The sequence below is a fragment of the Mesorhizobium norvegicum genome, from assembly GCF_004919685.1.
GTDB classification, from domain to species: Bacteria; Pseudomonadota; Alphaproteobacteria; order Rhizobiales; family Rhizobiaceae; genus Mesorhizobium; species Mesorhizobium norvegicum.
The window spans coordinates 1-55,852 of the sequence record NZ_SMYZ01000015.1; the positions used below are offsets into that span (position 1 = coordinate 1).

General features: G+C 63.6%; 56 protein-coding genes. 31 read left to right on the forward strand and 25 right to left on the reverse strand.

Annotated features, from left to right (window positions below; all coding sequences use genetic code 11):
• Positions 1-115 precede the first annotated feature (115 nt).
• Complete coding sequence (gene rpmF / locus FCU66_RS06395) at positions 116-298, reverse strand: 50S ribosomal protein L32 (RefSeq protein WP_008834724.1); 183 nt, start codon at positions 296-298, stop codon at positions 116-118.
• A 141-nt stretch (positions 299-439) separates the two neighbouring features.
• Complete coding sequence (locus FCU66_RS06400) at positions 440-1,201, reverse strand: biosynthetic peptidoglycan transglycosylase (RefSeq protein ID WP_136618352.1); 762 nt, start codon at positions 1,199-1,201, stop codon at positions 440-442.
• A 222-nt stretch (positions 1,202-1,423) separates the two neighbouring features.
• Between FCU66_RS06400 and FCU66_RS06405 the strand changes: the two genes are divergently transcribed.
• From FCU66_RS06405 to FCU66_RS06415, 3 genes are all read left to right on the forward strand, one after another.
• The gene (locus FCU66_RS06405; protein WP_136618353.1) at positions 1,424-2,341 is read left to right on the forward strand and encodes a polyprenyl synthetase family protein; all 918 of its coding nucleotides are present in this window, start codon (positions 1,424-1,426) and stop codon (positions 2,339-2,341) included.
• A 161-nt stretch (positions 2,342-2,502) separates the two neighbouring features.
• The gene (locus tag FCU66_RS06410) at positions 2,503-3,309 is read left to right on the forward strand and encodes a class I SAM-dependent methyltransferase (RefSeq protein ID WP_136618354.1); all 807 of its coding nucleotides are present in this window, start codon (positions 2,503-2,505) and stop codon (positions 3,307-3,309) included.
• 153 nt (positions 3,310-3,462) lie between these two features.
• Positions 3,463-5,802, forward strand: coding sequence for a response regulator (locus FCU66_RS06415; protein WP_136618355.1), 2,340 nt, complete (start codon positions 3,463-3,465; stop codon positions 5,800-5,802).
• An 18-nt stretch (positions 5,803-5,820) separates the two neighbouring features.
• Here FCU66_RS06415 and FCU66_RS06420 read toward each other — a convergent pair whose 3' ends face one another.
• The 5 genes from FCU66_RS06420 to FCU66_RS06440 form a co-directional block, all read right to left on the reverse strand.
• Positions 5,821-6,585, reverse strand: coding sequence for a Stf0 family sulfotransferase (locus FCU66_RS06420; protein ID WP_342778134.1), 765 nt, complete (start codon positions 6,583-6,585; stop codon positions 5,821-5,823).
• Between the two features lie 48 nt (positions 6,586-6,633).
• Positions 6,634-7,185 (reverse strand): chloramphenicol phosphotransferase CPT family protein, encoded by a 552-nt coding sequence (locus tag FCU66_RS06425; protein ID WP_136618356.1) that lies wholly within the window; start codon positions 7,183-7,185, stop codon positions 6,634-6,636.
• 46 nt (positions 7,186-7,231) lie between these two features.
• On the reverse strand, positions 7,232-8,086 hold the full coding sequence (locus FCU66_RS06430) for a lytic transglycosylase domain-containing protein (RefSeq protein ID WP_136618357.1): 855 nt from the start codon (positions 8,084-8,086) through the stop codon (positions 7,232-7,234).
• Positions 8,087-8,234: 148 nt separating this feature from the next.
• On the reverse strand, positions 8,235-9,485 hold the full coding sequence (gene ispG / locus FCU66_RS06435) for a flavodoxin-dependent (E)-4-hydroxy-3-methylbut-2-enyl-diphosphate synthase (RefSeq protein ID WP_136618358.1): 1,251 nt from the start codon (positions 9,483-9,485) through the stop codon (positions 8,235-8,237).
• Between the two features lie 334 nt (positions 9,486-9,819).
• A complete protein-coding gene (locus tag FCU66_RS06440) occupies positions 9,820-9,999 on the reverse strand; it encodes a YdcH family protein (RefSeq protein WP_136618359.1) in 180 nt (59 codons plus the stop codon).
• A 241-nt stretch (positions 10,000-10,240) separates the two neighbouring features.
• Here FCU66_RS06440 and FCU66_RS06445 point away from each other — a divergent pair, with 241 nt between their 5' ends.
• Positions 10,241-10,444 (forward strand): YdcH family protein, encoded by a 204-nt coding sequence (locus tag FCU66_RS06445; protein ID WP_023757446.1) that lies wholly within the window; start codon positions 10,241-10,243, stop codon positions 10,442-10,444.
• A 24-nt stretch (positions 10,445-10,468) separates the two neighbouring features.
• On the opposite strand, the gene FCU66_RS06450 is transcribed toward FCU66_RS06445, so the two are convergent.
• Complete coding sequence (locus FCU66_RS06450) at positions 10,469-11,257, reverse strand: IclR family transcriptional regulator (RefSeq protein ID WP_136618360.1); 789 nt, start codon at positions 11,255-11,257, stop codon at positions 10,469-10,471.
• Between the two features lie 121 nt (positions 11,258-11,378).
• Here FCU66_RS06450 and FCU66_RS06455 point away from each other — a divergent pair, with 121 nt between their 5' ends.
• From FCU66_RS06455 to FCU66_RS06510, 12 genes are all read left to right on the forward strand, one after another.
• Positions 11,379-12,251, forward strand: coding sequence for a transporter substrate-binding protein (locus FCU66_RS06455; RefSeq protein WP_136618361.1), 873 nt, complete (start codon positions 11,379-11,381; stop codon positions 12,249-12,251).
• A gap of 215 nt (positions 12,252-12,466) precedes the next feature.
• Positions 12,467-13,132, forward strand: a complete 666-nt coding sequence (locus tag FCU66_RS06460) for an amino acid ABC transporter permease (RefSeq protein ID WP_056586659.1) — start codon at positions 12,467-12,469, stop codon at positions 13,130-13,132.
• Between the two features lies 1 nt (position 13,133).
• Positions 13,134-13,784, forward strand: a complete 651-nt coding sequence (locus FCU66_RS06465; RefSeq protein ID WP_136618362.1) for an amino acid ABC transporter permease — start codon at positions 13,134-13,136, stop codon at positions 13,782-13,784.
• A 4-nt stretch (positions 13,785-13,788) separates the two neighbouring features.
• Positions 13,789-14,583 carry an amino acid ABC transporter ATP-binding protein gene (locus FCU66_RS06470; protein ID WP_136618363.1) on the forward strand — a complete coding sequence of 265 codons (795 nt, stop codon included), beginning with the start codon at positions 13,789-13,791 and terminating at the stop codon, positions 14,581-14,583.
• Between the two features lie 38 nt (positions 14,584-14,621).
• Complete coding sequence (locus FCU66_RS06475) at positions 14,622-15,083, forward strand: RidA family protein (protein WP_136618364.1); 462 nt, start codon at positions 14,622-14,624, stop codon at positions 15,081-15,083.
• Positions 15,084-15,109: 26 nt separating this feature from the next.
• Complete coding sequence (locus tag FCU66_RS06480; RefSeq protein WP_136618365.1) at positions 15,110-16,315, forward strand: aminotransferase class V-fold PLP-dependent enzyme; 1,206 nt, start codon at positions 15,110-15,112, stop codon at positions 16,313-16,315.
• 154 nt (positions 16,316-16,469) lie between these two features.
• On the forward strand, positions 16,470-17,417 hold the full coding sequence (locus FCU66_RS06485) for a metallophosphoesterase family protein (protein ID WP_136618366.1): 948 nt from the start codon (positions 16,470-16,472) through the stop codon (positions 17,415-17,417).
• Positions 17,418-17,441: 24 nt separating this feature from the next.
• Positions 17,442-17,786 (forward strand): cupredoxin domain-containing protein, encoded by a 345-nt coding sequence (locus FCU66_RS06490; RefSeq protein ID WP_246093817.1) that lies wholly within the window; start codon positions 17,442-17,444, stop codon positions 17,784-17,786.
• A 46-nt stretch (positions 17,787-17,832) separates the two neighbouring features.
• Positions 17,833-18,372: a sigma-70 family RNA polymerase sigma factor gene (locus FCU66_RS06495; RefSeq protein ID WP_136618367.1), complete on the forward strand. Its 540-nt coding sequence runs from the start codon at positions 17,833-17,835 to the stop codon at positions 18,370-18,372.
• Positions 18,369-19,301 carry an anti-sigma factor family protein gene (locus FCU66_RS06500; protein WP_136618368.1) on the forward strand — a complete coding sequence of 311 codons (933 nt, stop codon included), beginning with the start codon at positions 18,369-18,371 and terminating at the stop codon, positions 19,299-19,301. The genes FCU66_RS06495 and FCU66_RS06500 overlap by 4 nt, the downstream gene beginning before the upstream one ends.
• 100 nt (positions 19,302-19,401) lie before the next feature.
• Positions 19,402-19,899, forward strand: coding sequence for a 5-(carboxyamino)imidazole ribonucleotide mutase (purE, locus tag FCU66_RS06505; protein WP_136618369.1), 498 nt, complete (start codon positions 19,402-19,404; stop codon positions 19,897-19,899).
• Positions 19,896-20,972 carry a 5-(carboxyamino)imidazole ribonucleotide synthase gene (locus tag FCU66_RS06510; RefSeq protein ID WP_136618370.1) on the forward strand — a complete coding sequence of 359 codons (1,077 nt, stop codon included), beginning with the start codon at positions 19,896-19,898 and terminating at the stop codon, positions 20,970-20,972. The genes purE and FCU66_RS06510 overlap by 4 nt, the downstream gene beginning before the upstream one ends.
• Positions 20,973-20,987: 15 nt before the next feature.
• Here FCU66_RS06510 and FCU66_RS06515 read toward each other — a convergent pair whose 3' ends face one another.
• The gene (locus FCU66_RS06515; protein WP_136618371.1) at positions 20,988-21,407 is read right to left on the reverse strand and encodes a lysozyme inhibitor LprI family protein; all 420 of its coding nucleotides are present in this window, start codon (positions 21,405-21,407) and stop codon (positions 20,988-20,990) included.
• Positions 21,408-21,648: 241 nt separating this feature from the next.
• Here FCU66_RS06515 and ykgO point away from each other — a divergent pair, with 241 nt between their 5' ends.
• The 3 genes from ykgO to FCU66_RS06530 all read left to right on the forward strand — a co-directional run bounded on the left by ykgO (position 21,649) and on the right by FCU66_RS06530 (position 23,684).
• Positions 21,649-21,774 carry a type B 50S ribosomal protein L36 gene (gene ykgO / locus FCU66_RS06520; RefSeq protein ID WP_006327841.1) on the forward strand — a complete coding sequence of 42 codons (126 nt, stop codon included), beginning with the start codon at positions 21,649-21,651 and terminating at the stop codon, positions 21,772-21,774.
• A 114-nt stretch (positions 21,775-21,888) separates the two neighbouring features.
• Positions 21,889-22,494: a tetratricopeptide repeat protein gene (locus FCU66_RS06525; RefSeq protein WP_136618372.1), complete on the forward strand. Its 606-nt coding sequence runs from the start codon at positions 21,889-21,891 to the stop codon at positions 22,492-22,494.
• A 122-nt stretch (positions 22,495-22,616) separates the two neighbouring features.
• Positions 22,617-23,684 (forward strand): alpha/beta fold hydrolase, encoded by a 1,068-nt coding sequence (locus FCU66_RS06530; protein ID WP_136618373.1) that lies wholly within the window; start codon positions 22,617-22,619, stop codon positions 23,682-23,684.
• Positions 23,685-23,814: 130 nt separating this feature from the next.
• On the opposite strand, the gene pyk is transcribed toward FCU66_RS06530, so the two are convergent.
• Both pyk and FCU66_RS06540 read right to left on the reverse strand, forming a co-directional pair.
• On the reverse strand, positions 23,815-25,251 hold the full coding sequence (pyk, locus tag FCU66_RS06535; protein ID WP_136618374.1) for a pyruvate kinase: 1,437 nt from the start codon (positions 25,249-25,251) through the stop codon (positions 23,815-23,817).
• Complete coding sequence (locus FCU66_RS06540) at positions 25,248-25,694, reverse strand: DUF1036 domain-containing protein (protein WP_425462842.1); 447 nt, start codon at positions 25,692-25,694, stop codon at positions 25,248-25,250. Before FCU66_RS06540 ends, pyk begins: the two co-directional genes overlap by 4 nt.
• Positions 25,695-25,981: 287 nt before the next feature.
• On the opposite strand from FCU66_RS06540, the gene FCU66_RS06545 reads away from it, so the two are divergent.
• From FCU66_RS06545 to FCU66_RS06555, 3 genes are all read left to right on the forward strand, one after another.
• Complete coding sequence (locus FCU66_RS06545) at positions 25,982-26,779, forward strand: N-formylglutamate amidohydrolase (protein ID WP_136618376.1); 798 nt, start codon at positions 25,982-25,984, stop codon at positions 26,777-26,779.
• A 14-nt stretch (positions 26,780-26,793) separates the two neighbouring features.
• Positions 26,794-27,102: a DUF1244 domain-containing protein gene (locus tag FCU66_RS06550; RefSeq protein WP_056586606.1), complete on the forward strand. Its 309-nt coding sequence runs from the start codon at positions 26,794-26,796 to the stop codon at positions 27,100-27,102.
• A 383-nt stretch (positions 27,103-27,485) separates the two neighbouring features.
• The gene (locus FCU66_RS06555) at positions 27,486-28,661 is read left to right on the forward strand and encodes an MFS transporter (RefSeq protein WP_136618377.1); all 1,176 of its coding nucleotides are present in this window, start codon (positions 27,486-27,488) and stop codon (positions 28,659-28,661) included.
• Here FCU66_RS06555 and FCU66_RS06560 read toward each other — a convergent pair.
• A complete protein-coding gene (locus FCU66_RS06560) occupies positions 28,625-29,533 on the reverse strand; it encodes a LysR family transcriptional regulator (RefSeq protein ID WP_136618378.1) in 909 nt (302 codons plus the stop codon). The two genes, FCU66_RS06555 and FCU66_RS06560, sit on opposite strands and share 37 nt — an antisense overlap.
• Positions 29,534-29,629: 96 nt before the next feature.
• On the opposite strand from FCU66_RS06560, the gene FCU66_RS06565 reads away from it, so the two are divergent.
• Positions 29,630-30,589, forward strand: a complete 960-nt coding sequence (locus FCU66_RS06565) for an SDR family oxidoreductase (RefSeq protein WP_136618379.1) — start codon at positions 29,630-29,632, stop codon at positions 30,587-30,589.
• Between the two features lie 79 nt (positions 30,590-30,668).
• Here the strand turns inward: FCU66_RS06565 and FCU66_RS06570 are convergent, their stop codons facing one another.
• The 6 genes from FCU66_RS06570 to FCU66_RS06595 form a co-directional block, all read right to left on the reverse strand.
• Entirely contained in the window at positions 30,669-30,827 is a 159-nt protein-coding gene (locus tag FCU66_RS06570; RefSeq protein WP_136618380.1) for a DUF3309 family protein, read from the reverse strand.
• Between the two features lie 95 nt (positions 30,828-30,922).
• A complete protein-coding gene (locus FCU66_RS06575; protein ID WP_136618381.1) occupies positions 30,923-34,096 on the reverse strand; it encodes an efflux RND transporter permease subunit in 3,174 nt (1,057 codons plus the stop codon).
• An 80-nt stretch (positions 34,097-34,176) separates the two neighbouring features.
• Positions 34,177-35,352: an efflux RND transporter periplasmic adaptor subunit gene (locus tag FCU66_RS06580; RefSeq protein ID WP_136618382.1), complete on the reverse strand. Its 1,176-nt coding sequence runs from the start codon at positions 35,350-35,352 to the stop codon at positions 34,177-34,179.
• 154 nt (positions 35,353-35,506) lie between these two features.
• The gene (locus FCU66_RS06585; RefSeq protein ID WP_136618383.1) at positions 35,507-36,115 is read right to left on the reverse strand and encodes a hypothetical protein; all 609 of its coding nucleotides are present in this window, start codon (positions 36,113-36,115) and stop codon (positions 35,507-35,509) included.
• Positions 36,112-38,385, reverse strand: coding sequence for a xanthine dehydrogenase family protein molybdopterin-binding subunit (locus FCU66_RS06590; RefSeq protein WP_136618384.1), 2,274 nt, complete (start codon positions 38,383-38,385; stop codon positions 36,112-36,114). The genes FCU66_RS06585 and FCU66_RS06590 overlap by 4 nt, the downstream gene beginning before the upstream one ends.
• A 2-nt stretch (positions 38,386-38,387) precedes the next feature.
• Positions 38,388-38,849: a (2Fe-2S)-binding protein gene (locus FCU66_RS06595; protein WP_136618385.1), complete on the reverse strand. Its 462-nt coding sequence runs from the start codon at positions 38,847-38,849 to the stop codon at positions 38,388-38,390.
• A 113-nt stretch (positions 38,850-38,962) separates the two neighbouring features.
• Here FCU66_RS06595 and FCU66_RS06600 point away from each other — a divergent pair, with 113 nt between their 5' ends.
• Positions 38,963-39,559 carry a TetR/AcrR family transcriptional regulator gene (locus FCU66_RS06600; RefSeq protein ID WP_136618386.1) on the forward strand — a complete coding sequence of 199 codons (597 nt, stop codon included), beginning with the start codon at positions 38,963-38,965 and terminating at the stop codon, positions 39,557-39,559.
• 33 nt (positions 39,560-39,592) lie between these two features.
• On the opposite strand, the gene FCU66_RS06605 is transcribed toward FCU66_RS06600, so the two are convergent.
• The 3 genes from FCU66_RS06605 to FCU66_RS06615 form a co-directional block, all read right to left on the reverse strand.
• Entirely contained in the window at positions 39,593-40,723 is a 1,131-nt protein-coding gene (locus FCU66_RS06605) for a patatin-like phospholipase family protein (RefSeq protein WP_136618387.1), read from the reverse strand.
• Between the two features lie 49 nt (positions 40,724-40,772).
• Positions 40,773-41,555 carry a 3-hydroxybutyrate dehydrogenase gene (locus tag FCU66_RS06610; RefSeq protein WP_136618388.1) on the reverse strand — a complete coding sequence of 261 codons (783 nt, stop codon included), beginning with the start codon at positions 41,553-41,555 and terminating at the stop codon, positions 40,773-40,775.
• 183 nt (positions 41,556-41,738) lie between these two features.
• The gene (locus FCU66_RS06615) at positions 41,739-42,827 is read right to left on the reverse strand and encodes a citrate synthase/methylcitrate synthase (protein WP_136618389.1); all 1,089 of its coding nucleotides are present in this window, start codon (positions 42,825-42,827) and stop codon (positions 41,739-41,741) included.
• A gap of 92 nt (positions 42,828-42,919) precedes the next feature.
• Between FCU66_RS06615 and FCU66_RS06620 the strand changes: the two genes are divergently transcribed.
• The gene (locus FCU66_RS06620; RefSeq protein ID WP_136618390.1) at positions 42,920-44,059 is read left to right on the forward strand and encodes a citrate synthase; all 1,140 of its coding nucleotides are present in this window, start codon (positions 42,920-42,922) and stop codon (positions 44,057-44,059) included.
• Between the two features lie 44 nt (positions 44,060-44,103).
• Here the strand turns inward: FCU66_RS06620 and phaR are convergent, their stop codons facing one another.
• On the reverse strand, positions 44,104-44,715 hold the full coding sequence (gene phaR, locus FCU66_RS06625) for a polyhydroxyalkanoate synthesis repressor PhaR (RefSeq protein WP_136618391.1): 612 nt from the start codon (positions 44,713-44,715) through the stop codon (positions 44,104-44,106).
• Between the two features lie 299 nt (positions 44,716-45,014).
• Here phaR and FCU66_RS06630 point away from each other — a divergent pair, with 299 nt between their 5' ends.
• The 6 genes from FCU66_RS06630 (at position 45,015) to FCU66_RS06655 (ending at position 53,226) form a co-directional block, all read left to right on the forward strand.
• Positions 45,015-46,193, forward strand: a complete 1,179-nt coding sequence (locus FCU66_RS06630; RefSeq protein ID WP_136618392.1) for an acetyl-CoA C-acetyltransferase — start codon at positions 45,015-45,017, stop codon at positions 46,191-46,193.
• A gap of 125 nt (positions 46,194-46,318) precedes the next feature.
• A complete protein-coding gene (phbB, locus tag FCU66_RS06635) occupies positions 46,319-47,044 on the forward strand; it encodes an acetoacetyl-CoA reductase (RefSeq protein ID WP_136618393.1) in 726 nt (241 codons plus the stop codon).
• 730 nt (positions 47,045-47,774) lie between these two features.
• A complete protein-coding gene (locus tag FCU66_RS06640; RefSeq protein ID WP_136618394.1) occupies positions 47,775-51,191 on the forward strand; it encodes a helicase-related protein in 3,417 nt (1,138 codons plus the stop codon).
• A 125-nt stretch (positions 51,192-51,316) separates the two neighbouring features.
• Positions 51,317-51,703 (forward strand): RNA-binding S4 domain-containing protein, encoded by a 387-nt coding sequence (locus FCU66_RS06645; protein WP_127297242.1) that lies wholly within the window; start codon positions 51,317-51,319, stop codon positions 51,701-51,703.
• A 235-nt stretch (positions 51,704-51,938) separates the two neighbouring features.
• Positions 51,939-52,277: a ferredoxin FdxA gene (gene fdxA, locus FCU66_RS06650; protein WP_095487362.1), complete on the forward strand. Its 339-nt coding sequence runs from the start codon at positions 51,939-51,941 to the stop codon at positions 52,275-52,277.
• A 367-nt stretch (positions 52,278-52,644) separates the two neighbouring features.
• Complete coding sequence (locus FCU66_RS06655) at positions 52,645-53,226, forward strand: CarD family transcriptional regulator (protein WP_013529179.1); 582 nt, start codon at positions 52,645-52,647, stop codon at positions 53,224-53,226.
• Between the two features lie 105 nt (positions 53,227-53,331).
• Here FCU66_RS06655 and FCU66_RS06660 read toward each other — a convergent pair whose 3' ends face one another.
• From FCU66_RS06660 to FCU66_RS06670, 3 genes are all read right to left on the reverse strand, one after another.
• Positions 53,332-54,105, reverse strand: a complete 774-nt coding sequence (locus FCU66_RS06660) for an amino acid ABC transporter ATP-binding protein (RefSeq protein ID WP_136618395.1) — start codon at positions 54,103-54,105, stop codon at positions 53,332-53,334.
• Positions 54,102-54,782: an amino acid ABC transporter permease gene (locus FCU66_RS06665; protein ID WP_109664849.1), complete on the reverse strand. Its 681-nt coding sequence runs from the start codon at positions 54,780-54,782 to the stop codon at positions 54,102-54,104. The genes FCU66_RS06660 and FCU66_RS06665 overlap by 4 nt, the downstream gene beginning before the upstream one ends.
• Before the next feature lie 141 nt (positions 54,783-54,923).
• Complete coding sequence (locus FCU66_RS06670) at positions 54,924-55,697, reverse strand: amino acid ABC transporter substrate-binding protein (protein ID WP_136618396.1); 774 nt, start codon at positions 55,695-55,697, stop codon at positions 54,924-54,926.
• Positions 55,698-55,852 lie beyond the last annotated feature (155 nt).

A 55,852-nucleotide genomic window follows, 5' to 3' on the forward strand; every position in this document is an offset into this window, starting at 1 on the left:
AGAACTGCGGCGATCGCCGCCCGCGCTTCGGGATGCGCGCTACCCGGCCCCCAAACGCAAAAGGACCGGCCAGTGGCCGGTCCTTTTGTAACTCAAACCTTTGGAAAAGCTGGTCTCAGCTTTCCTTGGGCGTCAACACCTGGCGACCGCGATACATGCCGGTCTTCAGGTCGATGTGGTGCGGACGGCGCATTTCGCCGGAATTCTTGTCCTCGACATAGGTCGGGGCCTTGAGAGCGTCGGCCGAGCGGCGCATGCCGCGCTTGGACGGAGAGGTTTTTCGTTTCGGAACGGCCATGGATATGCTCCATTACATGGTCAAAAAGCCCCGCCCGCCCTCGTGAAAGGGCCATGTCGGGGCCGGAATCTGAGAAAGTCGGGTGCCTATACACGCCCTGTGCCGTTTTGGCCAGCACTGGCGCGAATTTTTTTGAGTTGGCTAGCGGAGACAACCGACATAGGCGCCCGAACGACCAGCCCGGCGTTCGATGAGGTTGGCGAGTCTTCTCAGGCCCGGTCCGGGTTTGGCCGGATTGCGGGCGATCGGATTTGGCAAGGAAACGGCCAAAAGTGCAGCCTGCCGTCGCGACAGCTGTTTTGCCGAAACGCCGAAATGGTGCTGTGCCGCGGCCTCGATGCCGTAGATGCCCGGCCCCCATTCGGCGATGTTGAGATAGATCTCCATGATGCGCCGTTTCGACATCACCGCATCGAAATAGACGGCCAGCGGCAGTTCGACCACCTTGCGCACCGAGCCCAGCGGCCGCGACCAGAGAAACAGGTTCTTGACCGTCTGCATGGTGATGGTCGAGGCGCCGCGCGTCGCTTCACCAGCCAGCGCGTCGTCGACGACGCCCCGCAGCTCGCCGAGATCGACACCGCGATGGAAGCAGAACTGCCCGTCCTCCGACATGATGACGGAATTGGCCAGCACCGGCGACACGTCGTCAATCGACACCCAGCGGCGGTCATAACCGGAGAACGCCGCCAGGTCCTTCAGCATAAGCGTCGAGACCGGATGCACGAAGGATGGCAGATAGAGGAAGGTCAGCACGACCGGAATCAAAGCCAGCACCGTGGCCACGACGATGCCGCGCCGGACCCAGCGCTTGAGACCGCGGCGGTTTACGCCTCGCGATCTCGTCGCCATGTCCAGCTTTTCGGTTTCATGATCGACGATCGGTTCCGCCAAGCCGCCCAACCCGTGCCAGAGAGCTCGTTTTGAAACTCGCTCCTGTGAGTCATATGACGGTGTTTTCGAGAACCGGAGCGGAGCGTACATTGGAGTACGTGAGCACCGGAAGCGCAGAAAACGCCTTCAGATGACCGCAGGAGTAGAGTTTCCAAACGGGCTCTTACTGCTCCGGCATAATGGCGCTTGCCTTCTTGCGCAACGTCTGAGTGTCGGCTACCGGTCCCGGCCATGACGAATGACGACGAAATGGCGTTCGAAATGGCGCTCATCAGACGCGCTGCCGCTGTCGAGGTGCTGCTACGGCGGTTGCTCGACGACCGCGCGCTTTCGGGCGAGATCGCCCGGCCCGACCGGCTGATGGCGGCGATGCGCCACGGCGTCCTGAACGGCGGCAAGCGCCTACGTCCCTTCCTGGTCATGGAAAGTGCCGCACTTTTTTCCGCCGACGGCGAGGCTGCACTGCGCGTCGCCGCAGCGCTTGAATGCGTGCATTGCTATTCGCTGATCCACGACGATCTGCCCGCTATGGACAACGATGATCTGCGCCGCGGCCAGCCGACCGTGCACAAGGCCTTCGACGAGGCGACTGCCATCCTGGCCGGCGACGCTTTGCTGACGCTGGCCTTCGACATTATCGCCGGCGAGGCGACCACCCTGCCGGCGGAGCGGCGGGCAGCCCTGGTGCTGGCGCTTGCCCGCGCGGCCGGGGCAGGCGGCATGGTCGGCGGCCAGAAGCTCGACCTCGAAGCCGAACAGACGCCACCGGACGAGACCGGCATCATCCGGCTGCAGGCGATGAAGACCGGCGCGCTCATTCGTTTCGCTTGCGAGGGCGGCGCTCTCATCGCCGGCGCTCCCGCCGAGGATCGCGAGCGACTGGCCGAATTCGGCTCCGCGATCGGCCTTGCCTTCCAGCTTGCCGACGACCTGCTCGACCTGACCGCCGATGCCAGCCAGATGGGCAAGGCGACCGGCAAGGACGCCGCCGCCGGCAAGGCGACGCTGGTCGCGCTGCATGGCGCGAACTGGGCGCGCAGCCAGCTGCACGGTCTCGTCGAACAGGCGCATGCGCTGCTTGAGCCTTATGGCGACGACGCCCAGCTGCTGAAGGAAGCGGCGACATTCGTGGCGACCCGCACCAGTTGAGGTTGGGGACAACCGAGACATCGTCCTGACCAAAGCACGTGCGTCCTCCGCCGGCCGGTTCAGAAATAGAACTTGAGCGGAAGCCTGCCGAAGCAGAGGATCGACATCGCTTTGCCATCCACACGGCAACCACGCGGTGCGGACAGAGTTGGAGGGATGCCATGTCGACCACCGACAAGCTGTTCAGCGGTTCCATTGCCGAGGTCTACGACCGGGCTATGGTGCCGCTGATCTTCGAGCCATATGCGCGGGATCTGGCGGAGCGGGTGTCGAAGCTCGGGCCACAATCGGTGCTCGAAGTGGCTGCGGGCACCGGTGTGGTGACACGTGCGCTCGCAGCGAGACTGCCGGCGCAAACACGCATCGTGGCCACCGACCTTAACCAGCCCATGCTTGACCACGCGCGCACGCGGATGACGGGCGATCCTCGTATCGCCTGGCAGCAGGCCGATGCTCAGGCGCTGCCCTTCGAGGACGCGCAGTTTGATGCCGTGGTCTGCCAATTTGGCGCGATGTTCTTCCCCGATCGAGTGGCCGCCTACGGGCAAGCTCGGCGGGTGATGCGGCCGGGCGGGCATTTCCTGTTCAACGTCTGGAGTGCCATCGAAGAGAACGAGTTCGCCGAGGAAGTGACACGGGCGCTCGGCCATCTCTTTCCCACCGATCCGCCGCGCTTCATGGCGAGGACGCCGCACGGCTATCACAATGCGGACACCATCCGCGCCGACCTGCATGCCGCCGGCTTCCACGACGTCGCCATCGAGCCTCTGGATGCCGTGAGCGCAGCTCCGTCGCCGCATGATGCGGCCGCGGCCTATTGCCAGGGCACACCGCTGCGTGCCGAGATCGAGGCGCGCGGCGGCTCGCTGGAGGAGGCGACGCGATACGTGGCGAATGCCATGGGGAAACGGTTCGGGGAAGGCCCGGTGAGTGGCCGCATCCGCGCCCTCGTCGTGGTGGCGGCCTGAATCCGTTCAGACGCGACACGCTGTTGCGAAGGGGGCGTTCAAAAGCTGTCATCCATCCGGCGGTTCGCGTGGTTCGTCTATCCACACGAAATTTTAATGTAAATGAAGCGTAATCCCGACCATTAAAATGGTGCGTATGTGTTGGGGTTGCGCATGCCGGAATATTCGTCCTTCATCCAGTCAGTCCGGATTCGCTATATTTCAGGGTTGCTGATCTTCGCGCTGGCTTCCGCAGGCATCGTGATTGCGCTCGATCGTGTCAATTCCTTTCGCCGTGACATCGATGCGCTGAGCAGCAACCTCGTGGTCTTCACCCGCGATCTGCGCAACGCGACCAGCTTTGCCGAGACGACCGGCACAGCCTGGCGGGCGGAGACACGCGATGCGCTGACCACATCGGCGCGCGGCCATTCGGAGCGCCTGACCGGCGAGATCGAGACGCTGACCGCCCAGCTTGCGGCGATCAAGCCGCGGCTGTCGACCAAGACCGTCAACGAGCTCCAATCCGCTTCCGTCAACGGCGACCTGTTCTGGTCGCCGCGCGACATGGTGCGCAACTTCAACCTGATGTCGATGGCGCAGAAGGTCGACGAGTGGAGCTATCGCGAAATCCGCAACCAGAACGACCTGTTCGCCCAGCCCATGCTGGTCCGCGTCCGCACCGCCATGGACGATGAGCGCCACCTGGCCGACGCCTCCAGCGACAGGCTGCTGCTGTGGGCGAGCGGCATCCTGTTCGCGGCCCTTGCCATCGTCGCCTTCTGGATCTTCCGCCCTATGGAAGTGGCGATCCGCCGCGCCTTTGCCGAATCCGCCGAATCCCTGTTCAAGGCCGAGGCCGCAGACCGCGCCAAGTCGGAATTCCTGGCCAATATGAGCCACGAAATCCGCACGCCGATGAACGGCGTGCTCGGCATGGCCGAACTGCTGGCCAAGACCGATTTGACGGCGCGCCAGAAGACCTTCACCGACGTCATCGTCAAATCGGGCAATGCGCTGCTCACCATCATCAACGACATCCTCGATTTCTCCAAGATCAATGCCGGACAACTCACCCTCGACCCTGCTCCCTTCCGCCTTTCCGAGGCGGTCGAGGATGTGGCGACGCTGGTCTCGGCGCGCGTCGCCGAGAAGAACCTCGAACTGATCGTGCGCGTCGACCCGCGCCTGCCGGCCCATGTCGTCGGCGACGCCGGCCGGTTCCGGCAGATCATCACCAACCTGCTCGGCAACGCGGTGAAGTTCACCGAAAAGGGTCATGTGCTGATCGATGTCGGCGGCGAGATCGTCAACGACGTGGTGCAGCTCAAGGTTCGCGTCGAGGACACCGGCATCGGCATACCGGCCGAGAAACTGCAGAACGTGTTCGAGAAATTCGCCCAGGTCGACGGCTCGTCGACCCGCCGCCACGAGGGCACTGGTCTGGGCCTCGCCATCGCCGCCCGCCTTGTCGACCTGATGGCAGGCAAGATCGGCGTGGAAAGCGAGATCGGCCGCGGTTCGGTGTTCTGGTTCGCTGTGCCGCTGCCCGCGCATCATGCCGCGGCGCGTGACGAGATCGTGCCGGTGGACGTCACCGGCGCGCGCGTGCTGGTCATCGACGACAATCCGGTCAACCGCGAAATCCTGCTCGAGCAGCTCAGAAGCTGGAGCTTCGATTGTGCCGCCGCCGAAAGCGGCGCCGTCGGGCTGGCCTTCCTCGACCGCGCTTTTCAGCTGGGCGCCGCCGTCGACTGCATCATCCTCGACTACCAGATGCCGGGCATGAACGGGGCCGACGTTGCCAGAGCGATTGCTTCCGACAGCCGGCTATCCTCCATCCCGGTGGTGTTGCTGACCTCCGTCGACCAGGTCGATTTCGGCAAGATGATCATCGACTTCGGCATTGCCGCGCACCTGACCAAGCCGGCGCGCTCCGCGATCCTGCTCGGCACCGTCATCTCGGTCGTGCAGAAGGCCCGCTCGCAGGTCGGCAAGGCGCAGTTCGTCCGCGAACCGATCGTGCAGGCTGCCCCGGCAGCGGCACCCGCTTTTACCGTCATCCGCGGCCCGGCGATGCCGGCCGCTGCAGTGCCGGAATCGACAACCACGCCGAACGGACCGATCGACATCCTCATTGCCGAGGACAATGACGTGAACCAGCTGGTGTTCGGCCAGATCCTCAACGGGTTGGGCCTGAGCTACCGCATCGCCGGCAACGGCCGCACGGCGGTCGAGATGTACCGGGCGCTGCGCCCCAAGCTGATCCTGATGGATGTCTCGATGCCGGAAATGAATGGCTACGAGGCGACCCGCGCGATCCGGGCCATGGAGACCTCGACTGACACGCACATACCGATCATCGGCGTCACCGCGCATGCGCTGAAGGGCGATCGCGACAAGTGCATCGAATCCGGCATGGACGACTATCTGCCGAAGCCCGTTTCGCCCGACCGCCTCGGCACCAAGATCGGCACCTGGCTCAGCGAGACGGTGGTGGCCAAGACGGCGTAGCCTGCATCCAGGGATGCGTCAGACGACTGCGTCCAGATGATAGCGGCGCATCCAGTCGAGGCTCGTGTCGTCAGAGAGCCTTGCAACGCCGGGGCTTACATCCTCGGCGTCAGGAGCTCGGACCCCCAAGGCTTCGCAGATGCCTAGCAATGTCGCCGTCGGGTTGCTCGCAAGGCGCTCATAGCCGACCCGCAGCGGGGTTATGCCTTGCTCCGCGAACCAAATGTTCCAGGCTGCATCATAGGCCTCGAGTTCCGTGACCTCACGTCTGATCCGCTCGAAATCATATTGGGGCTCTTTCGGCGGTGCGACCCTTTCGATCTCGGTGCCGTCGGGAGCGACATGCCAAAGACCGGTCTGCTCGGCTTTGATCAGGGAGACAGCCTGTGCAAGCTTGTCCTCCCGCGACAGGTGTATGTAGAGGACACGGCCAAAGGCCCTTTTGAAACGCGCACTGTCCGACGGCAGTTGTGGGAAAATCCGGTCGAGGATCACCGAAAGCTCATCCAGATTTTCGCGCATCAAGCGAAGGCCGAAGAAGCCGGTCCCACCCTTGCCGGCAGCGATCGCCGCGTTGAGATAGGCGACATTGAAGTCGAGCTCACTCATCGTGTCGCGATCAGGCAGCTTCCACTCTTGCGCCCACTCCGACACGTCTTGCCGCCGATAGAATGAGTGAGGATCGCCGGCCGTCTTCGTGGACTCCAGAAGCTTGCACAACAGAGTGCTTCCGGTCCGCGGCGTGCCGCAGATAATGTATCCATCGAACATGTTGCGGCCCATGCTGCTCGTCAAAGGCAGGGCTGTCGCCCCTGGTCAAGATGGCCGCCGCTATAGCTGAAATCTTTGCTGGATGCGACGGGCGCATTCCAGTGGCGTGAGGATGCTGGTGTCGACTTCGAGGTCGTAGTCTATGCCCTTGTGCACGCGTTCATATTGCCAGCGCGCCAGCCCCGGCAACCGGTCGGAACGCTGGGCCTCGCGCGCTTCCAGCACTTCCAGCGGCGCCCGGACACCAACGACATGGAGATCGAAGGCCGACAACAGTTCGAGATAGTCTGATATTTCGCCGTTGCAGAGCACGTCGTCGACGATGAGATTGTTGCCTTGTCCGGCCATCGCCGCGATGGCGTGCCGCATGCCGCGCAGGGTTCGCGCCCCAACCGGCCCGGTCCTGATCCCGACCGAAGGCTTGCCGTCCCGTTGGATGGTTTCATAGGAAAAACCATCCGTATGGTCCTGCAAGGCGTCGGGCAGCATCGCGATGAAAATGTCCATCTCGACGTGCAGGAAGGGCGCGGCGGTGATTGTCTGCAACGCCTTGGCGATCGAGCTCTTGCCGGCACTGCCGACGCCATTGAGCAAAATGATCCTGGCTTTCACCTACAGCCCCTCTCTCAGACAAAACATCATGCCGGCAGGGGTCAAATTACCGGTTGCGCACCACCACGCACGCCCCGCCGATGCTTTGCAATTTCTGGCAGATGACGTTGGCATCGGCGCGGTGGTCGACACCGATCCTGACCGCATAGATGCCGCGCCGACCGATCGGCGTGCGCACCCGGCTGACCACCGGATCGTGCCCATTGAGCAGGGCCGGGAACCGGCTCCTTACCCGCAGCCACTGGTTGATCGCGGCACTGCGGCGGAAGTTGCCGGCCACCTGAATACCCCACGGCTTTATGTTGATCGAGGCCATCGCCACGGTCCGCGACATGATCACCGGCAGCCTGCGGCAGGCGACGGTAAAATCCGTCTTTGCATCGAGCGGCTCGATCTTTCCGGCATAGGCCCGGTCGGTGAACTTGTCGGCCGGCTCGCCCATGATGTCGAAGACATAGCTTTCGGTTTCCATCGGCAGGAAGCCGCCGGAGCTGAGCCAGCGCGACACCCGGCTCTCGCCGGCATTGTAGGCGGCCGCCGCCAGGCCGAGATTGCCATAGCCGGTTTTCATTTCGGCGAGATACTTCGCCGAGGCCGGGATCGCCTGGTCGACGTCGAAGGAATTGGCGAGCCCGCGCATCTTGGCGGTGCCCGGCATGAACTGGGCAATGCCTTCGGCGCCGACCGGACTGACGGCGTTGGGATCGAAACGGCTTTCCTTCCAGATCAGCCGGGCGAAGAAATCCCTGGGCAGGCCGTTCTGATCGGCATGGGCCTGGATCAGGGTGCAGACCCTGTCGATCAGCCGCTGCTTGGCGGATTGCGGCGGATCCGCTTGAACAGCTGTCGAGCAGACCAGGGCGCAAAGCAAAATGAGCGTCGCCCTGAGGAAACGCTGCATCGCGCGCTGAGCCCGTGCCGAAAGTCGCTCCGGCGAGCCAGATGATGGTGGCTTCGAGAACCGGCGCGCAGCGGACATTTGGTCCGTGAGCACCGGAAGCGCAGAAGACGCCTTCAGGTGGCCGCCGGAGTAGAGTTTCGGCATGGGCTCACTCGGCCGCGGCCTTGCCGCGACCGAACCGTTGCTCGATATAGTCGGCGACCATTTTCTCGAAATCCGCCGCGATCGACGGCCCGCGCAGCGTCGCCGCCTTCTTGCCGTCGACGAAGACAGGCGCCGTCGGCGTCTCGCCGGTGCCGGGCAGCGAAATGCCGATGTCGGCATGCTTGGACTCGCCCGGACCGTTGACGATGCAACCCATCACCGCAACCTTGAGATTCTCGACGCCGGGATATTTTTCGCGCCACACCGGCATGTTCTTGCGCAGATCAGCCTGGATGTTCTGGGCCAGCTCCTGGAACACGGTCGAGGTTGTGCGGCCGCAGCCGGGGCAAGCGGCGACGATCGGCACGAACTGCCTGAACCCCATGGTCTGCAGCAGCTCCTGCGACACCTGTACCTCACGCGTGCGATCGCCATTCGGCTCCGGCGTCAGCGAGATGCGGATGGTGTCGCCGATGCCTTGCTGCAGCAGGATGCCCATCGCGGCCGACGAAGCCACGATGCCTTTCGAGCCCATGCCGGCTTCGGTGAGGCCGAGATGCAGCGCATGGTCGGAGCGGGTGGCGAGCTCGGTATAGACGGCGATCAGGTCCTGCACGCCGCTGACCTTGGCCGACAGGATAATTTTCTCGCGGCCAAGGCCGATCTCTTCCGCCATCTCGGCCGACAGGATCGCCGACTGCACGATCGCCTCGCGCGTCACCTCTTGCGCGGTCAGCGGAAAACCCTTGCCCTGGTTGTCGTCCATCAACCGGGTCAAAAGCTCCTGGTCGAGCGAGCCCCAGTTGACGCCGATGCGCACCGGCTTGTCGTGTTTGATCGCCATCTCGACGATCGCCGCGAACTGCCGGTCCTTCTTGTCCTTGAAGCCGACATTGCCCGGATTGATGCGATATTTGGCCAGCGCCTCGGCACAGGCCGGATGGTCGGCCAAAAGCTTGTGGCCGATGTAGTGGAAATCGCCGACCAGCGGCACGTTGACGCCAAGCCGCTGAAGCCGCTCATGAATGCGCGGCACGGCGGCAGCACTCTCGTCGCGATCGACGGTGATGCGTACGATCTCGGAACCGGCACGGTGCAGTGCTGCAACCTGCGCAACCGTCTGGTCGATGTCAGCGGTGTCGGTGTTGGTCATCGACTGCACGACAACGGGCGCGCCGCCGCCGACGACCACGCCGCCGACATCGACGCCGACCGAGGTGCGGCGGGGGAAAGGAGAGGAAAAATATCCGGTCATGCCGGCAGCCTTTTGTCTCTGGAGCGCCATGCGTCCGACTGGACGCACAAAATGCGCTCCGGGCCGACGCGCTAAAGTCCGGGCATGAGGTGGAGGAGCAAAGATGGCTTGTCAATGGCGACAGGTCGCCACTGGCCGGAATCGACCCGCCGCCAGGGGCCAGAAACAATCGGTGATCTGGCGAAAGCTGGCGACGGCCGAAGCGGAAATTGAACAGGGTGGCAGTCCAGCCTCGGCCGATAGCCCAGTACTGGAAATCAAAACCCACCACGCCGGCGGCGGGTACCGCCGGGAAAAGAAGCCGCGGATCGTAAGCGGCTAGGTCAGCAGGGCATCAATGCGTGGTCGGATGTGCCCTCAGTTTTTCAATCGCATCCTTGAGTGCCAGCTTGCGTCGCTTGAGATTCACGATTTCGAGGTCGTCGACCGATGGATGGTTCATCGCGTCATCGATTTCACGTTCGATGTCGCCGTGTTTCCGCTGCAACTCATCAAGATGGGATGCAAGAGACATGATTGGTTCTCCCTTTCATGGTTTCCTCGATTGCAACCGTCACGGCGCGTCCACCGCAGGTTCGCTTTCTGTGACGGCACGGTGACAGTCTGCCACCTTCCGGCAACGATGTCGAATGATCCGTGGTAGCATTCCACGACAATGTGAAATGTGATATGGGCTGCGCGCCGGTTGCAAAATCCCGCCGGCCCCGCCCAATCAGGCCCATTTTTGGGCGCCGCAGACGTGCAGACGGTAGATAATGTCCGATCAGGAACAGGCTGATATCCGCCTCGAATATTCCCGGCTGAAGCAGGAGCACGCCGATTTCGATGCGGCCATCAACGCGATGATCGCCATGGCCTGCGATCCACTGCAGATCCAGCGCATGAAGAAGAAAAAACTGTTTCTCAAGGACCGGCTGATGGCGCTGGAAGACAAGATCATTCCCGACATCATTGCCTGAACCAGCATTCGCTCGTTGGCGCACCTAGGCCGCGATCGAAAGCCTCGCCGCACGATCACGCAGCAGGCCGATGAGTTCGCCGGTCCGCTCCTCGGACGTATCGATGGGGACCACCAGGCACATCGTCGCCTCGACCTTGCCGGGTGCTGAAAACACCGGCGCGGCAAGGCATTTCGTATAGGCATCGACAAGGCCCGAGGTGACGCAATAGCCGGTGACTTCAGCCTTCCCGATGTCGGCGACGAAATCGTCGAGCCGCAGTTTGCGCCCGTCGGGCAGCACGAGATCGTCGTCCGACACCATGCCTTCGATCTCAGTCCTCTCCAGCCCCGCCAGTAGCAGCCGCCCCGAGGCCGTCCAGGGCAGCGGTATCTGCAAGCCGGTGGCGGAGCTGATGCGGAACGGCCTGGTGCCGGGACTCGCGTGGACGATCGTGTAGCGGCCGCTTTGCAGCATGCACAGTTCTGAGGTTTCGCCGGTCTCGCGTGACAGATTGTCGACCTCCTGGCGCCCCCGCCTGAGCAGGTCGTTGCCGCGCACATAGTCCATTCCATAGAGATAGAGCTTCTTGCCGAAATAGACGCGATTGCCGTCGCTTTCCATTTCCAGCAGTCCCGCATCGACCAGCGATCGCACCAGCGTGTAGGTCGTCGAGCGCGGCGCGTTCACGCCCTTGGCGAGGTCGCCAATGCCGATCGCCCGCTGGGTCGTGTGAAGAAACTCCAGAATCTCGAGCACCCGGTTGAGCCCCTTTTCACGGGAGCCCGAAATCTTCTCGCCGGCTGAAACTGCCGAGGCATTGCCATCTTGCATTGTCGATTCCTGGTGTTAGTATCTGTCTTGTACAGGATACACTCGTCTCTTGTAAGAGACAAAATCTCCGACGCGTGTCCTGCCTGTGCACAAGGGGAACACAACACGAAAGGAGGTCGCCGTGAACGACACATCCGGAAGACGTGATTTTCTGAAATTGGGAATGGCAGGGCTGGCCACGGCTGGCGTGCTGGCAACCGTCGATGCCCAGAAGGCCGCTGCCCAGGCAGCACCCGACAGCCTGCTGCGCACCGTGCTCGATCGCGGCAAGCTGATCGTCGGCACCGGCAGCACCAACGCGCCCTGGCACTTCGAGAACGATGCCGGCGAACTCGTCGGCATGGACATCACCATGGGGCGCATTCTCGCCAAGGGCCTTTTCGACGATCCCACCAAGGTCGAATTCGTCATGCAGGATCCGGCTCAGCGCATTCCCAACGTGACCACCAACAAGGTCGACATCACCATCCAGTTCATGACCATGAGTGCCCAGCGCTCGCAACTGGTCAATTTTTCCCGGCCTTACTATGTCGAGGGCGTCGCCCTGCTGAGCCTTCCGACCGCCGAGAACAAGACCTTCGACAAACTGCTTGCCGGCGGCGCGGCGACACGCATCTCCATCCTGCAGAATGTCGATGCCGAGGCGCAGGTGCATTCGGTCCTGCCCCAGTGCCAGGTCATGCAGATCGATACCCAGGCCAACGTGCTGCAGGCGCTGGAATCGAAACGTGTCGATGCCGCTGCCGTCGATCTGTCCACGGTGCGCTGGCTCGCCTCGCGCAATCCGGACAAATATTTCGACGCCGGCAAGAGCTGGCTGAGCATGCTTTATGGCGCAGCCCTCCGGCAAGGTGACCTCGACTGGCTGACCTTCGTCAACGCGACCTTCACCATCGCCATGTTCGGTCACGAAAACGCACTCTACGATGCCGCCTTCAAGGACTATTTCGGACAGGAGCCGCCGGCGCGCCATCCCGGCTTCCCAGCCATCTGACCTGCATCGGGCGGAAGGGCGCATCCAGCGCCCTTCCGCCTCCGACGGCCCTCGGCACCAAGGCTTGTTGAGATTCAGGTCAGGCCGAGTCGAAAACGGTGGTTTTCGAGAACCGGAGCGGAGCGTACTTAAAGTACGTGAGCACCGGAAGCGCAGAAAACCGGCGTTTGCAGGCCGGCATCACCTGAATATCAACAAGCCTTTAAGGCGGACGCATGGGCTATGCCCTTAATTTCAACCTGATCTGGCGGCACTTCGACAAGCTGTGGGGCGGCCTGCTGCTCAGTCTCGAGCTTGCCGTCATATCGATCGCCATTGGCATCGTCATCGGCCTGGTTCTGGCGGTCTGGTACGTGTCTGCCGGACGCATCGTGCGCACAATCATCGCCGCTTATGTCGAATTCATCCGCAACGTGCCGCTGATCCTGCTCGTCTATCTCGTCTTCTACGGTCTGCCGACGGTGGTCGATATCGCTTACAGCGCGCCGACCTCGTTTGTCGTGACGTTGTCGCTCTACAGCGGCGCCTATCTGGTCGAGGTGTTCCGCTCCGGGCTCGAAGCCGTTCCGCGCGGACAGCTGGATGCCGGCAAGGCAATCGGCCTGACGCCATGGCAAAGGCTGCTCAACGTGCGCCTGCCGACCATGCTGCGCATCACGCTGCCGGCCCTGTCCAACACCTTCATATCGCTGTTCAAGGACACCTCCGTCGCGTCGGTCATCTCGGTACCGGAACTGACCTATGGCGCCCAATGGATCAACTTCAACACCTTCCGCATCGTCGAGGTCTATCTCGTGGTGACGGCGATGTATCTGGTGACCGGCTACATCATGCTTTTTGCGCTTCGGCTTGTCGAGCGCCGGTTCAGGGCGGCGCGCTGACATGCTCACCCAGATCGCCTATGCCTTGCCTTTCCTCGCCCAGGGCTTTGCCCTGACACTGTGGGTATCCCTGCTGGTGGTGGTGTTCTCCCTGATCGCCGGTGTGATCATGGGCGTCGGTCTCGTCTATGGCCCCATACCGTTGCAATGGGCCGTGCGCATCTTCAGCGACACCATTCGCGGTATACCGATCCTGGTGCTCATCTTCTTTGTCTATTACGGCCTGCCGGCCGTCGGGCTTCATCTGCCGTCCTTCTGGGCGGCGGTGCTGGCGCTGACCCTGTTCAAGACGGCGCAGGTCGTCGAATATCTCAGAGGTGCGGTCGGCTCCATTCCGAGAGGGCAATCCGAGGCGGCGATGGCGATCGGACTGACCTTTCGCCAGCGCCTCGCCTACGTCATCTTCCCCCAGGCGTTCAGGCGCTTCCTGCCGCCCTGGATCAATGGCGTCACCGACGCGGTCAAGGGCAGCGCGCTGGTGTCGCTGCTCGGCATCACCGATCTGATGCAGGCCATCAACCAGGTCATCGGCCGCACCTACGAAGCCATGCCGCTCTATATCCTCGGCGCGCTCATCTACTTCGCGGTCAACTACGCGCTTTCGCTGGCCAGCCGGCGGTTAGAGCGGCGTTTCTCCTTCATCCGGGAATAGCAAGATGTCCACCAGCTCGACCAACATCCCGGCCCTTCTCGATGTCACCGATGTTTCCAAATCCTTTGGAACCGTCCAGGTCCTGCGTTCGGTCAGCCTGCAGGTGGCGCGTGGCGAAGTGGTGACGGTCATTGGCCCCTCGGGCAGTGGCAAGACCACGCTGCTGCGCTGCGTCAATTTCCTCGAAAGCTATGACAGCGGTTCGATCCGCATCGACGGCAAGGAGGTCGGCTTTCGCGAAACCGGAGCCCGTCAACGCCGCAGCGAACGCGACCTCGCCGTGATGCGCGCCGAGACCGGCATGGTGTTCCAGAGCTTCAACCTCTTTCCGCACCTGACGGCGGCGGGCAACATCATGCTTGGTCTCACCAAGGTGCGCGGCAAGAGCCGTGCGGAGGCCCGCACCATCGCCGAACACTGGCTCGGCCGGGTCGGCCTCGCCCACAAGGCCGACAGCCTGCCAGCCGAACTGTCCGGCGGCCAGCAGCAGCGTGTCGGCATTGCCCGTGCCGTGGCCATGGGGCCGAAGATCCTGCTTCTCGACGAGATAACCTCCGCGCTCGACCCGGAACTGGTCGGCGAGGTGCTCGAGGTTGTGCGCAGCCTGGCCGAGGACGGCATGACGATGGTGATGGTCACGCACGAAATGGCCTTTGCCCGCGATGCCTCGAGCCGCATCATCTTCATGGCCGATGGCGGCGTCAGCGCGGCGGGTCCACCCGCCGAAATCCTGGCGGCGGACACCGACAATGAGCGCCTGCGCACCTTTCTGGCACGCTTCCGCGCCTCGCATTTCTAGAACGGGACAGCCAACGCTGTCGCAAGGAGCCTTTTTTCATGACGCCTTATATCCGGCTCGCCGCGTTGGGCCTGACGCTGCCCGAGCCGCCGACCCCGATCGCCAACTTCGTCACCCATGCGGAAAGCGGCCGGCTGATCTTCCTGTCCGGTCAGGGGCCGCTGCGGACCGACGGCACGCTGTTCACCGGCAAGGTGGGAGACGATGTCACCGTCGAGGAGGCCTATGGCCATGCCCGCCTCACCGGCCTCAATCTTCTCGCCGTCATGCACGCAGCCACTGGCGACCTTGGCCGTATCGTGCGCATCGTCAAGCTGCTCGGCTTCGTCAACGCCATACCGACCTTCAGCGACCACCCGAAGGTGGTCAATGGCTGTTCCGACCTGTTCGCCGATGTGTTCGACAGTATTGGCGGCCATGCCCGCTCGGCGATCGGCGTCGGCTCCTTGCCCGGAAATATCACCGTCGAAATCGAGGCGGTCGTCGAGATCGCCGCCTGACCTTTTAGAAAATGGGATCCGCAGAGATGAAAACCACTTCCACCGACGGCTCCAACACCACGATCCGCGAACGGCTCGGCCTTCGCCCGATCATCAACGTCTCCGGCACGATGACGGCGCTCGGCGCGTCGATCATCGTCCCGGAAGCGATCAGCGCCATGGCGGAAATGGCCTCGCAATGGGTGGAGATGGACGATCTTCAGCGTGCCGCAAGCACGATCGTCGCGCGCCTCACCGGCGGCGAGGCGGGTTTCATCACCGCTTGCTGTGCCAGCGGCATCACCATGGCGATCGCCGGCGCGATGACGGGAACCAACCTGCTCGCCATCGAACGCCTGCCGGATGACAGCGAGGGCCTCAAATCGGAGGTGATCGTCCAACTCGGCCACATCGTCAACTATGGCGCGCCGATCGACCAGTCGATCCGGCTGGCGGGCGCCAGGGTCGTGCCGGCCGGCACGGTCAGCGTGACCCAGGACTATCACGTCCGTGACGCGATCCGTGACCGCACGGCGGCGGGCCTCTACGTCGTCGCGCATCACACCGTACAGTACGGCATGCTGTCGCTGGAGGAATTCTGCGAGATCTGCCACGCCAGGGGCGTCCCGGTGATTGTCGACGCGGCTTCCGAATATGACCTGCGCGGTTTCCTCGCGCGCGGCGCCGACATTGTCATCTACAGCGGCCACAAATTCCTGAGCGGGCCGACCAGCGGCATCGTCACCGGGCGCAAGGACCTGGTTCGAGCCGCCTATCTGCAGAACCGCGGCGTCGCGCGCGCCATGAAGGTCGGCAAGGAAAGCATCGCCGGCACCATGGCCGCACTGGAAGCCTGGGAAAAGCGCGACCACGCCGGCATCCGCCGCCGCGAAGAGGCGGCACTCAATTTGTGGAAGGACAATTTGCAGGGGCTGCCGGGCATCATCGCGCAGATCATTCCCGACCCGACCGCCAATCCTCTCGATCGGTTGCAGATTTTTGTGTTGCCCGAAAGCCGGTTCACGGCGGCCGGCCTCGCCTCGGCGCTGGCCGCCGGCTCGCCGCCGATCATCGTGCGCAACCATGAGGTGGAGCGCGGCCATTTCTTCCTCGACCCCTGCAATCTTCATCCCGGCGAGGCCGAGATCGTTGCCGAACGGCTGCGGACCATACTGACCGCGGCCGAGCGGCCCGCCAATGCCATGAAGACGGCTCATAAGGATTCGTCCGGCGCCCTGCGCTGGCCGGATTGAAATGCCAGCAGGCCACTGCCTGAAGATGCGCCGGTCACGATCGGCGCACGCCATCACGCGACCGTGAACGGCTGGATCAGCACCAGCCGGGAATAAACCGCCGCCGTCCCGGGTCTCCTCAGCATACGCCGCTCCTGGCGTTGAGGAGACCGACATGACCCATCACCACGATGACGACAACGGGCACATCAGCCGCCGCCATGCGCTGGAATGCATGATCTGGGCCGGCACCGGCGTGCTGTGGACGATTTCAGGCGGCATACCGGTGTCGCTCAACCTGCTTGGCGAAGCACAGGCCGCCGAGGCCATGGCCACCGGCTTCACCTTCCTGCAGATCTCCGACAGCCATATCGGCTTCGACAAGGCGGCCAATCCGCATGCCATCGACACGCTGAAGGAGGCGATGGGCAAGATCCAGGCGCTGCCGCAAAAGCCGGCCTTCATGATCCACACCGGCGATATCACCCACCTTTCCAAGGCCGCACAGTTCGACAATGCGGCGCAGATCATCGGCGGCGCCGGCTTCGACGTGCACTACGTGCCGGGCGAGCACGATCTGATCGACGACGGCAACGGTAAGGCCTATCTCGACCGCTACGGCAAGGGCACCAGGGGCGCCGGCTGGTATTCGTTCGACCAGAACGGCGTGCATTTCGTGGCGCTGGTCAATGTCGTCAACCTCAAGGCGGGTGGGCTCGGCAATCTCGGTGCCGAACAGCTGGCGTGGCTGGCGGATGATCTGAAGGCGGTCAGCGCCTCGACGCCGATCGTCGTCTTCGCCCACATCCCGCTATGGGCCGTCTATCCCGAATGGGGCTGGGGCACCGACGACGCGGCACAGGCGCTCGGCCTGCTCAAGCGCTTCGGCTCGGTCACCGTGCTCAACGGCCACATCCACCAGATCATGCAGAAAGTGGAAGGCAACGTCACCTTCCACACCGCGCGCTCGACCGCCTTCCCGCAGCCGGCGCCGGGCACCGCCGCCTCGCCCGGACCGATGACGGTGCCGGCTGGGCAGCTGCGCGGCCTGCTCGGCACCAGCAGTGTCACCGTGAAGCAAGGCGGGCAGGATCTTGCCATCATCGACTCGACGCTGGCTTGAGCCTGAACAGCAAAGGAAATCACCATGCTTTGCATACGCCTTCCGGCCCGGCACATGGCCGCGATCCTCGCCGCCTTCACCTTGACCACGGCGACTTGCCAGCCGCTGCGCGCGGCCGATGCGCCGATGGTCAGAATCGAGAATTTTGCCTTCACGCCGCCGGTGCTGACGGTCAAGCCCGGCACCACGGTGACCTTCAGAAACGACGACGATATTCCGCATCTGGTCGTCGCCAACGATTCCTCCTTCCGCTCCAAGGCGCTTGACACCGGTGACACTTATGAATTCACCTTCACCAAAGCAGGCGACTTTGCCTATTTCTGCGGGCTTCACCCGCATATGCAGGGCAAGATCACCGTCGCTCCCTGAGCCGGCGCGACAAATCCTGCCCGGAGTGCCGGATCATGGTGCTGACTTGAGCGAAAAGGCCTTGGCCGAGCGCTTCGGCGAGGTGGTGCTGCCCCATCTCGGTGATGCGCTTGCGCTCGCCCGCTGGCTGACCGGCAACGCCGCCGACGCCGAGGATGTGGTGCAGGAGGCCTGCGTGAAGGCGCATGCCGGCATATCAGGCTATGCCGGCGGCAATGCCCGCGCCTGGCTGCTGACCATCGTGCGCAACACCGCCTACACCTGGATGTCGCGCAACCGGCCGCGCGGCATGCTCGCCGTCGGTGACCTCGGCGATCTCGACGAGATGGCGGCGGCACACGGCACCAGTCTGCCCGATGAGGACGGACCGGAAGCGAGCCTGATCGCCAGGGCCGATACGGCGGCCCTGGAAGCGGCAATCGCGGCACTGCCGCAGCCTTTTCGCGAGACGCTGGTGCTGCGCGACATCAACGGCCTCAGCTACCGCGAGATAGCGGCCATGCTGGGGGTACCGATGGGCACCGTGATGTCACGACTGGCGCGGGCCCGCGGCCTGCTTGTATCTGCACTGGGGAGAGCGCCATGACCAACCATGACGACGGACTGCCCAACGATCCCGAGGGCATCAGGCTGATGATCCATGCCCTCATTGATGGCGAACTCGATGCGGCAGCCGCACTCGCGGTGGAGCGGCGCATCGCCGGCGACCCGCAGCTTGCCGCCGAACATGCCCGCATCATTGCCTTGCGGGGCGCACTCGGCCGTTTGCCGCGCCCCGATGTCAGCGACGCCTTTCGGGCCCGCATCGCCGCACTTGGCGCGACGGTCACGGCACATCCGGCGCAAGACGTGCCGACGCAGGACGAAGCGGCCGGGCCCCAGCGGGGCACACCGTCGCCGCAACCCGGATTGATCGCGGATGCACCGGTCGGGGGCGGCCAGAGACGAAACGCCGAGACACGTCCGTCCCAAACGCGGGTCCTGCCAAGGGCGCGCCGCTTCGGCTCGTTCGACTGGCGTGCACTGGCCGCCTCGATCGTGGTCAGTGCGGTGCTGGCCAGCGGAGCGACGCAGTGGGTGATGGTCGACAACGCGTCCGATAGTTTCGCAGCTGGAGTCGCCAGCGGACATCGCCGCAGCCTGCTTGCCGCCAGCCCGATCGACATCGTCTCGTCCGACCGCCATACGGTCAAGCCATGGCTCGACGCCCGGATCGGCGTATCGCCGCCGGCGCCCGATCTTGCGCAGGACGGCTATGCGCTCATCGGCGGCCGGGTCGAGGTGATCGCCGATCGGCCGGTGCCGGCGCTGGTCTATCGCCACCGCGAGCACCTGATCACGCTGGTCGCCGAACCGCAGCAGGGCGGCGGCCTCACCGCGCCGGCTGATCTCTCATCGGGCGGCTTCTCGCTGGTGCATTGGAGCGACGGCGCCTTCTCCTACTGGGCGATCTCCGACATGGAGCGGCCCGAACTCGACGACTTCGTCGCCCGCTTCCGCAAGGCGGCGGTGTGAGGCTGATTTCAGTCTCGCCAAACGGAGGCAGTGGCTCCACATCCTTGCCGTGGCTGCCGAATTCCGCTAAGGCGCGCCTTTGTCGCCGGGGAACACAGACTTGGACGATCAGCGCGCCGACGTCGCCATCATCATGGGCAGCCAGTCCGACTGGGCGACGATGCGCCATGCCGCCGAAACGCTGGAAGCACTCGGCATCCCGCACAAGCGGCTGATCATCTCCGCGCATCGCACGCCAGATCGGCTCTATGATTTCGCCAAGGGCGCCAAGGCGGCCGGTTACAAGGTGATCATCGCCGGCGCCGGCGGTGCAGCGCACCTGCCCGGCATGACGGCGGCGATGACGCCGCTCCCGGTGTTCGGTGTGCCGGTGGAATCGAAAGCTCTTTCCGGGCAGGATTCGCTGCTGTCCATCGTCCAGATGCCGGCCGGCATTCCCGTGGGAACGCTGGCCATCGGCAAGGCTGGTGCCGCCAACGCAGCCCTTCTGGCCGCTGCCGTGCTGGCGCTGAACGATGACAAGCTTGCTGTCCGTCTGGATGCCTGGCGCGCCGCGCAGACCGCCAAGGTCGCGACCGAACCGACGGATACGCCGTGAGCCTGCCCGCCGGATCGACCATCGGCATCATTGGCGGCGGCCAGCTCGGCCGCATGCTGGCTGTTGCTGCCGCCCGCCTCGGCTACCGCACCGTGGTGCTGGAGCCGCAAGCGGATTGCCCGGCGGCACAGGTCGCCAACCGGCAGATAACAGCCGCCTATGACGACCCGGCAGCCCTTGCCGAACTGGCAGCGTCGAGTTCCGTCGTTACCTACGAGTTCGAGAACGTGCCGGTCGCGGCCGCCAGCGCGCTGGCCGCCAAGGTTCCGGTCTATCCGCCGGCGCGCGCGCTGGAAGTGGCGCAAGACCGGGTGAGCGAAAAAACATTCCTCAACGGCATCGGCATTGCCACCGCCGACTTCCACGCCGTCGACAATGATGACCAGCTGACGGCGGCGCTGAAGGCGTTCGGCGGCAGCGGCATCCTGAAGACGCGCCGCATGGGCTATGACGGCAAGGGCCAGCGCGTCTTCCGCAACATGGAAGCCGGCGGTTTTGCCGGCACCTGCGAGGCGATGGGCAATGTGCCGCTGATCCTGGAGTCCTTCGTGCCGTTCGAGCGCGAGATATCGGTGATCGCGGCGCGTGGGCTGGACGGCGCGGTCGTCGCCTACGATCCGGCCGAGAATGTGCATCGCAACGGCATTCTCCACACATCGACCTTGCCGGCCCGCATAAGGTCCGAAACGGCGCAAGCCGCACGAACGGCGGCATCGAAGATTCTTGCAGCGCTGGACTATGTCGGCGTCATCGGTGTCGAGTTCTTCGTGCTGCCCGATGGCTCGCTGCTGGCCAATGAGATCGCGCCGCGCGTCCACAATTCCGGCCACTGGACGGAAGCCGCCTGCATCGTTTCGCAGTTCGAGCAGCACATCCGCGCTGTCGCCGGCCTGACGCTCGGCAGCCCGGACCGCCATTCCGACTGCGTGATGGAGAACCTGATCGGCGACGATGTGCTGCGTGTCCCGGAGCTTCTCGCCGAGCCCGATCTGATGCTGCATCTCTACGGCAAGGCCGAGGCGCGCCCCGGCCGCAAGATGGGTCATTTCACCCGGATCAGCCGCCGCGCCTGACCTGGGAAGCGCCCTTCACTGTATGTCGCTCTCGTCCTCGTCGGGACTGGCGCAACTCGCGTCGCCTTCCTCGCAATTGGCTGCCGCAGCGAGCTGCTTGATGCGATCGTTGGTCAATCTGGTCAGGCACTGCGAAACCTCCATCGAATGGATGGAACCGCCCTCGCTGGCGGCGGTGGAATGCGCGCACTCGGCATCGCGAAAAGTGATCCAGGCGCGTTGCGCCACCTGCAGCAATCTCTTGCCGTCGGCGTCATCCGAGTTGATGAGGTCCTGGTAGGCCTTGTTGAGCCTGGCGTCGGCCGCCTGGTAATCCTCGCCGGCACAGATGTTCATCATCTGCTGGCTGTCGTCGCTGCGGTCGCACTCCTGCGCGCGGGCAACCGAAGCTCCCGCCAGCACGAGAAGGCAGGCGGACAGGAAAACTCGGCGCATATTCATCCCCAAATCACTTCATGGCGGCCGCATCATCCCAGCCGGTCCGGGGCTGCGCAATGCCGCAAGGCCGACATGGCGGATATTTGATGATAGGGATGATTCACATCCGCTATGGAGCACGCTTGCGGTTGACACGGACAAGGCTCCTCGTTTATGAGCCACCCACAGTTCAAAGGCGCGTCTTCTGGCGCGCCTTAAGATTTCGACCCGGACCGGGTCCACACCGACAGGCAAGACCATGAAGATCAAGAATTCGCTCAAGGCGCTGAAGGCGCGTCACCGCGACAACCAGCTGGTTCGCCGCAAGGGCCGCGTCTACATCATCAACAAGACCGCCCCGCGCTACAAGGCACGCCAGGGCTGAGGTTTTCGGCCGGAGTCGCGTTGCCTCCGCCCAATTGATGCTTGTTGCCGGCCTGCCGGCCTTTTCACGCCAAATTCAGTTTGACGTTCCGCCGCCCGGGACTAGAGTCCGGCGATGCGGATTCTTTTTGCATTTTTGACATCTGTGCTTGTTTCCGGCGCCATTTGTGGCCCGGCATGGGGGGATAATGCTGTCGCGCCGCCGGCCACCCAGGACGCGCCGCCGGTGGTAACGACAAAACAGGGCCGTCTCGACCAGTTGTTCAGCGACCTGAAACGCGAGCGCAACGAAAAGGCGGCCGAGCGCATTGCCGGCAACATCTGGAATGAGTGGTCGCAATCCGGTAGCGCCTCGATCGACCTGATGATGCAATGGTCGCAAAAGGCCGTCGAAGGACAGAAGTTCGACGTCGCGCTCGATTTCCTCGACCAGGTGGTGACCTTGCAGCCGACCTATGCCGAAGGCTGGAACCGACGTGCCACGGTGCATTTCATGATGAAGAACTACGGTAAGTCGATGTCCGACATCGACCATACGCTGCAGCTCGAGCCACGCCATTTCGGTGCGCTGTCCGGCCTGGCGCAGATCATGGCGCTGACCGGCCACAAGCAATCGGCACTCGAAGCCTGGCAGAAGGTGCTGGCCATCTATCCGATGATGCGCAGCGCCCAGGACCAGGTCGGCACGATTTCGGAAGAGCTCGCCGGCGAAGGCATTTGATGCCCCAAGGGAGTAAGGGAATAGGGCAGTAAGGCAGTAGGTGTAGATACTGCGGAACACATGCCCTACTGCCCTACTGCCTACCCCACAACTTATCCCCCTCCACCCCCGTATCTCTCCCAATGAACCTGATCTACGCCGTCCTCGCCTTCCTGATGGCGCTTGTGTTCAGCCTTGTCGGCGTCACCCGCGTCGGCTCATGGCTGATCGAGCGCCGCAATCCGCCGATCGGCGAATTCGCTGACATCAACGGCGCCCGCATCCACTATGTCCATGTTCCGGCACCCGCCAATGCCGAGTTGCCGCCGATCGTCTTCATCCACGGCGCCAGTGCCAATCTCAGGGACCAGATGCTGCCGCTGCGCCCGCTGCTGCAAGGGCGCGCCGAAATGCTGTTCTTCGATCGGCCAGGCCACGGCTGGTCGGGGCGTGGACCCGGCAACAACGAGGATCCGTCGGCGCAGGCCAACACCATTGCCGCGCTGATGGACCGTCTCGGCATGAAAAAGGCTGTCATCGTCGGCCATTCCTTCGGCGGTGCGGTGACATCGGCCTTCGGTCGCGAGCATCCCGACAAGACACTCGGGCTGGTCTTTGTCTCGCCCGCCACCCACCCCTGGCCGGGCGGCGCAACGTCCTGGTACTACAATCTGACCACCATGCCGGTGGTCGGCTGGTTGTTTTCCGAAACGCTGACCTACCCGGCAGGAACGCTGCAGATGGCAGACGCCACCACCTGCGTCTTTGCGCCAAACAAGGCGCCGGACAACTATGTCGGCGAGGCTTCGATTGCGCTGGTGCTCAGGCCCAAAGCCTTTCGCGCCAACGCCACCGATGTCGCGGGGCTTTACCGCTATGCGCTCGACGCCTCGCCGCACTACCGCGAGATCAAGGCGCCGACAATTGTCATCTCCGGTGACCGTGACAAGGTGGTCTATGCCACGATCCATTCGGTCGGCCTGGTGCGCGATATCCCCGGTGCCGAACTGGTCTGGGTGCACAATCTTGGCCACAAGCCGGACTGGATTGCGTCCGATCTCGTTGTCGGCGCGATCGGAAAGGCTGCCGGCAAGGACATCGACCTGCAGGCGATGGCGAAGACGGTGGAAGCACGGATTGCCAACGACGCGTTCGGTGCCGGCAAATGCGCCGACCTCAAGGTGCCGGCCGCCGAACTGGCGCCGACCTAGAGCAATTCCAGGAAAAGTGGGAACCGGTTTTCCCGGGAAAAGCGCATAGCGCTTTCCCTTGGGAATTGCGTCAAAACAAGGAGTTAGAGCAGTTCGCCGTTTCCGTGAAACGGTGAACTGCTCCAGAGGGTTAGTGGCTGGCTTGCGTGTCCGACCCGATATAGGCGATGCGCAGCATGTTGGTCGAACCCGGCGTCCTCAGCGGCACGCCGGCGGTGATGATGACGCGGTCGCCCGGCTTGCCGAAGCCTTCGTCGAAGGCGATGCGGCAGGCGCGGTCGACCATGTCGTCAAGATCGATTGCATCGGGTGAGACGACACAATGCGTGCCCCACAGCAGCGATAGCCGTCGCGCCGTGTTGACGATCGGCGACAGCGCGATGATCGGCACCTGCGGCCGCTCACGCGCGGCGCGCAGGCCGGTGGTGCCGGACGCCGTGTAGGTGATGATCGCCGACAGCTTCAGCGTTTCGGCGATCTCGCGCGCAGCCAGCGAAATGGCGTCGGCGCCGGTCGCTTCCGGCTCGGAGCGCTGGGCATTGATGATGCCGGCATAGGTCGGATCGGTTTCGACCTTGGTGGCGATACGGTTCATCATCGCCACCGCTTCGACCGGATAGGCGCCGGCCGCCGATTCCGCCGACAGCATGATGGCATCGGCGCCTTCGAAGACGGCGATCGAAACATCGGACACCTCGGCGCGGGTCGGCACCGGTGCCGTGATCATCGATTCCAGCATCTGCGTCGCGACCACCACCGGCTTGCCGGCGCGGCGCGCCGCACGCGTGATCTGCTTCTGGATGCCGGGCACCGCCTCGAGCGGCATCTCGACACCGAGATCGCCGCGGGCGACCATCAGCGCGTCGGACAGTTCGATGATCTCGGCCAGCCGGGCAACGGCCTGCGGCTTTTCGATCTTGGCCATGATCAGCGCCCGGCCGCGCGCGATCTTGCGCGCTTCCGCCAGATCCTCCGGCCGCTGCACGAAGGACAGCGCGACCCAGTCGACGCCTGTCGCCAGCACGGCATCGAGGTCCTTGCGGTCCTTCTCGGTCAGCGCGCCGACCGGCAGGTCGGTGTCGGGCAGGCTGACGCCTTTCTTGTCGGAAATCGTGGTGCCGGCGACGACGGTGCAGACGATCGACTTGCCGTCGCTCTTCACCGCCTTCAGCTCGAGCTTGCCGTCGTCGATCAGCAGGCGGTGACCGGCTTCGACCGAGCTCAGGATTTCCGGATGCGGCAGATAGACCCTGGTCGAGGTGCCGGGCTCGGGATTGTCGTCGAGCGTGAAGGTCTGGCCTTGCGTCAGCACTTCCTTGCCATTGGCGAACTTGCCGACGCGCAGTTTTGGTCCTTGCAGATCGGCCAGGATGCCGATCGGCCGGCCGACCGCTTCCTCGACGGTGCGGATGCGCCCGACCAGCGTGCGCATCAGCTCGTGATCGGTATGGCTCATATTGATGCGGAACACATCGGCGCCCGCTTCGAACAGTTTCTTCAGCATCTCCTCCGACGAGGAGGCCGGACCGATGGTGGCTAGGATCTTGACCTTGCGGCTGCGTCTCATTGACTGTTTGTTCCCGGGGCGGCTGGAGCGCCTCCCGTTGTGGACTCATCGGTCAGCTGGACCATCCAGCTTGCCTGTTCGCCCGTGTCATATTCCTGGAAGCCGGCGCGCTGGAAGCCCCGGGCGACGCAGTCGGTTACGCCGGCGATCTTGAACTCTTTTTCAGCCACGCACATGTTGATCGGGCCGTCCCAGCGTCCACCGCGCTCGGCGTCTTCTGCATAAAGATAGTAAAACCTTGATGACAGCGGCCCTTCGATCAGCGTCTTGCAGCTCGATCCCTCGATGTGCCACCAGCCCTCGGTGATCCAGCCAGCCTTGGCGCGATAGCCGATACCGACGCCGACCAGGTTCTGCGTGGCGTTGCAGACGCGGAAATCGGCACGCGCCGGCGAGGCCATGACCAGCGCCGACAGGCCCACGGCAAGGCTCAGGAGCGGCATGGCAAAGGCAGAGCGCATGCGCTGCCTGCCGGCGGAACTCATCCGAAAACCCCTCAAGAACCACATCAGCATCTCTCTGCGCCCCTTTTCGGAAAAGTCCGGGCGCATGTCAACGCACCGTTTTGTTCAATTCCAATCGATTTAGAAAGGCTCCGGCGCACAATTCGCCGACTCCTGCCAGATTTCCCGGGAAACCTTGGCCAAACAACGGCATTGCGCAAGCGTCGTCTTCGTGGAATGACGATAGCACCCTCCCCGGAAGCCAGCGAACAGACCATTTCCCGCCAATGACCCGATCCACAGTTTTCGCGCCTTTCGACATTGTCGAAGGCGACCGCAAGCGAGGCATCGTGCTGTTGGGCGATCATGCCCGCCGCGACTTGCCCGACGACTATGGCAGCCTCGGCCTGCCCTCGGCGGAGTTCGACCGCCACATCGCCTATGACATCGGCGTCGAGACGGTGACGCGCGAACTGGCCGCCCTGCTTGGCGTGCCGGCGGTGCTCGCCAATTTTTCGCGGCTACTGATCGATCCCAATCGTGGCGAGGACGATCCGACGCTTATTCGCCAGCTCTATGACGGCACTGTCGTGCCCGGGAATTACCCCATCGCTCCCGAGGAGCGCGAAAGGCGGCTCGACCGCTACTACCGGCCCTATCACGACGCCGTCGGCGCCATGATCGCCTCGGTCGCGCAGGCCTCCGCCCAGGCGCCCTTCATCTTCTCGGTGCATTCCTTCACCCCTGCCATGCAAGGAATCCAGCGTCCCTGGCATGTTGGCATCCTTTGGGATCGGGACGACCGGGTGGCGCGGCCGCTGATCGACATGCTGGCCGCCGACAAGAACCTCGTTGTCGGCGACAATGAACCGTATGACGGCGCGCTGCGTGGCGACACCATGTACAGGCACGCCATCGTCAACGGCTTCGCCCATACGCTGATCGAGATCCGCCAGGATCTGATCGCTGACCAGAAGGGCGCACTCGCCTGGGCCGAACGGTTGGCGCCGATCGTTGACGCCATCGATCGCCGTCCCGATATACATGTGGTCAAGCAATTCGGCTCCCGCACCGGGCCGCTATGACGGAGGCTGTGACCATGACCGAACTCAGTGACGAGCAGCAACGCGATTTCGAGGCCGCTGCCTTTCGGCGGCTGGTCGAGCATCTGCGCGAGCGCAACGACGTGCAGAACATCGACCTGATGAACCTCGCCGGCTTCTGCCGCAACTGCCTGTCGAACTGGTATCGCGAGGCGGCGAATGCCGACGGCATCGACCTCACCAAGGACCAGTCGCGCGAGATCGTCTACGGCATGCCTTACGCACAATGGCAGGCGCTCAACCAGACCGAGGCCTCCGACGCCAAGAAGGCCGAATTCGAGGCAAGGCGCCCCAAGGACCATTAGTCGACCGGGGGAGTTGCCGGCCAATACCACGCGCCTTCGTCATCCCAGGGCGAAGCAGGAGCGCAGCTCCGTCGCGGAGACCCTGGGATCCATGCCGCGACCTCAGCCGAGGAATGCAACGGAGCAAGATTCTGCACCGCAGCGGCACTTTGGAGTCGCGGCATGGATCCTGGGGTCTGCGCCGCGTCGCTGCGCTCCTTGCTCCGCCCCAGGATGACGACAGTGAAGAGGCTTATGCTAATCTCCAAAGTGGGGAGGCGTCGCGAACGAGACGCATCCTACCCACCTGTTTGGTCCAAGCATTTCCCCCAGACCAGCACTTGACTGAAAATTGAATCGATCTAATTTGCCGCGCGAGGCCAATTTTGACCGGATTCTTATCAATGCGCGCCCAAGACGTCATGCAGACTGCCATTCGCGGACGATGGGCTCTCGCGGCCATTTTCCTCGCCAACGGCTTCCTGACCGGCAGCTGGGCGCCGCAGATACCGGTGTTCCTGACCCGGCTGGAGATCTCGAAGTTCACGCTCGGCCTGCTGATTCTGCTGTTCGGCGTCGGTGCCGTCATCGCCATGACCTGGTGTGGTCATCTGATCTCGAAACATGGTTCGCGCACCGTACTGCGCTGGTTCGCCCTGTGCGGCAGCCTCGGTCTGCTGGTCGTGGCGCTGGCGCCCAACGTGCCGCTGGCGGCCGTCGCCATGGTCATCTTCGGCGGCTCGATCGGCGGCATGGACGTCGCCATGAATGCCAATGCGGTGGTGGTCGAACGACGGCTCTCCCGGGCCATCATGTCGTCCTCGCACGGTTTCTGGAGCCTTGGCGGTTTCGCCGGTGGCGGCCTCGGCGGCTTTGCCATCCAGCACTACGGCCACCTCGCCCACGCGGCGGTGGTGACAGCCCTTGCCTTCACGGTGATCGCGGTGGCGGTCCGTCATCTGATTGCCGAAGACAGGCCGCAGGCGGCCGAGCATCACAAGTTCGCATTGCCGGCCAACCCACTGGTGTACCTCGTCGGCTTGATGGCGCTGCTGGCGATGATCTCCGAGGGCGCGGTGCTCGACTGGGCAGCGCTGTATCTGCGGCAGGAACTCGGCGCCGACCTCGCCATCGCGGGCCTCGCCTATGCCGGGTTTTCGGGCGTCATGGCGATCACGCGATTCTTCGGCGACGGCGTGCGCAATCGCTTCGGCGCGGTGATGACGCTGCGCGTGTCGGCCCTCGTCGCCGCCGTCGGTATGCTGGTGGCTGGCCTGGCGCCCTCGCCTTGGCTCGCCATTGCGGCCTTTGCCTTTTGTGGCTTTGGCATCGCCAACATGGTGCCGATCATCTTTTCGGCCGGCGGCAACCAGGAAGGCATGTCGTCGGGCACCGGCATGAGCGTGGTCACCACCATTGGCTATTGCGGCATACTGGTGGCTCCATCGGCGATCGGCTTCGTCGCCGAGCATTCCAGCTTCGGTCCGATCTTCGTCGCCTTGTCGGGATTGCTGATCATCGTGTTGCTGATGGCCGGGCTCGCTCACCGCGCCGAATTCGCGCCAGCACCCGCCGAATAGCGCTTCAGCTCCTCGTAGAGGAAATCCACTACCCGGCGGATGCGCACGCTGGTGCGTACGTCGCGGTGCATCGCCAGCCACACCGGCAGGACAGGCAAAGGCAGGCCGGGCAGCAATTTCTCCACCGATGGGTCACGGTCGACCAGCGGCTCCTGGCCGAGACCGATGCCGTTTCCCGCCCGCACCGCCTCCCACAGAACGATCTGGTTGTCGGCCCTGAAGCGAAAACTGCTCCGGGTGACCGGGATGCCATACTGGGTGAAGCCTCTGATGATGTCGTCGCTGCGGTCGAAGCCGACCAAATCGTGGTCGACAAGGTCGGCGGGCTTCAGCGGGTGGCCGCGCCTGTCGAGATAGGATCTGGCGGCGCACGCGCAGAGGGGAATGTCGCAGACCTTGCGCGCCGTCAGCTCATTCTGCGCCGGCTTGACCATGCGGATGGCGATATCCGCATCCCTGCGCAACAGGTTCTCCACCTGGTTTGAAGCAACGATCTCGACCTCGATGCCGGGCTCCTCGATCCCCAGCCGCATCGTCATCTGCGGCAGCACATAGGCCGCCACCACCTCGCTGGCAGCGATGCGCACCGTGCCTTCGATGGCCTCGACCGAACCCAGCGCCAGCAGTGAGAAGGCGCTTGCCTGCTCGCTGACCGCCTTGCCGCGTTCGAACAGCGTGCTGCCGGCTTCTGTCAGCTCATAGCCGCGCCGCCCACGTCGGAACAGCGTGACGCCCAGCGCCTGTTCGAGCTCGCCGATGTGACGGCCAAGCGTCGGCTGGCTGGCCGAGAGCTTTCGCGCGGCAGCCGACAGGCTGCCGGTTTCCGCCACGGTGACGAAGCTCTTGATCAGGTTCCAGTCGATTTCAGCCATTCATTTATGAATATCAAAACACCAATCATAGTCAATTTCCATTCGCATCCGAGGCGATCATATTCCGGCTGCAAACACCAACCAGGAGTACCTAAAATGACCAAGATCGCAATTCTCGGTGCCAATGGCCGGCTCGGCCGCGTGGTCGCCAAGGCCTTCATCGACGCCGGCTATGACGTCCGCGCCATCACTCGCAACGGCAAGGTGCCAGCCGAACTCAAGGGCGCCACGGCCGTTGCCGGTGATGGGCTCGACCGTGACGCGCTTATCCGCGCCACGGAGGGCGTCGATATCATCTTCAACGGCCTCAACCCGATCTACACCGAATGGGTCAAGTGCATGCCGATGGCCGAGAACGTCATGGCCGCCTGCCGGGCGAACGGTGCTTTGCACCTTGCTCCGGGCAACGTCTACAATTTCGGCTCGCCGATCCCGGCGGTGATATCAGAAGACACGCCCTTCCAGCCGACGACCGAAAAGGGTCGCATCCGCGTCGCCATGGAAGACCTGTTTCGCCGCGAGGCCGACGCCGGCCGGGTACGCACCGTTCTCTTGCGGGCCGGCGACTTCTTCGGCGGCACCGGCAGCGGATCATGGTTCGATCTGGTCGTCGCCGCCAAGATGAACAAGGGCACCTATACCGCGCCCGGCCCGGTCGACCTCGTGCATGAATGGGCCTACCTGCCGGATCTGGCCAAGGCTTTCGTCGGACTGGCGAAAAACCTGGACAAGCTCGGCGCCTACGAAGCGCTGAACTTTCCGGGCCATGCCGTTACCGACCTGGAGATCAAGGCAGCAGCAGAGAAGGCGCTTGGTCGCCCGCTCAAGATGACCTCGATGGCCTGGTGGGTGCTGCGCGCCGGCAGCCCGTTCGTGGCGATGTGGCGCGAGATCGTCTCGATGTCCTATCTGCGCTTCGAGCCGCACCAACTGGCCTCGGCAAGGCTGGAAGGCATCATCGGTACGATCCCGCACACGCCTCTCGATCAGGCAGTCACCGAGGCACTCGAGGATATCGGCATCGCCATCGTGAACGACGTTGCGAAAGCTGCCTGACAGGCAAGGCGGGCGCGGGGCTACGAGCCTGCCTGCCTATCTCTTCAGACTGAAAGTCCCTACGGACCGAAAGGGCGGCTCAGAGCCGCCCCATCAACAGCAACACCAGAAGCACCACCAACACCACGCCGACAATGCCCGACGGCCCATAACCCCAGGAGCGCGAATGCGGCCAGGCCGGCACCGCGCCAATGAGGACAAGGATCAGGACGATGATGACGATGGTGTTGATCGGCATGAGAGAGTCCCTGCATTGACGCTTTGCTCAGGGACAATGCAAAAGGCCGCCCGGTTGTTCCGGGCGGCCTTTGCCATTCAAATCGGGAAGCCTGCCTATTCGGCTGCTTTTGGAAAGGCGATCGCCGGCTCGGCGCCGGCATCACGGCCTGGCGTTTCGGTAGACGAAACCGTGCCTTTGCCGCGCCGGAACACCCGGCGGAAAAACGCGTAGAAGCGGCTGTTCTTGCTGCGCGTGAAGATCATCAGCATCGACGGCGTCACCACCAGCGTCAGCAGTGTGGCAAAGGACAGACCGAAGACGATCGCCGACGACAGCGAAATCCACCATTGCGTCGACGGCGCATTGATCGTCGTCTCGTGATGGAAGATTTCGAGACCGAGGCCAAAGGCGATCGGCAGCACACCAAGGATCGCCGACACCGCCGTCAGCACGACCGGGCGGGCGCGCTCGCGGCAGGTCTGCAGCACCGCGTCCATCTTGTCCCAGCCTTCTTGGCGCAGCCGGTCATAGGTGTCGATGAGCACGATGTTGTTGTTGACCACCACGCCGGCCAGCGCGATGACGCCGATGCCCGACATGACGATGCCGAACGCCTCTCCCGTCAACAGCAGCCCCAGGAACACGCCGATCGTCGCCATGACAACGCAGGACAGCACCATCAGCACACTCGTGAATTTGTTGAACTGCATCAGAAGCACGAGGAAGATCAGGAAGATCGCCGCCCCGAAGGCCTTGCCGAGGAAGGCGCTGGCCTCGGCGCTGTCTTCGTTCGAACCAGCCAGCTTCCAGCGCGTGCCGCTGTCCAGCTTCATATCGGTGACCGCCTGGGTGACCTCCTGTTGCACGGCCGCAACCTGCGCACCGGCCGCGACATTGGCCTGCACCACCACGGTGCGTGCGCCATCGATGCGGTTGAGGATGCCGACGCTGGGCTTCGCCTTGCGGACGACGAAGTTCGAGATCGGCACCGAACCTTGCGAGGTCTGCACCCGGAGTTCGTCGAGCGTCGACAGCGTGCGCCGGTCTTCCGGCAGGCGCAGCCTGATGTCGACCGCCTTGTCGGCGCCGGCCGGGCGGTATTCGCTCAGCTTCAGGCCGTTGGTCACCAACTGCACGACCGTTCCGACCGCGGTCGGGCTGATGCCGTACTGTGCCGCTTTGGCGCGGTCGACTTCCAGTGCCCAGTCTACACCGGGCGGCGGCAGGCCGTCGGAGATGTCGATGACGCCCGGCACCTTGGCGATGCGCGCCGCCACGGCGCGGGCCTTCTCGTCCAGGCCGGCCGGGTCGATGGCCGAAAGCCTGATCTGGATCGGCTTGCCGGTGGGCGGGCCGGCCTCCGGCACGCGGACCTCGACATCGACGCCGGGAATGCCGGCCATGACGCCACGCAACTCATCCAGGATCTGGTTTGCCGATTTGCGCTCACGCCAGTCGACAAATTCATACTGGATGACGCCGACAACGTCTTCCGGAACGTCCTGGCCGCCGCCCTGCGTCTTGCCGACAAGGGTGTAGACGGATTTGACGCCAGGCCAGCCGAGCAGCCGGTTTTCGGCGATCTTGGTCGCGGTGTCCATTTCGGCCAGCGAAAGATTGCCGCGTGCGTGCACGTAGAGCAGGCCGTAGTCGGGCTCGACACTGGGGAAGAACTCGACACCGGCGCCATATTTCGAATAGGCGTAGCCGACGCCGAACAGCAGCGCCACGGTCAGCAGAACCACGGTGATCGGGAACCGCACCGCCTGCTTGACGATGGCCATGTACCAACCGTCGCGATTGTCGTCTTCATGGTGCTGCGGCGCCTTGGCGAAGATCGCCCCCAGCGTCGGCGCGAAGACCAGCGCATAGAGCATCGAGGCCGACAGCGTGACGATCAGGGTGATCGGCATGTATTTCATGAAGTCGCCGATGATGCCCGGCCAGAACAGCAGCGGCGAAAACGCCGCGATGCGCGTCATCGTCGCGGCGATGACCGGACCGGCCATGCGCTTGGCGGCAAGCGCGAAGGCTTCCGCCTTCGGCATGCCCTCGCTCATCCGCCGCTCGGCGAACTCGGTGACGATGATGGCGTCGTCGACCAGCATGCCGACGGCCAGAATGAGGCTGAACAGCACGATCATGTTGATCGTGTAGCCCATCATCGCCAGCAACAGGATACCCATCAGGAAGGATGATGGAATGGCGAGACCGATCAGCAGCGAGGCACGGCCGGACAGCGCATAGAGGATGACGACGAACACCAGGATCACGGCGATCATGACGTGGTTCTGCAGGTCACCGAGCAACTGGTTGACGAAGACCGACTTGTCCTGCGTGTAGGTGACGTTCATGCCTTCCGGCATCGTCTTGAGGAACGCATCCGATACGGCCCGCACCTTGGTGAGCGTGTCGATCAGATTGGCGCCGATGCGCTTCTTGACCTCGATGGCGATGGCCGGCTTGCCGTTGAGGCGGGTGATCGTTTCGGCATCGGCGAAGGTCGATCGGATCGTGGCAATGTCCCTGGCGTGAACCACGGCATTGGGGCCGGCGACAACCGGCAGGTTGGCGACATCTTCCGGAGTCTCGATCAACGACGGTACCTTGACCGCGTACTTGCCTTGCGAACCTTCGAGGTTGCCGGCGGCGACCAGGCTGTTCGAAGCGCCGACGGCGCCGATCAGCTGATCGAGCTGCAGGCCGTAAGAAGACAGTTTCATCGGATCGATGACGACTTCGACGAGATCGTCACGCGAGCCCTGCAACGAGCCTTCGAGAACACCGGGCACTTCCTCGATGCGGTCGCGCAATTCGCGAGCGGCGGCGGTCAGAACGCGCTCGGGCAATTCGCCCGACAGGGTGACGACGAGGACCGGGAATTCGGAGATGTTGACTTCGGTGACCACGGGCTCTTCGGCAGCCTGCGGCAGGTCGGCCTTGCCGTCCTGCACCTTGCTGCGCGTATCCTGCAGTGCCGTCGCCAGGTTTGTCTGCGGCTGGAACTCGACCAGCACATAGCCGCCGCCCTGGAAGGCAGCCGAGCGCATTTCCTTGAGGCCCTTCAGGCTCTTCAGCTTGCTTTCCATCGGCCGCAGCAAAAGCCGCTCGGAATCCTCAGGCGAAATGCCTTGATAGATCAGGCTGACATACATCATCGGAATCGGAACGTCGGGTTCCGCTTCCTTCGGCGTCGACTGATAGGCGACCCAGCCGGCGAGCAGCAGGAAGGCCAGGACCGAGATGGTCAGGCGGGCATTGTTGATCGCGAGTTTGACGATATCCATGGCTAACGCCTGTTCTTGAATTTCAGGAGCTGCGTCGCAGCCGCTTGTCCCCGCCCAGGGCCTGTCCGCGCTAACCCGTGCTACTGCGTGCCGGCGGTCGCTTCACCCAACAGCTTCTGGATGGTCGCCTGGTCAGCCTCGACCGGCTTGACGACGTCACCTTCCTTCACCAACTCCTGGCCGGCGACGATGATGCGCGCGTCGGCCGGAATGCCGCCAAGTACGAGGCCGGTCGGCGTGTCGTCGACGAGGTCGATCGGGAAGAACGCCACCTTGTTGTCCTTGTCGACGGCGCGAATGCCGAGGTCGCCCTTGTCGCCAAGCGTCACCACCGAGCGCGGCAGCAGGACCGCGTCGGTCGGCAGCGCGCTGAGCTGGATTTCCGCCGTCATGCCGGCCGGCACCGAGCCATCGGCATTGGGGATGGCGACCTCGACACGGAAGGTGCGGGTCGCCGACGACGCATCGCGGCTGATATAGCGCACGGTACCTTCGACGGTCTGGCCGCTGACCAGCCGAACGCTGGCCTTGTCACCGATCTTGAGATAGCCGAGGTCGCGCTCGCTGATCTCGCCGCGCGCAATCACCGGATCGAGCTTGAGGATGGTCGCCACCTCGCCGCCCTGCATGACGGAACTACCGAGTTCCACCGGCACCCGGTCGATGACACCGTCAAACGGCGCCTTGACTTCGTTGCGGTCAAGCTCGGCCTGCGCGGTATCCAGTTGCGATTGCGCCAGGGTCAGATTGGAGCGGGCGGTGTCGAGCTGCAGCTTCGGCAAATTGCCGGTCTTCATCAGCCGCAGCGACGCGTCCAGCTCGGCCTGGCGCTGCACCACGAGCTGCCTGGCGTTGTCGACCATCGAGATCTTTTCTTCCGCCGCAAGCATCAGCACCAGATCGCCGGTCTTGACGTGATCGCCTTGCTTGACCGGCAGCTTGTCGATGACGCCGGCGACGCGCGTTGCCAGCACCGCCCGCTTGTCGGCTTCGGTCAGTCCGGAAATGCGGATGGCACGAGCATAGGTCTTGCGCGGCGGCGTCACCACCGCGACGGTGCGCAGCGGTGCCTTCGGCTCGGCTTCCGCCGTCTTGGGTTTGGCCGCGTCCGGCGCCTTGGCCTGCTCGACTTCGGCTGCCTTGGCTTTGTTGGCGGCTACGCTGCCGACCGACGAAAACTCGCCTGTCGCCATCCACGCCGCGAAACCAATGAGCACAACAATGGCTGCAAGCTTGTGAAACCTGATTCTCGGCATCGTCGTTTTTTCCACTGCGGGTTCGGCCAGCGTCCTCATAACGCGGGCGCGTCGCCGATATGGGTGCGCGCCGGGCCGTGTTCAATTTGCCGTGATCGGCGAAGCGCGCTTCTACATCAAAGTTGCACCGCAATATAGTGCGAAAGTTGCGGGATCATTGCGCCACCGGACAAGATGCGCCCGCCGCCGCCCAGTTTTCGATCGCTCGATAGGTTGCTTCGGCAGTGCCCGGAGCCGGCTCACGATCCGACCCCGGCGCCCAGCCCCAGGCGACCAATTTGTCGTCGCGAACATGCAGCGCGATATCCTTCAAGCTACGGTTGCCATTGCGCAGGGGATCCTTGATCTGAGCGCAGATCTCGGCCGAGGATTTGCCGAACCAGGCCATCTCGGTTGGCGCCAAATGCCAGCTACCGGCTCCGGGTGGCCCGTGCAATGCATTGGAATTGCTGGAGAAATGGCAGGTCGTGCAGCGCAGGCCCGGATTGCCGAAGCCCGATCCGTCAGCGCCGCGCTGGACATTGAAGGCATGAACGCGGGTGCCGCCATAATGCGCGCCGGACCAGCGCGGCCGGTCGTCCGCGACATGACAGTCGGCACAGCGCGGATGCGAGAACACCGCATAGATCTTGTCCCATTCGGACAGGCCTTTCGCCGCGTCGACCGTCGCCGGCGCCGGCGTCTGGTTCTCTTGCGCGATCGCGAACGGCACTGCCAGGACGAGCATGGCAGCAGGCGTCAGCATGATGAGGAGCTTCTTCATGCGAAGGCCACCGTTTTCGACAGCGGCAGCGAGCGGATGCGCTTGCCGGTGAGCGCGAATATGGCGTTGGCAAGGGCCGGTGCCGCCGGCGGTGTGCCGACCTCGCCGACGCCGCCCATCTTGTGGAAGTTCTCCAGGATGGCGACTTCGAAGACCGGGCACTGGAAGATCCGCATGGCGTCGAAATCGTGGAAGTTCGACTGTTCGACCATGCCGTCGGCGAAGGTGATTTCTTGGCCCATCGCCGCCGACAGGCCGTAGATGGCGGCCGAAATCAGCTGCGCCTCGATGATGCCGGGATCGAGCGCGGTGCCGACATCGGCGGCGATCCACACCTTCTCGATACGGATACCGACCGGCGTGTCCGCCACCTGGACGATCTCGCCGACCCAGCTGCCGAAGGACAGCGTGAAGGCCATGCCCTTGGCCTTGCCGGCGGGCAGCGCCTCACCCCATTTCGCCATCGCGGCGACTTTCTCCACCACCTTCACCGCCGAGGGATAGGCGGCCATCAGTCTCTTGCGCATCCCGACCGGATCGATTTTTCCGGCAACGGCGATCTCGTCCATGAAGCCTTCATGGAAGAAGCCGTTGACCGAACTGCCGACCGAGCGCCAGGAGCCGACGGGGATGGAGACCGGCGCCGTGACACCACTGACCCGGTAGTTCGGGATGGTGTAGGGCTGGTCATAGGCGCCATCGACAATGGTCTTGTCGGGACCGAGCGGCGATATCGAGGGGAACAGCCGGCGCAGCGTGCCGGCAATCACCGATGGCGAGGCCATCTTCATGTCGACGGCGACCGGCATGCCATCATCACCGAGCCGCGCCTGGAACTTGCCGATAGCGGCTGGTCGATAGGCGTCGTGGCGCATGTCTTCTTCACGCGTCCAGGTCACCTTGATCGGACGCCCGCCTGTCTCCTTCGCCATCAGCGCGGCGCACAGCGCGTAATCCATCTCGACGCGCCGGCCGAAACCGCCGCCCATGAAGGTGGTGTGCACGGTGATCTTGTCCTGCTCGATGCCGACCGCATTGGCACAAAGCTGCCGCACCAGGGTCGGCGCCTGGTTGCCGCACCAGATGTCTAGCGCGCCGTCCCTAAACTGTGCCGTCGCGTTCATCGGCTCCATCGTCGCATGCGCCAGATAGGGCACCGCATAGTCGGCCTCGACGATCCTTTCGCGCGGCGCGTCGGCAAAGGCGGTATCGACATCGCCATTGTCGCGCATCACCGAGCCCTTGGTGCCAAGCGTCTGCTTCAGCACATCGGATATGGCGGCACTGCTGAGCGGGTATTCGGGGTCGGACCACTGGGCGTCGATCGCCTCGGCTGCCTTGAACGCCGCCCATGTATTGTCGGCGATGATGCCGAAGCCATGGCCGTAATTCGTTTCGAGCGGCACGATCTTGATCACGCCAGGCATTTTCTCGGCCTTGGAGAGGTCTGCCTTGACCGGCGTCGACCAGAAGCGCGGGCTCATCTTGACCGTGCCGTAGAGCATGTCCGGCAGCCGGACATCGATGCCGAAGATCGGCGCCCCGGTGACCTTGGCCAGCATGTCGATGCGCTTTTGCGGCTTTCCCAGCAGGTTCCAGTCGGCCCGGTCCTTGAGCCTGACTTCGGCCGGCGGCGCCATCGCGGCAGCGGCCGCGGCGACCGCGCCATAGGTCAGCGACTTGCCAGACGCCTTGTGCAGGATCGAACCGTCAGCCGTTTCCAGATCGGCGGCGGCGACACCCAGTTTTTGCGCCGCAGCCGCGATCAGCATCTGCCGGGCGGCAGCACCCGCTTGCCGCATCTTGTCAAAACCATCACGTGTCGAAGCCGAACCACCGGTGCCCTGCAGGGCAAGGAACTTGCCGACCACGCCAAGGCCCGAGCGCACCGCTTGCGCGGTCATGCTCTCGTCGAAGAAGGCGAACGGACCACCCTCTTCAAGGATCGCTGCGTTGTAATAGGCGTAGGAGGCGGGGCCGTGCTCGACCTTGACCCGATCAAGGTCGACATCGAGTTCTTCAGCGACCATGACGGCGAGCGTCGTCGAAATGCCTTGCCCCATCTCGGCGCGCGGCGCGACGATGGTGATGGTGTTGTCGGCGCCGATCTTCACATAGGGGTTGAACGTCGCCTCGCCCTTGCCGAGCTCGACCTCGAGCGGGTTCGGAAAAGGCTTGCGATAATAGTAGTAGCCGACGGCAACGCCGCCCGCGACGGCGGCCGCGCCAATCAGAAACGTGCGGCGGGCGATCTTTCCGACACTGGCCATGGTCAGAGCCCCGCCGTCTTGAGCGCAGCAGCCTTCTTGATGGCCGAGCGAATCCTAGGATAGGTGCCGCAGCGGCAGAGATTGCCGCCCATGGCGTTGTCAATGTCGGCATCGCTCGGGTCGGCGACTTCGTCGAGCAGCGCCACCGCGCTCATGATCTGGCCGGCCTGGCAGTAGCCGCATTGCGCGACCTGTTCCTCCAGCCATGCCTGCTGCACCGGATGCAGTCTGCCCGCAGTGCCGATACCTTCAATGGTGGTGACGGCGCCGCTGACCTGGCCGACCGGAAGCGAGCAGGAACGCACCGGCTGACCGTCGACATGAACGGTGCAGGCGCCGCAGGCGGCGATGCCGCAGCCGAACTTCGGTCCGGTCTTGCCGATGAGATCGCGCAGCGCCCACAGCAGCGGCATGTCCGGATCGGCATCGATATCGAATGACTGCCCGTCGACGGTGAGGCGCATGGGGATACCCTTTGTTGCCCGAGGTGAAATGGCCACCTGGTCATTTCATCCTCAAACAGATTGACAAATTACGTCATTTTGTCAATTAAGATTTTGCAGGATAGAATTGCTCCATGAATCAGATCGAAGACATCGCCGCCGCCGACCCCAAACGCGTCCGCATCCTGGATGGGGCGATGAAGGTGTTTTTGGCCTATGGCTTCTCCCGCACCACCATGGATGACATCGCCCGCGCCGCCGACATGTCGCGGCCGGCGCTCTATCTCCTGTTCAAGAACAAGACCGACATTTTCCGCGCCATCGCCATGATGATCCTGTCGCGCTCGGTCGAGGCGGCACAAATGGCTCTGGCCGGCGACGGCACCTTCACCGAGCGTATGATGCGAGCCATCGATGAGGCATTCATCTCGATGATGAGCGCCGTCATTGCCTCGCCGCACGGCGCCGAATTGCTGGACATGAAGTCGAGCCTTGGCGATCTGGTGGGATGCTGGCGCGGCGGGCTTGGCAAGCATATTGCCGCTGCAATCGAAGGCGAAGCAACCAGGAACGGCGTCGATCTGGCGGCCAGGGGCCTGTCGACGCAACTGCTTGCCGACATGCTGCTCGACGGGCTGGAAGGCATGAAGGCGCGGATCAGCGATCCGGAGGGGCAGCGGCAGGCAGCCGCCGCCCTGATCAGGGTGATCAACCTGACCTTGAAAGCATGATCGCGGACCAATTGATGCACATCGATTGGTCGTTCAGGCCCGGCGGCGCTCCGCCTCGGGATTCTTCCGCGCAGCAAGAAATTCCTTGACCCGGCGGCCGGGTGCCGGACCGCGCACCGGCTTGAAGCCGTCATCGAGTTCGCCGGAGAGATCGAGTGTCGGACGCTTGCCGACGGCGTCGTAATTCTCTTCCAGCCAGTCGCTGGCTGCGGTGCGGCCGAGATCGCGCAGATAGGTCAGGAACGCCCATTCGGCATTGACCTTCGATGACGCCGACAGGTCCTTGAACGCTTCGTCGGCATCGATGCGGTGCATGCGGATGTCGCGGTATTCGCCATGCGGCAGACGGCCGGCGGCGATCAGTTCCTTGACGAAGGCGATCGAGCGGAATTCACGCAGCAGCCCGGCGTTGAAGGTGATCTCGTCAATGCGGTTCTGGATCTCGTTGGCGCTCCTCGGCGTTCCCTCCCGCACCACCGGATTGATCTGCACCAGAAGCACGTCCTCGGTCGCGGCCGTCTTGAAGAAAGGATAGAGCGCCGGATTGCCGCCATAGCCGCCATCCCAATAGGGCACGCCCTTGATCTCGACGGCACGGAACAGTTGCGGCAAGCAGGCCGAGGCCATCACCGTGTCGAGGTCGATCTCGCCGTCGGAAAAGACGCGCAACTGTCCGGTCTCGACATTGGTCGCCGAGATGAACAGTTCCATCGACTTGCAGGCGCGGACATTCTCGAAATCGATCTCCTGCTGCACCACGTCGCGCAGCGGATTGAGGCCGAGCGGGTTGGCGACGTAGGGCGAGAACACCCGCGACATGGTGTCGAAGAAGACGTAGCCGGGCGTGTTCTCGATCGACCAGTTGCCCCAGGCGACATCCCAAGGCATGCGCTGCACCGGGCTGAACCGGCCCTTGGCCGCCACCGCACGCCAGAAATCGTCGAGTTTTTGCCGGGCTCCCTCGACGCCACCGCGGACAAAGCCGTCGGCCAGCGCCACCGCGTTCATGGCGCCGGCGCTGGTGCCGGACACTGCTGATATCTCCAGCCGTCCGTCCTCCAGCAGGCGGTCGAGCACACCCCAGGAAAAGGCCCCGTGCGAGCCGCCCCCCTGAAGTGCTACGTTGATCTTCTTCGTCTCCTCCGCCTTGCCGTTTTTGGTCATGGCGTCGTCCTTGATCTGTCTGTTTGGGTAGATGAGAAAATTTTGCGCCTCACGCGGCGGTCCAGCCGCCGTCGACGGAGAGATGCGTGCCGTTGACCTGCGCTGCCGCGTCCGAACACAGGAACACCGCCGCTGCCGCGATCTGCTCAACCGTGACGAATTCCTTGGTCGGCTGCTTGTCCAGCATGACCTCGCGGATGACGGTCTCGCGGTCCATGTTGTGGGCTTTCATCTGGTCGGGGATCTGCGCCTCGACCAGCGGCGTCAACACATAGCCCGGGCAGATGGCGTTGCAGGTGATTTTCTCACGCGCCAGTTCGAGCGCGACGGTCTTGGTCAGCCCCATGATGCCGTGCTTGGCCGCGACATAGGCCGACTTGAACGGTGACGCGACCAGGCCATGCGCCGAGGCAATGTTGACGATCCGGCCACCGCCGGCCTTTTTCATCAGTGGAATTGCGGCTGCGATGGTGTGGAACGCCGACGAGAGGTTGATGGCGATGATGGCATCCCACTTCTCGGTTGGGAATTCCTCCACCGGCGCGACATGCTGGATGCCGGCATTGTTGACGAGGATATCGACCGACCCGAATATCTCAGCCGCCTTGGCGACAAGCGCCCGGCATTCGGCCGGTTTCGACATATCGGCCTTGATGTAGACAGTCTTCACCTTGTGCTGTCTGGCGATTGCATCGGCGATGGCGTGGTCGGCGGCCGTGTCGGAGAAGGAGTTGACGACGACGTTATGGCCTTCGGCCGCCAACGCCTGGGCGATGGCCAGGCCAATGCCCGATGTGGAGCCGGTGATAATTGCGGTTTTTCTGGCGGCCAAGGGCAGAATCCTCTGGTTGCGGCAAGAGCGGACTTATGTTGCAGTGCAGCATATAGGCTCAATGCGACGCAATAACAGCGGCCAGAATTTGCGGCGAGATGAAATTTTCGTCATGAGCGGCCACACGGCCGCTCACCAGGAGGACGTAGGCTGGATCGCCCCGCCCTTCCCAGGCGAAAGAACTCAGGCAACCAGGTCCGGTACAGGCCCAACATAGCGCGACTGCGGACGGATCAGCCGTCCGGTCGTCTGCTGCTCGCGTGCATGGGCAATCCAGCCGGCGACACGCCCCGCGGCAAAGACATTGCTGAAGGCTGACGGTGGAAAGCCCGCTGCCTCCAGCAACAGCGCGGTGTAGAACTCGACATTGGTCTGCAGCGAGCGCGACGGCTTGGCGACCCGCAGCACGTCGAGTGCTGCTTGCTCCACTGTCTCCGCGAAGGCGAGCCGGCGGCCGGTTTCGCCCTCGCCGCCGAGTTGCCGCACGACCGCCTTCAGTACATCGGCGCGCGGATCGCGCACGCGGTAGATGCGATGTCCGAACCCCATGATGCGCTCGCCATGCGCGACCTCGTCGCGCAGCCAACCGGCGGCATCGCCATGCGCCTGGATCGCATCCAGCATCTCGATGACAGGGCCAGGCGCGCCGCCATGCAGCGGCCCCTTGAGCGCGCCAAGCCCGGCCAGCACGGACGAAGTCAGGCCAGCCAGTGTCGAGGCGACCACGCGTGTGGCGAAGGTCGATGCGTTGAGGCCATGATCGCAGACGGTCACCAGATAGGTGTCGAGCGCTTTTGCCAGCGCCGGCGAAGCGGCCGCACCGTTGAGCATCCTCAGCATATCGGCGGCATGGTCGGCGCGGCTGTCCGACGCGATCGGCTCCTCGCCGCGCTGCAGGCGCAGCAGGGCCGGTGTCAGCACCGCGGGCGCCGCGATCAGCAGCAAGGCGTCCGTCAGCGTATCGCCGTCCGGCAGCAGCGCCATGCCGGCGCGCATAGCGCTGTAGACATCGAGCGATGCCAGCAGGGGCAACGAGGGCAAAAGCCGTTCGAACACGTCCGCACGTGCCTGGCCCAGAGCCCGCGTCAATTCCGCATCATCGGGAAGGTCGTCGAAGAAGCCATCCAGCAGCAACCGAACAACCTGCGCATAACGCCAGCGGCCGGCCAGTTCCGGCAGCGAATGACCTCGGATCGTCAGACGGCCGCCAAGACCATCCACATCGGACAGCACCGTTTCCGCCGCCACCACGTCATCGAGCCCATTCGCCATAGCCTGTCTCCTTGAAGCATTTCCGGATCGGAGATAAGGCTGGGCAACACATCCATCAATCTTGATCAATAGAATCAATATCAGAGCTCGATATGTCCGAGTGGTTGTCCAGGGAAGAAGCGCTCGAGCGCCTTAAGGTGCGGGCACAGACGCTGTACGCCTATGTCAGCCGTGGGCGCATCGGCATGCGGCCCGACCGCGCCGATCCGCGCCGCAGCCAGTATCGTGCCGACGATATTGCCGCCCTGGCGATCCGCCGGGCACGCGGCCGCAGCCCGTCAGTCATCGCTGAAAGTGCCATTGCCTGGGGCGAGCCCTCGATCGCAACGGCGATTTCGACCGTCTCGCACGGTCGGCTCGTCTATCGCGGGCAGGACGCCGCAGCGCTTTCTGCATATGCCACGTTGGAAGAAGCCGCTGCCGTCCTGTGGGCTCTGCCAGAACCGGTGGCTTTCGAAGCACCGTCGCCGGATGCGCCGCATCAGGCTGGCCGAGCCGCGGCCTTTGCACGACTTGCCGTGCTTGCCGGCCAGGGACGCCCATCGCTTGGGCGCAGCGCCGCCTCGCTGCATGCCGATGCCGCGCACGCGGTCGGCGTGCTGGCCGGCGCGCTGGGCGCTCCGGCGGGATCAGGTCCGGTCCATCAACGGCTGGCGCAGGACTGGTCGGTGGATGCCGGCGGCGCCGAAGCGATCCGCCGCGCGCTTGTCCTGCTTGCCGATCATGAGCTGAATGCGTCGACCTTCGCCGCGCGCGTCGCAGCCTCGACCGGCGCGCCGCTGGCCGCTTGCCTGCTCGCTGGGCTCGCGACACTATCGGGACCACGTCATGGCGGCGCCGGCGAGGCGGTGATGCAACTGGCCGAGGATGCGGCGCGACATGGCGCCGATGCGACGATCCGGCGCTGGCTCAGCCATGACCGGCCGCTGCCGGGGTTCGGTCATCAACTCTATCCCGACGGCGACCCCCGGGGGACGGCGCTGCTGTCGGTGATCGAGGTTGACGGCACACTATCGTCGCTGCGCGACGCTGCCCTTGCCGCGACCGGAGCGCTCCCCAACATCGACTTTGGGCTGGCCGCGCTGACGCGCAGCCTTGGCTTGCCGCGCGATGCACCGTTCCGCCTGTTTGCGCTCGCACGCAGCGTCGGCTGGGCCGCGCACACGGTAGAACAGATAACAAGCGGAAGTGTCATCAGGCCGCGCGGCCGCTATGAGGGCGTGCTGCCTTAGGTCGCCGATGCGCCGTTGCTATCGGATCTTGCGATCCTAACGGCTCACGACATCGTGTCGAGCTTGCGCTGCATGGCCGCGATCTGATCCTTCAGCTCCTGAAGGTCGTCGGGTTTTTCTGGCGTTTCCTTCCTGGCCGGCTCGGGCGTTGGCGCAGCGGCCGGCGCGGAGCCAGCGGGCGGGAACGGCGTGAACAGCCGCATCGCGTTCTGGAACATTTCCATGTTGCGGCGTGTCTGTTCCTCCAGCGCCTTGATCGGCGTGGTGATCTTCATCATGTCGAGCGGCGACTTGCTGATCGCCCCCTTCATCTGCTCGCGAAAGCGTTCCTGCTCCTTGGAAAAGGCGAGCATCGACTGTTCCAGGAAGCTCGGCACGATCATCTGCATCTGGTCGCCGTAATAGGCGATCAGCTGGCGCAGGAACGGGATCGGCAGCATGTTCTGCCCGTCCTTGTTCTCCAGTTCGAAGATGATCTGGGTCAGCACCGGATGCGTAATGTCGTCGCCGGTCTTGGCGTCCTGAACGGTGAACTCCTCGCCCTTCTTGACCATCTCGGCGAGGTCCTCGAGCGTCACATAGGTGCTGGTGCCGGTGTTGTAGAGGCGGCGATTGGCGTATTTCTTGATGATGATCGGATCGTCTTTAGCGGCCATCTACATCCTCCCGGGGACACCGGCGCGCCTCTGAGTAAGCCGCCGATAACGATTGTGCCTTTTTTGAGGATATGCGCAAAAGCCGCATAATTCCAAGCAGTTTGTGCAGTGCGGGATCACTAAATGCTGCATAGCGGGCAAAATATGCTGCGCAGCAATGGACGAACGGCCGCCACGGCAAGGCGCGACCTGCTTGCCGCGCATGGGCGCCATGCCCATTTCCGGTTTGACTTGGGGTTGGGAAAGGGCAAGAAAAGTCCTCAACGACAGAACAACACCCTTGAAGTCTGGAGAAGAAAATGTCCGCTTCCATCGTCATTGCCAGTGCGGCGCGCACGCCGGTCGGTTCCTTCAACGGCGCCTTCGCCGCGACCCCGGCGCATGAGCTCGGTGCCGTCGTCATCAGGGAATTGCTGTCGCGTGCCGGTGTCGAGCCAGGCGAGGTCGACGAGGTCATCCTCGGTCAGGTGCTGACGGCCGCGCAAGGGCAGAACCCGGCCCGCCAGGCATCGATCAATGCCGGCCTGCCCAAGGAAACCACCGCCTGGGGCCTCAATCAGGTTTGCGGCTCGGGTCTGCGCGCCATTGCGCTCGGCATGCAGCAGATCGCCACCGGCGATGCCAAGGTGATCATCGCCGGCGGCCAGGAATCGATGTCGCTTTCGACGCATGCCCAGCACCTGCGCGCCGGCGTCAAGATGGGCGACTTCAAGCTGATCGACACCATGATCAAGGACGGACTGTGGGATGCCTTCAACGGCTATCACATGGGCAACACCGCAGAAAACGTCGCGCGTCAGTTCCAGATCACCCGCGACGACCAGGACCAGTTTGCGCTGGCCTCGCAGAACAAGGCCGAGGCTGCGCAGAAGGCCGGCAAGTTCAAGGACGAGATCGTCGCCGTCACCATCAAGGGCAAGAAGGGCGACACCATTGTCGACCAGGACGAGTACATCCGCCACGGCGCCACGATCGACGCCATGACCAAACTGAAGCCGGCTTTCGACAAGGACGGCACGGTCACCGCCGCCAATGCCTCCGGCATCAATGACGGCGCCGCCGGCGCGCTGCTGATGAGCGAAGCGGAAGCGGTGAGGCGCGGCATCACCCCGCTGGCGCGCATCGTGTCCTGGGCGACCGCCGGCGTCGATCCGCAGATCATGGGCACCGGACCTATTCCCGCCTCGCGCAAGGCCTTGGAAAAGGCTGGCTGGTCGATCGGCGATCTCGACCTGGTCGAGGCCAACGAAGCCTTTGCAGCGCAAGCCTGCGCCGTCAACAAGGACATGGGCTGGGATCCCTCGATCGTCAACGTCAACGGCGGCGCCATCGCCATCGGCCACCCGATCGGCGCTTCGGGCGCCCGTGTCTTCAACACGCTGGTGTTCGAGATGCGCCGGCGCGGCGCCAAGAAGGGCCTCGCTACGCTCTGCATCGGCGGCGGCATGGGCGTCGCCATGTGCGTGGAAGCACTCTGATAGAAAAGTGAATAGCCAATAGGGAGTAGCGAATAGGGGAGAATGGCGTCAGCGCGACGGGATATCAAATCCCTACTCGCTATTCGCCACTCCCTATTCGCTCGCCCGACCAACGGGAGGAACATATGACCAAGGTAGCAATCGTCACGGGCGGATCGCGCGGCATCGGCGCGGCGATCTCGATCGCATTGAAGACCGTCGGCTATTCGGTTGCCGCGAATTATGCCGGCAATGACGAAGCGGCGGCAAAATTCAAGGCCGAGACCGGCATTCCGGTCTACAAATGGTCGGTCGCCGACTATGATTCCTGCGCCGCCGGCATCAAGCAGGTCGAGGCCGATCTCGGCCCCGTCTCGGTGCTGGTCAACAATGCCGGCATCACCCGTGACGCCATGTTCCACAAGATCACGCGCGAACAGTGGAAAGAGGTCATCGACACCAACCTGTCCGGCGTCTTCAACATGACGCATCCGCTGTGGAGCGGCATGCGCGACCGCAAGTTCGGCCGGGTCATCACCATCTCCTCGATCAACGGTCAGAAGGGCCAGGCCGGCCAGGTCAACTATTCCGCCGCCAAGGCCGGCGACATCGGTTTCAGCAAAGCTCTCGCTCAGGAGGGGGCTCGCGCGGGCATCACCGTCAACGTCATCTGCCCCGGCTACATCGCCACCGAGATGGTCAAGGCGATCGACGAGAAGGTGCTCAACGAGCGCATCATTCCGCAGATCCCTGTCGGCCGCCTCGGCGAGCCCGAAGAAATCGCGCGCTGCGTCGTCTTCCTCGCGTCCGAAGATGCCGGCTTCATCACCGGCTCGACCATCACAGCCAATGGCGGCCAATACTTCGCCTGACGACGCCGTAATGTAAGTGGAGAGATCGACGGGCCGGCACACCGGCCCGTTTTTCGTTGCCGGCACGGTCCCTTCGATGTGCCCGCAATGGCTGCTGACCCAATCCGGCACGCAGAGGTTAACAGCGGCCAGCCGCCCTGTGCGAAACCTGTCTCCGAGCCTGTGGATTCTCGGTGGATAAGCTGTTCACAACACAAGATATTGGGGTGAACAAAACAGGAAGATTCCGGCATCGCTGATTCGTCGCCGATTCGTTCCGGCTTTGAGCGGAACGTTAACGACGACAGCCGGAATCGCCTGCCAATTCCTTAACGCAGATTAAGAAAGATCAACAATTTCAGAACTTTGGGTGAGGCACGCCAAGCCATTGTGATCGTTTATCGGCAAAGGTTAACGGCAACACCCTCTTAGCATGAAACGGGCCAGTTCAGCGATTCAGCATGTGGTGCGACTCCCGGTCGCAAAATCCACATGTAGCCGTGAACAAAAGCTGAATCTGCAGGAGTCACTGATTCGTCGCCGATTCGTTCCAGACTCGTTCTATCCGTTAATTCGCAGCCGGTTGAGAGCTTGACAAAACACCTTCTCGCCGCCGGCGGAACATTCCGCTTTCGCTTCGCGCCCGAAATCCCTATGTGTCGCCTGTCATACGCGCCACTTGAGGCACGCTCCCGACAACCAGAGGCCAGAAAGCCTTATTTCCAGGTCCCGGAAGCCTTATTCTAGGTCAATGAACATCCAGCCCAAACACTCCGAGCCGCTAATCCTGTCGGGCCGCGACGTGACCGCCGTGCTGGGGCCGACCAACACCGGCAAGACCCATCTCGCTATCGAACGCATGGTGGCGCACGAGAGCGGCATCATCGGCCTGCCGCTCAGGCTGCTGGCGCGTGAGGTCTACGCCCGCGTTTGCGAAAAGGTCGGCGCCCACAAGGTCGCGCTGATCACCGGCGAGGAAAAGATCCAGCCTGCCGGCGCCAAATATTCGGTCTGCACCGTCGAGGCCATGCCGCGCGAGACCGACGCCGCCTTCGTCGCCATCGACGAGGTGCAGCTTGCCGGCGACCTCGAGCGCGGCCACATCTTCACCGACCGCATCCTGCATTTGCGCGGCCGCCAGGAAACGCTGCTGCTCGGTGCGGCCACCATGCACGGCATCCTGCAGCGCCTGCTGAGGGGTGTCTCGGTGGTGACGCGGCCGAGGCTGTCGCATCTTGCCTATGCCGGCTCCAAGAAGCTGACACGCCTGCCGCGGCGCACGGCGATCGTCGCCTTCTCGGCCGACGAGGTCTACGCCATCGCCGAGCTGATCCGCCGCCAGCAAGGCGGTGCCGCCGTCGTGCTCGGCGCGCTCTCGCCGCGCACCCGCAACGCCCAGGTGGCGCTGTTCCAGTCCGGCGATGTCGACTATCTCATCGCCACCGACGCCATCGGCATGGGCCTCAACCTCGATCTCGACCACGTCGCCTTCGCCCAGAACCGCAAGTTCGATGGCTTCCAGTATCGCAACCTGACCGCGGCCGAGCTTGGCCAGATCGCCGGTCGCGCCGGCCGGCATCTGCGCGACGGTACCTTCGGCGTCACCGGCCAGGTCGACCCGCTGGACGAGGAGCTGATCAAGAAGATCGAAGGCCATGATTTCGATCCTGTGAAGGTGCTGCAGTGGCGCACCGCGCATTTCGACTTCGCCAGCCTCGATGCGCTGAAGCGCTCGATCGAGACCAACGCCCCGGTCGAGGGACTGACGCGGGCATTGCCTGCCGTCGACGCGCAGGCGCTCGAGCATCTGTCGCGCGACGAGGACATCCGCGCGCTTGCCACCAACGCCAAGCGCGTGGCGCTGCTGTGGGAAGCCTGCGCGCTGCCCGACTACCGTAAGATCGCGCCGGCCCAGCATGCCGACCTCATTGCCTCGATCTACACGGACCTCGCACGCCACGGCCATGTCGACGAGAATTACATGGCCGAACAGGTGCGCCGCGCCGACACCACAGAGGGCGATATCGACACGCTGTCGCATCGCATCGCCCAGATCCGCACCTGGACATTCGTGTCGAACCGGCCCGGCTGGCTGGCCGATCAGGCACACTGGCAGGAAAAGACGCGCGAAATCGAAGACAGATTGTCGGATGCGCTGCATGAGCGGTTGACGAAACGCTTCGTAGACCGCAGGACTTCCGTCCTCATGCGGCGCCTTAGAGAAAATACCATGCCTGAAGCCGAAATTAGTCCTACCGGAACCGTCCTTGTCGAAGGCCACCATGTCGGCGAGTTGCAAGGGTTCCGCTTCACCGCCGACCAGACCGCCGGCGGTGAAGACGCCAAGGCGGTGCGCACTGCCGCCCAGAAGGCGCTGGCCGCCGAGTTCGAGGCGCGCGCCGAACGCTTCGGCGCCTCAGCCAATGGCGACATCGCGCTTGGCTCGGACGGCACGCTGCGCTGGATCGGCGCGCCGATCGGCACGCTGGTCTCGGGCGAAGACGCGCTGAAGCCGCGCCTGGTGCTGCTGGCCGACGAACAACTGACCGGCCCGGCGCGCGACAAGGTCGCCGCGCGTGCCGAGCGGTTCGTCAATTTCCAGATCGAGTCGCTGCTGAAGCCGCTGGTCGACCTGAAGAACGCCGATCAGATCTCCGGCATCGGCCGCGGCATCGCTTTCCAGCTGGTCGAGAATTTCGGTCTCATCAACCGACGCGACATCGCTGAGGAGATGAAGTCGCTCGACCAGGAAGGCCGCGCCGCTCTTCGCCGGCTTGGCGTGCGCTTCGGCGCCTACCATGTCTTCGTGCCGGCGCTGATCAAGCCGGCGCCTGCCGGACTGGTGACGCTGCTGTGGGCGCTGAAGAATGATGGCAAGGACAAGCCAGGCTTTGGCGACGTGGTCCATGCGCTCGCCTCGGGCCGCACCTCGGTGGTCATCGACCCGGCCTTCGACAAGACCTTCTACAAGCTTGCCGGCTACCGCAATCTCGGCCGCCGCGCCGTGCGCATCGACATTCTGGAACGGCTGGCCGACCTGATCCGCCCGGCGACCAACTGGAAGCCCGGCCTCGGCCAGCGTCCGGACGGCGCCTATGACGGCCAGTCCTTCATGGTGACGCCGCCGATGATGTCGATCCTCGGCGCCACCGCGGACGACATGGAAGAGATCCTCAAAGGTCTCGGCTACCGCGCCGAGCCGAAGCCGGCCGTCGAGGTCAAGGCGCGGCTCGAAGCACAGGACAATGCCGCGCGCGAAGCGGCGGTGGCGAAGCTTGCGGCGGAAGAGGCTGCACGAGCCGAGCAGGCCAAAGCGGCCGAAGCCGCGGCAACGGATGCCGCAGCAGAGGCCGCAGTCGAAGGGTCGGAGCCGGCATCGGACACAGTGGCCGTTTCGGAAACGGCGGCCGAAATTCCCGCCGAAATCATCGCTGACGCCGCGGCGGAACCTGCTGCGCCTGCCGTGGAAGAACAGGCGGACGCTCCGGTCGAAACCGTGCAAGACGAAGCGCCTGTAGCCGAGGCTGTGGCCGAAGCCGCTGAACCTGCGCCGGTTGAACCGCAGGCAGAGGCTGAAGCTGCCGAGATTGAAGCCGCAGCGGCAGAAGAAGCCGCACCAGCCGAGCAAGCGGCAGATGCCGCGCCGGAAGAGCCTGCAGCGGCGGCTGAAGTAGCCATCGGCGAACCTATGCCGGAAGCCGAAGCGCCAAAACCCATCCTGTTGTGGCGTCAGGGTCGTTTCGAACAGCGCCCGCGCAACCGCGACGACAACCGCAGGAACAATCGCCCGCGCAACGGACAAGCGCGCGGCCGAAGCGATGCGCCTGCGGATGCCGCCGGCGCACCGGCCGCAGCTGCACCCGGAGAACGCCCGGCCCATGAAGGACGGCGCGATGGAGCCGGCAAGCCGCGCTTCGACCGCTCGAAGTTCAAACCCAAGCCGCAGGCTGAAGGCGAACAGCGGCGTGACGGCCGGCCGCAAGGCGAGCGTCCCGACCGCCGCGAAGGCCGTCCCGACTGGAAGGGTGGCAGGCCGGATGGCAAGGGTGGTCCGCAAGGCGGCAAGCCCGCCTTCCAGCCAAAGCCGCGCGAGGAGCGCCCGGTGCGCTTCGATCCGGACTCGCCCTTTGCCAAGCTCGCCGCATTGCGCGACCAGCTGAAGAAGTAGGCCAGAGCCGGATGATTTCAGGTCGAATCGACCTGAGATCTGAATCCGCCTCTAAACTAAGAGATAGAGCATGATGTCGTCCGAAAACCGCTTCGCACTTTTCGGCATCATGCTCTAGCGCTTCGATGGTTGCTGAAGGCCGCCAGCGTATCGACAAATGGCTGTTCTTCTCGCGCGCCGTGAAATCACGCTCGCTGGCGGCAAAGTTGGTCGTCGCCGGGCGGGTTCGCATCAATCGCGACAAAGCAGCGCAGGCCTCCGATCAGGTCAAGCCTGGCGACGTGCTGACCATCACGCTCGAGCGGCGCATCTTCATCTGGAAGGTGCTCGGCGCCGGTACACGACGCGGCCCGGCCGAGGAGGCCCGCACGCTCTACGAGGATATGTCGCCGCCGCCCGCACCGAAGGGCGAGGCCCCTCCCGATGCAATTCCGGGGCTGCGCGAGGCCGGCAGCGGCCGCCCGACCAAGAAGGAACGCCGCCAAACCGACCGTTTGCTTGGCGAAGACTGACGCATGTCGTCCCAAAATGCGTAGCGATTTGGGGCAACGACACGCCTGGGGCAAAAACTGAACCCGGCAAACAAGACACTGCGCGGGACATGACTGACTTCCGCCGGGCCTGCCGTCTGGAATTCCATTCCGGAAACACCGGCACCTCCCGCAATGGCTACCCTTGCAAGCGGCCGATAAAGGCGTTACCTGACGGAAAAAGCCCAACAAAAATGGGACGTCCCGGAGCCGACCGATGACCTATGTCGTGACCGACAATTGCATCAAATGCAAATACATGGACTGCATCGAGGTCTGTCCGGTCGACTGTTTCTACGAAGGCGAGAACATGCTCGTCATCCATCCCGACGAGTGCATCGACTGCGGCGTTTGCGAGCCGGAATGCCCGGCCGACGCGATCAAGCCCGACACCGAGCCCGGCCTCGACAAATGGCTGCAGATCAACACCGAATACGCCGACAAATGGCCCAACATCACCGCCAAGAAGGAGCCTCCGGCAGACGCCAAATCCTTCGACGGTGAGGCCGGCAAGTTCGAGAAATACTTCTCGGCAGAGCCTGGCGAAGGCGATTGACAACACGGCCGCAAAGGCCGGTATTACGCAAGGTAAGAGGCACGTCACATTAACCGGCTTGACAGCCGGCGCCGACCTGTGGCCTTCGCGTATGCAGCAAAACCTTGATTCTTCCGACTTTTTGTGTTACATCAGCGAAACATGCCGGTGACACAACGTCGATTTATGGCGCAGACGCCCCAAATCACTGAAAGGTGAAAATCCCATTCCGGACCAGAGCGATCTGGGCCAGGCGGTCGCAATATTGCGTTTGCCGGTCCGGCTTTTCCGATGGGTTCATCTGTTGTGCGGCTAACGATCGGTTTCCCCGATCGAGCGAGTTCGGGCCGGCAGGACGCCGGTACCACAACAAGGAGTTCAGGGCGTAATGGCAACGATCACCCCGCAGAAGAAGTCCACCGCTGCGCGTCACGGTTTCAAGACCGGCGAGTACATCGTCTACCCGGCGCATGGCGTCGGCCAGATCGTCTCGATCGACGAGCAGGAAGTTGCTGGACACAAGCTGGAACTGTTCGTGATCGACTTCTCGAAGGACAAGATGCGCCTGAAGGTGCCGGTCGCCAAGGCGACCTCCATCGGCATGCGTAAGCTGTCGGAAGAAGATTATGTCGAGCGCGCGCTGAAGGTCGTGCAGGGCCGCGCCCGCGTCAAGCGCACCATGTGGTCGCGCCGCGCCCAGGAATATGATGCGAAAATCAATTCGGGCGACCTGATCTCGATCTCGGAAGTTGTGCGCGACCTCTACCGCGCCGACAACCAGCCGGAGCAGTCCTATTCCGAGCGTCAGCTCTATGAGGCGGCCCTCGACCGCATGGCCCGCGAGATCGCGGCCGTCAACCGCATGTCGGAAACCGAAGCCGTGCGCCTGATCGAGGTCAACCTCAACAAGGGCCCTAAGCGTGGCGCCAAGGCCGACAATGAGGAAGCCGAGCAGGAAGAAGCTGCCTGAGCTTTTCGCCTTTGAATTCATGAAAAACCCGGCCTTGCGCCGGGTTTTTTGCTTTCTGGCCGGGTTTTTTGCTTCTGGGAAGTGACGCAGAACCGAAGGCAGCACTTACACCTCGCCGCCACCTTCCTTCATCGCCTCCTGCTTCAGCGTCGCGATGAACCGCTTCGTCCGCTGCTGCTCCGGATTGTTGAACAGCACCGCAGCCGGCCCCTTCTCGACGATGACGCCGGCATCGAGGAAGACCACTTCCTGCGCGATCTTGGAGGCGAGGCGCAGATCATGTGTCGCCATCACCATGGTCGTGCCTTCGTTGGCGAGCTTGCCCAGCACATCGACCACCTCTTGCGCCAGTTCTGGGTCGAGCGCCGAAGTCGGTTCGTCGCAGAGCAGCACTTTCGGCGACGGCGCCAAGGCGCGGGCGATCGCCACGCGCTGCTGTTGGCCGCCGGACAGCGTCGCCGGCCAGGCATCGGCCTTGTGCGCCATGCCCACCTTCTCCAGCAAAGCCAGCGCCCGCTCGCGGGCCCTCTCAGGCGGCCATTTCAGCACCGTCACCAGCCCTTCCATGACATTCTCGATCGCGGTGCGATGCGGAAACAGCTGGAAGTTCTGGAACACCATGCCGGTCTGCAGCCGCAGGCGCTGGATATCCCTGGCCGGAACCCTGCCGCCGGGATGGAATTCGAGCGTCTCGTCACCGATGCGCACCGTGCCTGAGGTCGGGATCTCCAACAGGTTGATGCAGCGCAGCAGGGTGCTTTTTCCCCCGCCCGAAGGGCCGACCAGCGCCGTGACGCTGCCTTCGGCAATGGTGACCGTCACGCCCTTCAGCACGAGATTGTCGCCAAAGCGCTTCTCGATTTTGGTAAGGCCGATCATGAGCGTGCCTCCAGGAAGCCGCCATAGCGGTTGAGCCGAGTTTCCAGCCGCGTCTGCAAGGCCGACAGCACCGAACTCAACGCCAGATAGAGGATCGCTGCCTCGACATAGAGGATCAGCGGCTCATAGGTGGTGGCGACGATGCGCTGCGCCGCTTGGAACATCTCCGGCACGGTGATGGCAGCGGCCAGCGAGGTGTCCTTGACCAACGAGATGAAGGTGTTGGACAGCGGCGGCACCGCGACCCGGCCGGCTTGCGGCAGGATGGTGCGCCGCATCGCCTGGCTCCAGGTCATGCCGATCGAATAGGCGGCCTCCCACTGGCCCTTCGGCACCGAGCCTATGGCCGCGCGGATGATTTCCGACGTGTAGGCGCCGATGTTGAGCGTGAAGCCGATCAGAGCCGCCGTGAAGGCATCGAGCAGGATGCCGACCGACGGCAGGCCGTAGAAGATCAGGAACAGCTGCACCAGGAGCGGCGTGCCGCGAAAGATCCAGACATAGAAGCGCACAAGCGCGACCAGCGGCTTGGGGCCGAACAGCCGGGCAAGTGCCGCACCCAGGCCGACCGTCAAGCCAAGAGCGAAGGACAACAGCGTCAACGGCACGGTGAAGATCAGCGCCGCCCACAACAGCGAAGGCAGCGACTCCAGCATCAGTTGCAGCCAGTGCGGCACGTAAGACCCTCCAAATTGGTCGAAGCGGCTTCGTCAAGGCGCGAACGCGTCAGCCATATCACGACGAAAGCGGCGGGCCGTCAAAGACGGCTCGCCGCTTGATATCTCTGATGGGCCGGAGACCGGCCCCACCTGACAAAATTACTTCGAAACGTCCTGGCCGAAATAGGTGTCGGAGATCTTCTTGTAGGTGCCGTCGGCCTTGATGTCGGCCAGCGCCTTGTTGATCGCTGCGACCAGTTCCGGATCGCCCTTGCGCACGATGACGCCGGAATAGTCGGCGTTTTCCTCTTGCGCGGCGATCTTCACATTGGCGTCGGGCTTGTGCTTCTTGAAGTCGAGGAATGACAGGCTGTCATTGATGGTCGCGTCGGCGCGGCCGGTCAAAAGCAGCTGGATCGACTGGTCGAAGCCATCGGTGCCGACCAGCTCGGCGCCGTTCGTCTCGGCCAGCTTGCCGAAATTCGAGGTCAGCGACTGCGCCGACTTCTTGCCCTTGAGATCGGCGAAACTCTTGATGTCGGTGTTGTCGCCGCGCACGATCAGCACCGCCTTGGAGGCGATGTAGGGATCGGAGAAATCGTACTTGGCCTTGCGGGCGTCGGTGATGCCGACTTCGTTGATGACGGCGTCATAGCGATTGGCGTCGAGGCCGGCGATCAGCCCGTCCCACTTGCCTTCGAGGAACTCGGCCTTGACGCCGAGCTTGTCGGCGATCGCCTTGGCGATTTCGACGTCGAAGCCGACCAGCGCGCCGGACGTGTCATGATAGGTGAATGGCGCATAGGTGCCTTCCGTGCCGACCTTGATGACCCCGGCCTGCTTGATCTGGTCGAGGTTGGCGCCGGCATGGCCTGCGGTGACAGCCAGAGCCTGCAGCGTTCCGGCGATGATGAGCGACTTGAGCCATTTCATTTTTCTGTGATCCCGTCCTTGGCCGGATATCCGGCATGTTGTGAGCGCTGGAAACTGGCAGATGCAAGGCAAGAAAATAAGGAATGAAATTTCAAAAACAATCCGCTTTTGAAATCAGATACTCAAAATTCTGTTTTTCGACGTGAGTCGGCGCC

Excerpts from the sequence above, each read along its gene's own strand:
- FCU66_RS06410 (WP_136618354.1), top strand. The coding sequence starts at position 2,503 with ATGTCGACCACCGACAAGCTGTTCAGCGGTTCCATTGCCGAGGTCTAC.
- FCU66_RS06560 (WP_136618378.1), bottom strand. The coding sequence starts at position 29,533 with ATGGCTGAAATCGACTGGAACCTGATCAAGAGCTTCGTCACCGTGGCG.
- FCU66_RS06405 (WP_136618353.1), top strand. The coding sequence starts at position 1,424 with ATGACGAATGACGACGAAATGGCGTTCGAAATGGCGCTCATCAGACGC.
- FCU66_RS06490 (WP_246093817.1), top strand. The coding sequence starts at position 17,442 with ATGCTTTGCATACGCCTTCCGGCCCGGCACATGGCCGCGATCCTCGCC.
- FCU66_RS06500 (WP_136618368.1), top strand. The coding sequence starts at position 18,369 with ATGACCAACCATGACGACGGACTGCCCAACGATCCCGAGGGCATCAGG.
- FCU66_RS06550 (WP_056586606.1), top strand. The coding sequence starts at position 26,794 with ATGACCGAACTCAGTGACGAGCAGCAACGCGATTTCGAGGCCGCTGCC.
- ykgO (WP_006327841.1), top strand. The coding sequence starts at position 21,649 with ATGAAGATCAAGAATTCGCTCAAGGCGCTGAAGGCGCGTCACCGCGAC.
- ispG (WP_136618358.1), bottom strand. The coding sequence starts at position 9,485 with ATGACCGGATATTTTTCCTCTCCTTTCCCCCGCCGCACCTCGGTCGGC.
- FCU66_RS06430 (WP_136618357.1), bottom strand. The coding sequence starts at position 8,086 with ATGCAGCGTTTCCTCAGGGCGACGCTCATTTTGCTTTGCGCCCTGGTC.
- FCU66_RS06600 (WP_136618386.1), top strand. The coding sequence starts at position 38,963 with ATGAATCAGATCGAAGACATCGCCGCCGCCGACCCCAAACGCGTCCGC.
- FCU66_RS06440 (WP_136618359.1), bottom strand. The coding sequence starts at position 9,999 with ATGTCTCTTGCATCCCATCTTGATGAGTTGCAGCGGAAACACGGCGAC.
- phbB (WP_136618393.1), top strand. The coding sequence starts at position 46,319 with ATGACCAAGGTAGCAATCGTCACGGGCGGATCGCGCGGCATCGGCGCG.
- FCU66_RS06630 (WP_136618392.1), top strand. The coding sequence starts at position 45,015 with ATGTCCGCTTCCATCGTCATTGCCAGTGCGGCGCGCACGCCGGTCGGT.
- FCU66_RS06645 (WP_127297242.1), top strand. The coding sequence starts at position 51,317 with ATGGTTGCTGAAGGCCGCCAGCGTATCGACAAATGGCTGTTCTTCTCG.
- phaR (WP_136618391.1), bottom strand. The coding sequence starts at position 44,715 with ATGGCCGCTAAAGACGATCCGATCATCATCAAGAAATACGCCAATCGC.
- FCU66_RS06590 (WP_136618384.1), bottom strand. The coding sequence starts at position 38,385 with ATGGCCAGTGTCGGAAAGATCGCCCGCCGCACGTTTCTGATTGGCGCG.
- FCU66_RS06595 (WP_136618385.1), bottom strand. The coding sequence starts at position 38,849 with ATGCGCCTCACCGTCGACGGGCAGTCATTCGATATCGATGCCGATCCG.
- FCU66_RS06525 (WP_136618372.1), top strand. The coding sequence starts at position 21,889 with ATGCGGATTCTTTTTGCATTTTTGACATCTGTGCTTGTTTCCGGCGCC.
- FCU66_RS06585 (WP_136618383.1), bottom strand. The coding sequence starts at position 36,115 with ATGAAGAAGCTCCTCATCATGCTGACGCCTGCTGCCATGCTCGTCCTG.
- FCU66_RS06420 (WP_342778134.1), bottom strand. The coding sequence starts at position 6,585 with ATGGGCCGCAACATGTTCGATGGATACATTATCTGCGGCACGCCGCGG.
- FCU66_RS06460 (WP_056586659.1), top strand. The coding sequence starts at position 12,467 with ATGGGCTATGCCCTTAATTTCAACCTGATCTGGCGGCACTTCGACAAG.
- FCU66_RS06615 (WP_136618389.1), bottom strand. The coding sequence starts at position 42,827 with ATGGCGAATGGGCTCGATGACGTGGTGGCGGCGGAAACGGTGCTGTCC.
- fdxA (WP_095487362.1), top strand. The coding sequence starts at position 51,939 with ATGACCTATGTCGTGACCGACAATTGCATCAAATGCAAATACATGGAC.
- FCU66_RS06485 (WP_136618366.1), top strand. The coding sequence starts at position 16,470 with ATGACCCATCACCACGATGACGACAACGGGCACATCAGCCGCCGCCAT.
- FCU66_RS06530 (WP_136618373.1), top strand. The coding sequence starts at position 22,617 with ATGAACCTGATCTACGCCGTCCTCGCCTTCCTGATGGCGCTTGTGTTC.
- FCU66_RS06465 (WP_136618362.1), top strand. The coding sequence starts at position 13,134 with ATGCTCACCCAGATCGCCTATGCCTTGCCTTTCCTCGCCCAGGGCTTT.
- FCU66_RS06575 (WP_136618381.1), bottom strand. The coding sequence starts at position 34,096 with ATGGATATCGTCAAACTCGCGATCAACAATGCCCGCCTGACCATCTCG.
- FCU66_RS06450 (WP_136618360.1), bottom strand. The coding sequence starts at position 11,257 with ATGCAAGATGGCAATGCCTCGGCAGTTTCAGCCGGCGAGAAGATTTCG.
- FCU66_RS06415 (WP_136618355.1), top strand. The coding sequence starts at position 3,463 with ATGCCGGAATATTCGTCCTTCATCCAGTCAGTCCGGATTCGCTATATT.
- FCU66_RS06640 (WP_136618394.1), top strand. The coding sequence starts at position 47,775 with ATGAACATCCAGCCCAAACACTCCGAGCCGCTAATCCTGTCGGGCCGC.
- FCU66_RS06660 (WP_136618395.1), bottom strand. The coding sequence starts at position 54,105 with ATGATCGGCCTTACCAAAATCGAGAAGCGCTTTGGCGACAATCTCGTG.
- pyk (WP_136618374.1), bottom strand. The coding sequence starts at position 25,251 with ATGAGACGCAGCCGCAAGGTCAAGATCCTAGCCACCATCGGTCCGGCC.
- FCU66_RS06570 (WP_136618380.1), bottom strand. The coding sequence starts at position 30,827 with ATGCCGATCAACACCATCGTCATCATCGTCCTGATCCTTGTCCTCATT.
- FCU66_RS06670 (WP_136618396.1), bottom strand. The coding sequence starts at position 55,697 with ATGAAATGGCTCAAGTCGCTCATCATCGCCGGAACGCTGCAGGCTCTG.
- rpmF (WP_008834724.1), bottom strand. The coding sequence starts at position 298 with ATGGCCGTTCCGAAACGAAAAACCTCTCCGTCCAAGCGCGGCATGCGC.
- FCU66_RS06480 (WP_136618365.1), top strand. The coding sequence starts at position 15,110 with ATGAAAACCACTTCCACCGACGGCTCCAACACCACGATCCGCGAACGG.
- FCU66_RS06555 (WP_136618377.1), top strand. The coding sequence starts at position 27,486 with ATGCGCGCCCAAGACGTCATGCAGACTGCCATTCGCGGACGATGGGCT.
- FCU66_RS06515 (WP_136618371.1), bottom strand. The coding sequence starts at position 21,407 with ATGCGCCGAGTTTTCCTGTCCGCCTGCCTTCTCGTGCTGGCGGGAGCT.
- FCU66_RS06565 (WP_136618379.1), top strand. The coding sequence starts at position 29,630 with ATGACCAAGATCGCAATTCTCGGTGCCAATGGCCGGCTCGGCCGCGTG.
- FCU66_RS06620 (WP_136618390.1), top strand. The coding sequence starts at position 42,920 with ATGTCCGAGTGGTTGTCCAGGGAAGAAGCGCTCGAGCGCCTTAAGGTG.
- FCU66_RS06545 (WP_136618376.1), top strand. The coding sequence starts at position 25,982 with ATGACCCGATCCACAGTTTTCGCGCCTTTCGACATTGTCGAAGGCGAC.
- FCU66_RS06475 (WP_136618364.1), top strand. The coding sequence starts at position 14,622 with ATGACGCCTTATATCCGGCTCGCCGCGTTGGGCCTGACGCTGCCCGAG.
- FCU66_RS06605 (WP_136618387.1), bottom strand. The coding sequence starts at position 40,723 with ATGACCAAAAACGGCAAGGCGGAGGAGACGAAGAAGATCAACGTAGCA.
- FCU66_RS06580 (WP_136618382.1), bottom strand. The coding sequence starts at position 35,352 with ATGCCGAGAATCAGGTTTCACAAGCTTGCAGCCATTGTTGTGCTCATT.
- FCU66_RS06470 (WP_136618363.1), top strand. The coding sequence starts at position 13,789 with ATGTCCACCAGCTCGACCAACATCCCGGCCCTTCTCGATGTCACCGAT.
- FCU66_RS06540 (WP_425462842.1), bottom strand. The coding sequence starts at position 25,694 with ATGCCGCTCCTGAGCCTTGCCGTGGGCCTGTCGGCGCTGGTCATGGCC.
- FCU66_RS06655 (WP_013529179.1), top strand. The coding sequence starts at position 52,645 with ATGGCAACGATCACCCCGCAGAAGAAGTCCACCGCTGCGCGTCACGGT.
- FCU66_RS06445 (WP_023757446.1), top strand. The coding sequence starts at position 10,241 with ATGTCCGATCAGGAACAGGCTGATATCCGCCTCGAATATTCCCGGCTG.